50 protein-coding genes (1 of these 50 only partly in view) are annotated in these 54,600 nt (G+C 65.1%); 20 read left to right on the top strand and 30 right to left on the bottom strand.

Translation table 11 applies throughout. The annotated features are described in order from the left end of the window. Together E3T51_RS03135 and E3T51_RS03140 are read left to right on the top strand one after the other, a co-directional pair. Window positions 1–588, top strand: the end of a protein-coding gene (locus E3T51_RS03135) for a dihydrolipoyl dehydrogenase family protein (RefSeq protein ID WP_134527390.1). The gene continues 876 nt to the left of window position 1, outside the view; 588 of the gene's 1,464 nt are visible here — the last part of the coding sequence; its start codon lies off the left edge, out of view; its stop codon occupies window positions 586–588. A gap of 3 nt (window positions 589–591) precedes the next feature. After that, entirely contained in the window at window positions 592–951 is a 360-nt protein-coding gene (locus E3T51_RS03140) for a Fe-S oxidoreductase (protein WP_134527393.1), read from the top strand. Between the two features lie 170 nt (window positions 952–1,121). Here the strand turns inward: E3T51_RS03140 and E3T51_RS03145 are convergent, their stop codons facing one another. Together E3T51_RS03145 and E3T51_RS03150 are read right to left on the bottom strand one after the other, a co-directional pair. Beyond that, window positions 1,122–2,612, bottom strand: coding sequence for a catalase (locus E3T51_RS03145; protein WP_134527396.1), 1,491 nt, complete (start codon window positions 2,610–2,612; stop codon window positions 1,122–1,124). A 46-nt stretch (window positions 2,613–2,658) separates the two neighbouring features. Further along, a complete protein-coding gene (locus E3T51_RS03150) occupies window positions 2,659–3,138 on the bottom strand; it encodes a Fur family transcriptional regulator (RefSeq protein ID WP_134527399.1) in 480 nt (159 codons plus the stop codon). Between the two features lie 95 nt (window positions 3,139–3,233). Here E3T51_RS03150 and E3T51_RS03155 point away from each other — a divergent pair, with 95 nt between their 5' ends. After that, on the top strand, window positions 3,234–5,291 hold the full coding sequence (locus E3T51_RS03155; protein WP_134527402.1) for an MMPL family transporter: 2,058 nt from the start codon (window positions 3,234–3,236) through the stop codon (window positions 5,289–5,291). Window positions 5,292–5,309: 18 nt separating this feature from the next. Here E3T51_RS03155 and E3T51_RS03160 read toward each other — a convergent pair whose 3' ends face one another. Beyond that, on the bottom strand, window positions 5,310–6,740 hold the full coding sequence (locus tag E3T51_RS03160; RefSeq protein WP_134527405.1) for an amidase: 1,431 nt from the start codon (window positions 6,738–6,740) through the stop codon (window positions 5,310–5,312). A gap of 77 nt (window positions 6,741–6,817) precedes the next feature. On the opposite strand from E3T51_RS03160, the gene E3T51_RS03165 reads away from it, so the two are divergent. Together E3T51_RS03165 and E3T51_RS03170 are read left to right on the top strand one after the other, a co-directional pair. Continuing rightward, window positions 6,818–7,642 carry an SDR family NAD(P)-dependent oxidoreductase gene (locus E3T51_RS03165; RefSeq protein WP_134527408.1) on the top strand — a complete coding sequence of 275 codons (825 nt, stop codon included), beginning with the start codon at window positions 6,818–6,820 and terminating at the stop codon, window positions 7,640–7,642. A gap of 80 nt (window positions 7,643–7,722) precedes the next feature. Continuing rightward, window positions 7,723–8,376 carry an IMPACT family protein gene (locus E3T51_RS03170; protein ID WP_134527411.1) on the top strand — a complete coding sequence of 218 codons (654 nt, stop codon included), beginning with the start codon at window positions 7,723–7,725 and terminating at the stop codon, window positions 8,374–8,376. A gap of 85 nt (window positions 8,377–8,461) precedes the next feature. Here E3T51_RS03170 and E3T51_RS03175 read toward each other — a convergent pair whose 3' ends face one another. The 8 genes from E3T51_RS03175 to E3T51_RS03210 all read right to left on the bottom strand — a co-directional run bounded on the left by E3T51_RS03175 (window position 8,462) and on the right by E3T51_RS03210 (window position 15,444). Then, entirely contained in the window at window positions 8,462–9,040 is a 579-nt protein-coding gene (locus E3T51_RS03175; RefSeq protein WP_174844556.1) for a GNAT family N-acetyltransferase, read from the bottom strand. Continuing rightward, entirely contained in the window at window positions 9,033–9,755 is a 723-nt protein-coding gene (locus E3T51_RS03180; protein WP_104193121.1) for a uracil-DNA glycosylase, read from the bottom strand. The genes E3T51_RS03175 and E3T51_RS03180 overlap by 8 nt, the downstream gene beginning before the upstream one ends. Before the next feature lie 7 nt (window positions 9,756–9,762). Next, window positions 9,763–10,470 (bottom strand): Type 1 glutamine amidotransferase-like domain-containing protein, encoded by a 708-nt coding sequence (locus E3T51_RS03185; protein WP_134527413.1) that lies wholly within the window; start codon window positions 10,468–10,470, stop codon window positions 9,763–9,765. Beyond that, window positions 10,467–11,030 (bottom strand): phosphoribosyltransferase, encoded by a 564-nt coding sequence (locus tag E3T51_RS03190; protein WP_104193123.1) that lies wholly within the window; start codon window positions 11,028–11,030, stop codon window positions 10,467–10,469. The genes E3T51_RS03185 and E3T51_RS03190 overlap by 4 nt, the downstream gene beginning before the upstream one ends. Before the next feature lie 86 nt (window positions 11,031–11,116). Beyond that, window positions 11,117–12,256, bottom strand: coding sequence for a bifunctional 2-methylcitrate synthase/citrate synthase (locus E3T51_RS03195; protein ID WP_134527416.1), 1,140 nt, complete (start codon window positions 12,254–12,256; stop codon window positions 11,117–11,119). After that, complete coding sequence (gene prpB / locus E3T51_RS03200; RefSeq protein ID WP_134527419.1) at window positions 12,249–13,199, bottom strand: methylisocitrate lyase; 951 nt, start codon at window positions 13,197–13,199, stop codon at window positions 12,249–12,251. Before prpB ends, E3T51_RS03195 begins: the two co-directional genes overlap by 8 nt. Beyond that, on the bottom strand, window positions 13,199–14,734 hold the full coding sequence (locus E3T51_RS03205; RefSeq protein WP_134527422.1) for an MmgE/PrpD family protein: 1,536 nt from the start codon (window positions 14,732–14,734) through the stop codon (window positions 13,199–13,201). The genes prpB and E3T51_RS03205 overlap by 1 nt, the downstream gene beginning before the upstream one ends. Window positions 14,735–14,748: 14 nt before the next feature. Further along, window positions 14,749–15,444 (bottom strand): GntR family transcriptional regulator, encoded by a 696-nt coding sequence (locus E3T51_RS03210; protein ID WP_420898401.1) that lies wholly within the window; start codon window positions 15,442–15,444, stop codon window positions 14,749–14,751. 106 nt (window positions 15,445–15,550) lie between these two features. Here E3T51_RS03210 and E3T51_RS03215 point away from each other — a divergent pair, with 106 nt between their 5' ends. The 3 genes from E3T51_RS03215 to E3T51_RS03225 all read left to right on the top strand — a co-directional run bounded on the left by E3T51_RS03215 (window position 15,551) and on the right by E3T51_RS03225 (window position 19,519). Further along, entirely contained in the window at window positions 15,551–17,476 is a 1,926-nt protein-coding gene (locus E3T51_RS03215; RefSeq protein ID WP_134527424.1) for an AMP-binding protein, read from the top strand. An 82-nt stretch (window positions 17,477–17,558) separates the two neighbouring features. Further along, entirely contained in the window at window positions 17,559–17,906 is a 348-nt protein-coding gene (locus E3T51_RS03220; RefSeq protein ID WP_104193128.1) for a DUF485 domain-containing protein, read from the top strand. Then, window positions 17,903–19,519, top strand: a complete 1,617-nt coding sequence (locus tag E3T51_RS03225) for a solute symporter family protein (protein ID WP_134527426.1) — start codon at window positions 17,903–17,905, stop codon at window positions 19,517–19,519. The genes E3T51_RS03220 and E3T51_RS03225 overlap by 4 nt, the downstream gene beginning before the upstream one ends. Window positions 19,520–20,021: 502 nt before the next feature. On the opposite strand, the gene E3T51_RS03230 is transcribed toward E3T51_RS03225, so the two are convergent. After that, window positions 20,022–20,804: an SDR family NAD(P)-dependent oxidoreductase gene (locus tag E3T51_RS03230; protein WP_174844557.1), complete on the bottom strand. Its 783-nt coding sequence runs from the start codon at window positions 20,802–20,804 to the stop codon at window positions 20,022–20,024. 29 nt (window positions 20,805–20,833) lie between these two features. On the opposite strand from E3T51_RS03230, the gene E3T51_RS03235 reads away from it, so the two are divergent. From E3T51_RS03235 to E3T51_RS03260, 6 genes are all read left to right on the top strand, one after another. Further along, window positions 20,834–21,931: an acyltransferase family protein gene (locus E3T51_RS03235; RefSeq protein WP_241989144.1), complete on the top strand. Its 1,098-nt coding sequence runs from the start codon at window positions 20,834–20,836 to the stop codon at window positions 21,929–21,931. Between the two features lie 112 nt (window positions 21,932–22,043). Continuing rightward, the gene (locus E3T51_RS03240; protein WP_241989145.1) at window positions 22,044–23,375 is read left to right on the top strand and encodes a bifunctional o-acetylhomoserine/o-acetylserine sulfhydrylase; all 1,332 of its coding nucleotides are present in this window, start codon (window positions 22,044–22,046) and stop codon (window positions 23,373–23,375) included. Between the two features lie 73 nt (window positions 23,376–23,448). Next, window positions 23,449–24,651 carry a homoserine O-acetyltransferase MetX gene (gene metX, locus E3T51_RS03245; protein WP_134527434.1) on the top strand — a complete coding sequence of 401 codons (1,203 nt, stop codon included), beginning with the start codon at window positions 23,449–23,451 and terminating at the stop codon, window positions 24,649–24,651. Window positions 24,652–24,722: 71 nt separating this feature from the next. Continuing rightward, window positions 24,723–25,892: a sensor histidine kinase gene (locus E3T51_RS03250; protein WP_134527437.1), complete on the top strand. Its 1,170-nt coding sequence runs from the start codon at window positions 24,723–24,725 to the stop codon at window positions 25,890–25,892. Then, complete coding sequence (locus tag E3T51_RS03255; RefSeq protein WP_134527440.1) at window positions 25,889–27,226, top strand: hypothetical protein; 1,338 nt, start codon at window positions 25,889–25,891, stop codon at window positions 27,224–27,226. The genes E3T51_RS03250 and E3T51_RS03255 overlap by 4 nt, the downstream gene beginning before the upstream one ends. 45 nt (window positions 27,227–27,271) lie before the next feature. Continuing rightward, window positions 27,272–27,928 (top strand): response regulator transcription factor, encoded by a 657-nt coding sequence (locus E3T51_RS03260; protein ID WP_134527443.1) that lies wholly within the window; start codon window positions 27,272–27,274, stop codon window positions 27,926–27,928. 49 nt (window positions 27,929–27,977) lie between these two features. Here the strand turns inward: E3T51_RS03260 and E3T51_RS03265 are convergent, their stop codons facing one another. Genes E3T51_RS03265 through E3T51_RS03290 form a run of 6 tightly spaced genes read right to left on the bottom strand, consistent with a single transcriptional unit; the run spans window position 27,978 to window position 35,082 of the window. Then, window positions 27,978–29,264 carry an MFS transporter gene (locus E3T51_RS03265; RefSeq protein WP_134527446.1) on the bottom strand — a complete coding sequence of 429 codons (1,287 nt, stop codon included), beginning with the start codon at window positions 29,262–29,264 and terminating at the stop codon, window positions 27,978–27,980. A 38-nt stretch (window positions 29,265–29,302) separates the two neighbouring features. Further along, window positions 29,303–29,605 (bottom strand): thiamine-binding protein, encoded by a 303-nt coding sequence (locus E3T51_RS03270; RefSeq protein ID WP_134527449.1) that lies wholly within the window; start codon window positions 29,603–29,605, stop codon window positions 29,303–29,305. 9 nt (window positions 29,606–29,614) lie between these two features. Beyond that, window positions 29,615–32,437, bottom strand: a complete 2,823-nt coding sequence (locus tag E3T51_RS03275; RefSeq protein ID WP_241989146.1) for a cation-translocating P-type ATPase — start codon at window positions 32,435–32,437, stop codon at window positions 29,615–29,617. Continuing rightward, on the bottom strand, window positions 32,434–33,669 hold the full coding sequence (locus tag E3T51_RS03280; RefSeq protein WP_134527452.1) for a glycosyltransferase 87 family protein: 1,236 nt from the start codon (window positions 33,667–33,669) through the stop codon (window positions 32,434–32,436). The genes E3T51_RS03275 and E3T51_RS03280 overlap by 4 nt, the downstream gene beginning before the upstream one ends. Window positions 33,670–33,707: 38 nt before the next feature. Then, complete coding sequence (locus E3T51_RS03285) at window positions 33,708–34,583, bottom strand: ADP-dependent NAD(P)H-hydrate dehydratase (RefSeq protein ID WP_134527455.1); 876 nt, start codon at window positions 34,581–34,583, stop codon at window positions 33,708–33,710. Further along, the gene (locus E3T51_RS03290; RefSeq protein ID WP_338145140.1) at window positions 34,558–35,082 is read right to left on the bottom strand and encodes a VOC family protein; all 525 of its coding nucleotides are present in this window, start codon (window positions 35,080–35,082) and stop codon (window positions 34,558–34,560) included. Before E3T51_RS03290 ends, E3T51_RS03285 begins: the two co-directional genes overlap by 26 nt. Window positions 35,083–35,352: 270 nt before the next feature. Between E3T51_RS03290 and E3T51_RS03295 the strand changes: the two genes are divergently transcribed. Beyond that, window positions 35,353–35,883 (top strand): hypothetical protein, encoded by a 531-nt coding sequence (locus E3T51_RS03295; RefSeq protein WP_134527458.1) that lies wholly within the window; start codon window positions 35,353–35,355, stop codon window positions 35,881–35,883. Between the two features lie 59 nt (window positions 35,884–35,942). Here E3T51_RS03295 and E3T51_RS03300 read toward each other — a convergent pair whose 3' ends face one another. The 5 genes from E3T51_RS03300 to guaB1 form a co-directional block, all read right to left on the bottom strand. Continuing rightward, on the bottom strand, window positions 35,943–36,158 hold the full coding sequence (locus tag E3T51_RS03300; RefSeq protein ID WP_134527460.1) for a helix-turn-helix transcriptional regulator: 216 nt from the start codon (window positions 36,156–36,158) through the stop codon (window positions 35,943–35,945). Next, the gene (locus E3T51_RS03305) at window positions 36,148–36,555 is read right to left on the bottom strand and encodes a hypothetical protein (protein WP_134527463.1); all 408 of its coding nucleotides are present in this window, start codon (window positions 36,553–36,555) and stop codon (window positions 36,148–36,150) included. Before E3T51_RS03305 ends, E3T51_RS03300 begins: the two co-directional genes overlap by 11 nt. A 125-nt stretch (window positions 36,556–36,680) precedes the next feature. Beyond that, a complete protein-coding gene (locus tag E3T51_RS03310) occupies window positions 36,681–37,757 on the bottom strand; it encodes a hemolysin family protein (protein WP_134527466.1) in 1,077 nt (358 codons plus the stop codon). After that, on the bottom strand, window positions 37,754–39,091 hold the full coding sequence (locus E3T51_RS03315; RefSeq protein ID WP_104193215.1) for a hemolysin family protein: 1,338 nt from the start codon (window positions 39,089–39,091) through the stop codon (window positions 37,754–37,756). The genes E3T51_RS03310 and E3T51_RS03315 overlap by 4 nt, the downstream gene beginning before the upstream one ends. 222 nt (window positions 39,092–39,313) lie before the next feature. After that, entirely contained in the window at window positions 39,314–40,753 is a 1,440-nt protein-coding gene (guaB1, locus tag E3T51_RS03320; RefSeq protein ID WP_134527469.1) for a GMP reductase, read from the bottom strand. A 182-nt stretch (window positions 40,754–40,935) separates the two neighbouring features. On the opposite strand from guaB1, the gene E3T51_RS03325 reads away from it, so the two are divergent. Beyond that, a complete protein-coding gene (locus E3T51_RS03325; protein ID WP_134527472.1) occupies window positions 40,936–44,802 on the top strand; it encodes a multifunctional oxoglutarate decarboxylase/oxoglutarate dehydrogenase thiamine pyrophosphate-binding subunit/dihydrolipoyllysine-residue succinyltransferase subunit in 3,867 nt (1,288 codons plus the stop codon). 204 nt (window positions 44,803–45,006) lie between these two features. Here the strand turns inward: E3T51_RS03325 and E3T51_RS03330 are convergent, their stop codons facing one another. Continuing rightward, window positions 45,007–45,249, bottom strand: a complete 243-nt coding sequence (locus E3T51_RS03330) for a zf-HC2 domain-containing protein (protein ID WP_104193145.1) — start codon at window positions 45,247–45,249, stop codon at window positions 45,007–45,009. Continuing rightward, window positions 45,246–45,926 (bottom strand): sigma-70 family RNA polymerase sigma factor, encoded by a 681-nt coding sequence (locus E3T51_RS03335; RefSeq protein ID WP_134527475.1) that lies wholly within the window; start codon window positions 45,924–45,926, stop codon window positions 45,246–45,248. Before E3T51_RS03335 ends, E3T51_RS03330 begins: the two co-directional genes overlap by 4 nt. 105 nt (window positions 45,927–46,031) lie before the next feature. Here E3T51_RS03335 and aroA point away from each other — a divergent pair, with 105 nt between their 5' ends. From aroA to bcp, 3 genes are read left to right on the top strand one after another with little or no spacing between them, the layout of a single operon-like run. Beyond that, window positions 46,032–47,393 carry a 3-phosphoshikimate 1-carboxyvinyltransferase gene (gene aroA, locus E3T51_RS03340; RefSeq protein ID WP_134527478.1) on the top strand — a complete coding sequence of 454 codons (1,362 nt, stop codon included), beginning with the start codon at window positions 46,032–46,034 and terminating at the stop codon, window positions 47,391–47,393. Then, on the top strand, window positions 47,394–48,572 hold the full coding sequence (gene rsgA, locus E3T51_RS03345; RefSeq protein ID WP_134527481.1) for a ribosome small subunit-dependent GTPase A: 1,179 nt from the start codon (window positions 47,394–47,396) through the stop codon (window positions 48,570–48,572). It abuts the gene before it with no gap. Window positions 48,573–48,604: 32 nt separating this feature from the next. Continuing rightward, on the top strand, window positions 48,605–49,081 hold the full coding sequence (bcp, locus tag E3T51_RS03350; protein WP_134527484.1) for a thioredoxin-dependent thiol peroxidase: 477 nt from the start codon (window positions 48,605–48,607) through the stop codon (window positions 49,079–49,081). A gap of 43 nt (window positions 49,082–49,124) precedes the next feature. Here the strand turns inward: bcp and E3T51_RS03355 are convergent, their stop codons facing one another. Further along, on the bottom strand, window positions 49,125–49,574 hold the full coding sequence (locus tag E3T51_RS03355; protein ID WP_134527487.1) for a hypothetical protein: 450 nt from the start codon (window positions 49,572–49,574) through the stop codon (window positions 49,125–49,127). A gap of 193 nt (window positions 49,575–49,767) precedes the next feature. Here E3T51_RS03355 and E3T51_RS03360 point away from each other — a divergent pair, with 193 nt between their 5' ends. Further along, window positions 49,768–50,016 (top strand): WhiB family transcriptional regulator, encoded by a 249-nt coding sequence (locus E3T51_RS03360; protein ID WP_035837005.1) that lies wholly within the window; start codon window positions 49,768–49,770, stop codon window positions 50,014–50,016. 197 nt (window positions 50,017–50,213) lie between these two features. Here the strand turns inward: E3T51_RS03360 and E3T51_RS03365 are convergent, their stop codons facing one another. The 4 genes from E3T51_RS03365 to E3T51_RS03380 form a co-directional block, all read right to left on the bottom strand. Further along, window positions 50,214–51,707 (bottom strand): sensor histidine kinase, encoded by a 1,494-nt coding sequence (locus E3T51_RS03365; RefSeq protein WP_134527490.1) that lies wholly within the window; start codon window positions 51,705–51,707, stop codon window positions 50,214–50,216. Window positions 51,708–51,751: 44 nt separating this feature from the next. After that, a complete protein-coding gene (locus tag E3T51_RS03370) occupies window positions 51,752–53,014 on the bottom strand; it encodes a CpaE/TadZ family protein (RefSeq protein ID WP_134527493.1) in 1,263 nt (420 codons plus the stop codon). After that, window positions 53,014–53,649 (bottom strand): hypothetical protein, encoded by a 636-nt coding sequence (locus tag E3T51_RS03375; RefSeq protein ID WP_134527495.1) that lies wholly within the window; start codon window positions 53,647–53,649, stop codon window positions 53,014–53,016. The genes E3T51_RS03370 and E3T51_RS03375 overlap by 1 nt, the downstream gene beginning before the upstream one ends. An 89-nt stretch (window positions 53,650–53,738) precedes the next feature. Next, window positions 53,739–54,338 (bottom strand): hypothetical protein, encoded by a 600-nt coding sequence (locus E3T51_RS03380; protein ID WP_134527498.1) that lies wholly within the window; start codon window positions 54,336–54,338, stop codon window positions 53,739–53,741. Window positions 54,339–54,600: the final 262 nt, after the last annotated feature.

A 54,600-nucleotide genomic window follows, 5' to 3' on the forward strand; every position in this document is an offset into this window, starting at 1 on the left:
GACGACACATTGCTCGTGCAGGGCGACTCCCCCGCGCTGGGCGGCGACTGGCTCTACGCCACCGGCGACGTCAACCACCGAGCACTCCTCACGCACCAGGGCAAATACCAGGCCCGCGCGGCCGGCGACGCGATCGTGACCCGCGCGGCCGGCAGCCCCGTCGATGATGCGCCGTGGGGGGCGCACGTGGCGACGGCCGACCACGCCGCCGTTCCGCAGGTGACCTTTACCGACCCGGAGGTTGCCTCGGTGGGGTTGACCGCCGCGTCCGCCGTGAAGGCGGGGTATCGCATCCGCATCCTGGATTACGACCTCGCCAACCTGGGCGGTGCCTCGGTCCTCGCGGTCGGCTACGTCGGCAAGGCCCGGGCGATCGTCGACCTCGACCGGGAGATTCTCCTCGGCGTCACCTTCGTTGGGCAAGACGTCGCCGAATTGCTGCACTCGGCCACGGTCGCGATTGTCGGCGAAGTTCCCATCAACCGCTTGTGGCACGCCGTGCCGAGCTTCCCGACGCTGAGCGAGGTGTGGCTGCGTCTGCTCGAGGCCTACGGACGTCCGGGCTTCACCGACGAGGCTGCACGGTAAGGCATGCGTCGCATCCTCTTTGATTCGCCGGTCAGTCAGGCCGGATACCTCTACGCCACCGCAGTCGGGCTGGTCTGGGGGTCGATCTGGAGCACTGGGCGGGTCGAGAAGAGGGCAGGCCTGTACGTGTTTCGCGGAATGCCACCGTGGACCTTCGGTCGCGGCGGTTCCTGCGTTGGCGGCTGTTACCTTACCAACCAGAACGTCACCGCCGCTGTCCTCGAACACGAAGCCGTGCACAAACGCCAGTGGCAACGGTTCGGAATGGTCTTTCCGCTGCTGTACGCGGTCGCCGGGCGCAATCCGCTGAAGAATCGTTTTGAGATCGAGGCCGGGCTGAAAAAGGGTGGCTACCTGCGCTAGGGCAGCGGCTGAACGCACCGCCGCGGCCATGTCTCCGAACCGGGCGTGAGAGGAGGCCGAACGACCTCCCTACCCCGCCAACGGTCGATTGCGACCCTCGCGAGCCGAAAGAGCACGCAAACCGCCCGGCCTGCAAACGGGCCGGGCGGTTTCTGTTCGTGCGGGTGCTACTACTCGCCGGCGACGTACGCGGCGTCGACCGCTGCAGCCTCGGCGAAGACGGCGAGGTTCGCGCGCAGCTTGGCACCGAGGTCGGCGTCAACGCTGGTCCAGTACCAAATGGCCCGCTCGGTGACTTCGGGGCGAGTTACGCCGCTGATGGCACCGGTGATGGTGTCGAGAAGACGCGCCTTGGCGCCATCGTCGTAGACCTCGCGGTAGAGCGTTCCGGCCTGGCCGAAGTCGCTGTCCTCGCTGCGCAGGGTCGCGGCGGCACGCAACAGGGTCCCGTCGCCCTCCCACGCGCCCTCGCCGGCAGCCGCCGGGTCGGCGACGGGGCCGCCGAGGGAGTTCGGCGCGTAGTTCGGTTCAGTCGGTGCGTTGAAGTGGTGGCGCTGCGCGCCATCCTGCGAGTAGTTGTTGACCGGGCTCTTGGGAGCATTGATCGGCAGCTGCGCGTAGTTGGTACCCACGCGGTAGCGCTGAGCGTCTGGGTAGGAGAAGATACGCGCCATGAGCATCTTGTCGGGGCTCGCCGCGATTCCGGGAACGAAGTTGGCCGGCGAGAACGCCGCCTGCTCGATCTCGGCGAAGAAGTTCTCCGGGTTGCGGTTCAGGGTGTGCGTACCGACGGGGATCAGCGGGAAGTCGGCGTGCGGCCAGACCTTGGTCACGTCGAACGGGTTGAACCGGTAGGTGTTGCCCTGTTCGTACGGCATGACCTGCACAGACACGTTCCAGGACGGAAAGTTGCCGGCGGCGATGGCGTCGGATAGGTCGCGACGGTAGTAGTCGGCATCCGCTCCGGCGAGGAGTTCGGCCTCTGACCCGTCCATCTCGACGTTGCCCTGATTGGATTCGAAGTGGTACTTCACCCAGAAACGCTCGCCCGCGGCGTTGATCCACTGGTAGGTGTGCGAACCGAAGCCGGGCATCTCACGCCACGAGCGCGGCAGCCCGCGGTCACCCATGAGGTAGGTGACCTGGTGGGCTGACTCCGGAGACAACGTCCAGAAGTCCCACTGCATGGTCGCGTCGCGCAGGCCGGTGCCCGGCAGGCGCTTCTGCGAGTGGATGAAGTCGGGAAACTTGATGCCGTCGCGGACGAAGAATACCGGGGTGTTATTGCCGACGATGTCGTAGTTGCCCTCGGTCGTGTAGAACTTGACCGAGAAACCGCGCACGTCGCGCCAGGTGTCCGGACTGCCCTGCTCGCCGGCCACACTCGAGAAACGCTGCAGGGTCGGCGTCACTGTGCCCGGCTGAAAAACGGCCGCGCGCGTGTACTTTGAAACGTCGCCGGTGACGACGAACTCGCCGTGCGCTCCGCCGCCCTTGGCGTGCACGATGCGCTCCGGAATGCGCTCGCGGTTGAACTGGGCGAGCTTCTCGACCAGGTAGCGGTCGTGCAGCGCGATGACGCCGTCGGCGCCAGCGGTGAGGGAGTGCGCGTCGCTCGCGACGGGCGTTCCCGTCTGGTCAGTGGTGGGCTTGATAGTCATAGTGCTCCTTGAGTGTGGATCAGCAACGCGACGTTGACGGAGGAAGTTAGGGGAGAGCGGTCTCGGTTTGGCACTGTGCGCAGAGGCCCCAGTAGATGACCTCGGCGGCGCGCACGTCGAAGCCGAGGGCATCCGCTGGGGTGAGGCAGGGCGCGTGACCGACGGCGCAGTCCACGTCGTGCACTACGCCACAGCCGGTACAGACGATGTGGTGATGGTTGTCACCAACCCGCCGTTCGAACAGCGCGGGCGAACCGGCGGGTTCGATCTTGCGTACGAGCCCGGCGGTGGTGAAAGAGGCCAGCACGCCATAGACCGCTTGGAGTGATGTGCCCGGCAGGTCGGCGCGCACCGCGCCGAACAGGGCATCGGCGGTCGCGTGCGGCCTGTCGGCGAGGGCCCGCAGCACGGCCAGACGCGGCGCGGTCACCTTGAGACCAGCCGAGCGGATGCCGTCCCCAAGCAACCCGGTGTCCGCTGCCTTCGCGTGCGGGCCCGCGCCGTTGCTCTGCTCGGGTGTTGTCATGTTTCCACCGTAGCATTTGTTTTGATCAACTCAAAACAAATGCCGCGATGCTTTAGCTAACTAGGATAGCAATCAGTGACATTCTGGGAGGAACAGTGCTCGCGATCACCCGCTTCATCTCCGGCAAACGCACCGCCTGGGCGGTATTGCTCGGCACAATCGTGGCCGTCGGACTGCTGTTCACAATGCTTCCGGCCAATGACTCCGCGGATTTTCCAGCCGCAGGCTTGCCGGAAAGCAGCCAGGCCGCCCGGGTCACCGAGCTGCTGACCACGTTTCCTTCCGCTGACCAGACCGCCGCGATCGTGGTCTGGTCCAGGGACGGCGCCGACCTGAACACGGCCGACAAGATGGCTATCACCGCCGCGGCTGCGAATCTCGGTGCTACATCGATCGCCCCGCGCGCAGCAACGCCGCAGTTCAGCGACGACGGTCAGGCAGCGCTGAGCGTGATACCTCTGGAGGCCCTCGGGACGACGGCCGATATTGAGAAGGCGGCCACCGATATCCGCGCTACGGCGTCGACGGCGCTACCGGGCGGACTGACCGCCTACGTCACCGGGCCGGTGGGTTTTCAGGCCGACATCACCAACGCCTTCGCCGGGGCCGACTTTCGCCTACTGCTGGTGACCGTGATCGTCGTCGCGGTGCTGCTCATCGTGACCTATCGCAGCCCGGTGCTGTGGATCGTGCCGCTCGTCGTGGTCGGCCTCGCTGACGGCCTGGCTGGCAAGGTGGCCGGCGCACTGGCCGAACCGCTCGGTTTCGCCCTCGATGCCTCGATCTCGGGAATTCTCTCCGTGCTCGTGTTCGGCGCCGGCACCAACTACGCCCTGCTGCTCGTTGCGCGTTACCGCGAAGAACTGCTGCACACCGAAAATCGCAACGTCGCGATGCGCACCGCAGTGACGAGCGCCGGCCCGGCAATCGCGGCCAGCGGCGGCACGGTAGCGCTGAGCCTCCTCACGCTGATGTTCGCGGAACTCGCCGGCAACCGGGCCCTCGGTATTGCGTGCGCCATCGGCGTGATCATCGCCATCCTGTTCGCCCTGCTCGTTCTGCCAGCGGCCCTCGTGGTGTGCGGGCGCGGCCTGTTCTGGCCGTTCATTCCGCGCGTGCAGGCTCAGGCCTCGTCGGCGCGCACCGGATTCTGGACACACCTCGGCCGGGGCGTGTCCAAACACCCGGTGATCATCACGGTTGTCTCCGTTCTGGCGATCAGCTCTCTCGCATTCGGGCTGAACGGCGCCGCGGTCGGGCTGTCCCAGGCCGACCAGCTGCTCGGCAACCCGGAGTCGGTCGTTGCGCAGCGCATCGTGGACGCGTCGTTTTCGGCGGGACTGACCAGCCAGACCGTCGTGTTGACGCCGGAGGCGGCATCCGCTGACACGGTGGCGGTTGCTCTGGCAACCCCCGGAGTTTCTGCGGCGGTGGCCGGTGAGAACGCCGGCGGCCTGACCCGCATCGACGTCACTCTCGATAGTGAACCGGGCAGCGACGCAACGTTTGCGACCATCGCCGCACTGCGCACCGATTTAGCGGATGCCCCCGGCGCCATTGCGCAATCGCTGGTCGGTGGCAGCGATGCCACGGCCCTCGACACGAAGACCAGCGCCGAGCGCGATCAGCGCCTGATACTGCCGCTGATCCTCGGCATCGTCTTTCTGATCCTGGCGCTGTTGCTGCGCTCGCTCGTGGCACCGGTTCTGCTCATCGCCACGGTGCTCGCCACCTTCTTCGCCAGCCTGGGCGCCTCCAACCTGATCTTTCAGAACCTGCTCGGATTTGCCGCATTCGACACCAACGTCGTTTTGTTTGCGTTCCTGTTCCTGGTGGCGCTCGGAGTCGATTACAACATTTTCCTGACGACGCGCGCCCGCGAAGAGGCGCGGCGCTACGGCACCCGCGAGGGCATGGTGCGGGCGCTCTCCTCGACCGGTGCCGTGATCACGAGCGCCGGCATTCTGATCGCTGCCGTGTTCGCGGTGCTCGGGGTACTGCCCGTCGTTGCCCTCACCCAGATCGGCGTGATCGTCTGCATCGGTGTGTTGCTTGACACCCTGGTCGTGCGCACCGTGCTCGTTCCGGCGCTGGTCTTTCTGGTCGATGACCGGTTCTGGTGGCCGTCCAACCCGGTGGCGACGCGCCAGTAGCCGGCCCTGCCAGACGCTCTACGCCGACTCTGGCGGCACCCGATCCTGCCAGCGGATGCGCCGCTCCAGCTGCGCGCCGAGTGCGAGCAGCGTGGCCTCGCCGCCAGGTCGGCCGATGAGCTGCACCCCCATCGGCAGGCCGTTCTCGGTCTGGTGCACCGGGAGCACGATCGCCGGCAGTCCGCTCACGTTGATCATCGAGGTGAACGGCGTGTACTGCACCTGCTGGGCGAAGTTCGCCTCGGCGTCGTGCGCGTCGTACCATCCGACCGGCCGCGGGGTCATGGCCATGGCCGGGGTCAACACGGCATCGAATTTCGACAGTTGCTGGATGAAGGAACGCTCAAACGCGGTCAGCGCGGCGAGCGCTTCAGCGAGGTCTCGGGCACCGAGGTTTCGGCCCCGGGTCAGCAGCCACTGGGTCAACGGTTCGAGCAGGGCGATCTCGGCCTCGGTCTCGGCCGGGATGCTCGCCGCGCCTGCCTGCCAGATGGTGCGAAACGCCGGCCCGTAGCTCGGGTCGGGCACAAGCGCCGTCTCTTCGAGGCCGTGGTGCAGCGCGGCGAACCCGGCGACGGCCAGGTCGAGTGCCTCCTGCGCTTCGGGGGCGATTTCGATGGAATAGTCGTTGTCCCAGGCCGAGGTCGTCATGACACCGAGCTGAAATCGGCCCTCGCCGCGCACGGCGGCTGCCAGCAGCGGCGTCTCATCGCCGGGGGCCCGCAGTGCGTAGTAATGATCGGGGTGACCGTCTCGGGGCGCGATCATGGCGTCGAGCAGGAGGGCGGCATCCGCTACGGTGCGGGCGAGCGGGCCGCCAACGGGGAGGCCGCCGAGCTTGTCAATGCCGGAGGCGGCGGGCACCCGACCGCGGCTGGGCTTGAGGCCCACGAGGCCGCAGGCGGCCGCCGGAATGCGGATGGACCCGCCTCCGTCGGAGCCGGGCGCGAACGGCAGCAGCCGAGCGGCGACCGCGACGGCGGCGCCGCCGCTGGATCCGCCGGCACCGAGGGCGAGGTTCCACGGGGTACGGGCTGGCGGCGAGGCGAGGCTTTCGGTGTAGGAGGTGAGCCCGAATTCGGGCGTGTTGGTTTTACCGAGGCTGACTCCCCCGGCATCATCGAGCGCCTGCACCAGGTCGTCGGACCGATCGGGCAGATAGTCGGCGAACAGGCGCGACCCGAACCCGGTGTGCACCCCGGCACGCAGGTGCAGGTCTTTGTCGGCGAACGGGAGGCCCCAGAGCGGTGCGGTGCTGGGCACCCGCTCTTCGACAAAGCGAGCCCGGGCGCGAGCAGCATCCGCGGTCACGGTGACGAAGGCACCGAGCGCTGGATTGAATTTCTCGATGCGGGACAGGTAGTGCTCGGTCAGCTCGCTCGGGCTGATCTCGCGTCGCTGCAGGGCCTGCCATTGTTCCAGGGCGGTTAATTCGTGTGGATCAGCCATGATCCGAGCCTAGTTCGACCGGGCCCGGCGACGAGCCACCGCTGGTCATGCACGATCAGGGAGGCTAGCCTCTTGTCATGGCCCGCGCTTTGTACAATCCCATCGGCACCACCGCACTCATCACCGGAGCGTCGAGCGGACTCGGCGTCGGGTACGCGCACGAGCTTGCCCAGCGCGGCGCGGATCTCGTGCTGGTCGCCCGTCGGCAGGCCCGGCTGGAGGCGCTCGCGGTCGACCTGGCCGAGAAATACGGCACCGTCTCCACCGTGATTCCACTTGATCTCAGCAGAGCGGATGCCGTCCCCGAGCTGGTCTCCGACCTGCGCGAGCGGGCGATCACCCTGGGCACTCTCGTCAACAACGCCGGCTTCGGTACCTTCGGCACCGTACTCGACTCCGACCAGGACCGGGAAACGGAGCAGGTCGCCCTCAACGTGCACGCGCTGACCGCGCTGACCCATGCATTCCTGCCCGATCTGGTCGAGACGGCCTCGCTGCATCCGCACACCGCGGCGCTCGTAAATCTGGCGAGCACGGCAGCGTTCCAGCCGGTGCCGCGGATGGCGGTCTACGGGGCGACGAAGGCCTACGTGCTCAGCTACACCGAGGCGGTCAGCTACGAAACCCGGGCGAGCGGCCTCAAGGTGACCGCGATCTGCCCGGGCCCCGCCGATACCGAGTTCTTCGAGGTCGCAAAGACCAGCAGTCGTAAGCTGGGCTCACCGTTGACCGTCGACGAGGTCATGCGTGCCTCCTTCGCCGCCCTCGACCGGTCGGTGACGCCGTCGGTCGTGCTGGTCGGTGCCCGCAATGCGCTGCTCGCCCGCGTGGCCGGCATCTACCCGAGGCGTGCCGTGCTGAACGCCGTCGGGCGGATGAACACGCCACGCGTCACCCGGTAGCGATACCGACGATCGCTCCCTGCGACCCGGGCGGTTCTTCTGCTGTACGGGGCACCGCGCGGATGCGCGAGACTGGATGCATGCCCGATCTCACTTTGCACGGCGGCGTCGGCAGCCGTGTTGACGCTGAGATCGAAGTGAAGCGATCGCGATTTCTGTGCCGCCTGGTCAGAACCGAGACCGAGGATGCCGCGCGCGCTGCCGTCGATGACGCACGAAAGGCGCACTGGGGTGCTCGCCACCACTGCTCGGCATTCGTACTCGGCTCCTCCGGAGCTCCCGATCAGGTGCGTCGTTCCAATGACGACGGCGAACCGTCGGGCACTGCGGGGCGGCCCATGCTCGAAGCCCTGTCCGGGCGAGGTTTCGTCGACTGCGTCGCCGTTGTCACCCGCTACTTCGGTGGCACCCTTCTCGGTGCTGGCGGCCTGGTGCGCGCGTACTCGGAGGCCGTTCTCACGGCGATCGACGCGGCCCAGTCTTTAGGGCTGGTGGTGGAGCGCGAGCGCCGGGAACTGTTCACGCTCGCCCTGCCCCACGCGGATGCCGGTCGCATCGAGGCCGAGTTGCGCCAGCGCGGAGTGCTCATCCTGGGCACGGATTATGGGCTCGACGCGGTGCTGAAGATTGCCGATGACGACGCAGCGCGGCTCGCCGCGATCGTCGCCCGGGTGACGGCCGGAACCGCGCAGCTGGAACCCCTCGGCCACGAATGGGTCGACGTCGAACGGTAGTCAACGTCAGGAGGTCCTGGAGTGCCCGGGCATTCGTCGGCAGTGGCGGCATAGCTCGCTGGGCACGCACGCACCCGCGACCGGTCTACTTCAGGCTTTTTTGCAGCAGGATCGTGCCGAGCCAGCGCTCAAACTTAAACCCGACCTTGCCCATGCGGCCAATCTCGTCGAAGCCGAAATCGCGGTGCAGCTTGATCGAGGCATCCGCTCCCTGGTCGGCGATGACGGCGATGATCTCCTTCAGGCCGGCAGCTTTAGACCGTGTGATCAGCTCGCCAAGCAGCTCGCGGCCGAGACCCTTACCCGTCGACGCCGCGCCGAGGTAGATCGAGTTCTCTACCGTGAACCGGTAGGCCTTCTTCTGTTTCCATGGGCTGACCAGGGCATAACCGAGAATCTGACCGGCCGGAGAGACGGCAACGATGAACGGCATGCCCTGTTTGTTCAGATAGTAGAACTTGTCGCGCCACTCGGCGAGCGTCATGGCATCTTCGTCGAAGGTCACGGTGCTGTTGGCGACGTAGTAGTTGTAAATCTCGCGTATGTGCGGCAGATCCGCTGCTCGAACCTCGCGCATCGTGTATTCAAATGGCGTCTCGGGAGCCACGTCCGGCCGCAGGTGGCGGGGCAGCCGACGACGAGGCTCGTATTCTTCCTCAAGCACCCGGCACTCCCCTTTCTGATTGGTTCCAGATTACCGGAAGAGCCCACTGCACCGGTGCCGCTCCCTGCACGGTGAGCAGCCGGTTGGCGCCACTGAATGGGCGGGAACCGACAAAGCCGCGGCGGGCTGAAAGGGGGCTGGGGTGCGCCGATTCAATGACGGGAGTGTCGCCGAGCAGGGGCCGAAGCGCGCCGGCATCCTTGCCCCACAAGATCGCCACGAGCGGATGCTGCCGCTCGACGAGCGCACGGATCGCCTGGTCGGTCACGCTTTCCCAGCCGCGGCGGCGATGCGATCCGGCCACCCCGGCCCGCACGCTGAGCACCCGATTGAGCAGCAGTACCCCCTGATCGGACCACGCCGAGAGGTCGCCATGCTCCGGGCGCTGCAAGCCCAAATCGGCCTCAAGCTCGGTGTAGATGTTGCCAAGGCTCCGCGGCACCGGCCGCACGTCGGAGTTGACGGCGAAGGCCAAACCGATCGGATGCCCCGGCGTGGGGTACGGATCCTGGCCGACGATGAGCACCCGCACGGCATCGAACGGTTGCCGAAACGCGCGCAGCAGGTGCTCGGGCGCGGGTAACACCGTGTGGCCGGCCGCCCGTTCGCTCGTGAGGAAATCACCCACCCGGGCCAGGTCGTCGGCCACGGGAGCGAGCGCTCTTGCCCAGCCGGGGTCGATCTGCCCGGTCGCCGCGAGCGCATCGAGGTTCACGAGCCGGTCAGGCGCCGATGGTGCTCACGAGCACGCCACCGTCGGCCTGGCTGACATTCCAGACGCTGCCAGCTCCGAGCACGCGGAGGGCGCCCTCACCGACCACGAGCACCGTGTTCTCGTCAATGGCGAGGCCTCCGTCGATCAGGCCAGCCTCCGTCGCCGCAATCAGCCGGGACAGGCTGCCGGACTGGGCAGCATGCACATCGACCGTGACATCGAGCAGGCCGATCCCCTGGGCCAGGGTGATTTCATCGAGGCCCTCCGAGACGTGTTCGGGCGTAACCTCGACACTGCCGATGCGCCAGCCACCGATCAGGGCGCGTTCGGAGGCGATCATCGCGCCGGCCGAAAAACCGAGGTAGGGCACGCCGCTGGACACCTGGCGGCGAATCTCGCCGGCAATCGGCAGCACGGCCGCGAGGTAGTCGGGCGTCACCCCGCCGCCGATGATGATGCCATCGACGGCGGAAATCGCCGTGAGGGCTGCGGTATCACCCGGAGCGAGCGTGCTCCGGCGCGTCTGTACGGTGTCGCCGAGCGACTCGGCCAGTTCCTCGGCATGCGCGCTGCCAGGACCCACGGTGACGATCGCGACAATCGGTTCGTCGCGGCTGGCCAGGGAGGCCTGCGCCGTGACCTCGGAGATAAACGTTCTGAAGATTTCGGCGTCGTGCGCGGGGTCTCCCCCTCCGCCGACCAGATGCACGCTCACGCGGCGACCTCGGCCGTCGCCGCGGCGAGCGCTTCCGGCGCGATGCTTGCGGGGGCGCTCGCAACCGGCGGCAGCGCCGACCAGGGGAACACGATCCACTTATCGGTCTCGCGCCAGGTGAAATCAGGCACATGAACCGTGCGCGGCTTGGTATAGAGGGTCGCGGTGCGCACCTCCATAGCCGTCTCCCCGAGCAGGCGCAGCACGAGGGCGAGGGTGTGTCCGGAGTCGGAGACGTCGTCGACGAGCAAAACCCGCTTACCGGCGAGGGCCGGAGCGTCGAGCATCGGGGCCGACAAGACGGGTTCTGGCAGTCGTTCGTCGATGCCGGTGTAGAACTCCACGTTGATGCTGCCGCAGTTCTTCGTGCCAAGCGCATACGACACGGCGCCGGCCAGCAGCAGTCCGCCGCGGGCGATGGCAATCACGACATCCGGGTGAAAACCGCTCGCCCGCACGCGGGTCGCCAACTCGCGCGACGCTGCAGCGAAGTCAGTCCACTGCAGAATTTCACGGTCGATCACGGGCGGCGTTGGGGCATCCTGGGCATCAAGTGTCATCCGTCAATGCTAGCGACGATCCAGGCTGCACAGAGCGGATGCAGCGCGCACAGCCGGCCGCGCAGCATCCGCTTACGAAAGAACCGCTACGGCACCTGCCGCTGATCGACCCCGTTATAGGCCGACAGCGGTCGAATGAGCGCGTTACTCTTCTTCTGCTCCAGGATGTGAGCCGTCCACCCGGTGATTCGCGCCGCGACGAAAATCGGCGTGAAGGTGAGGGTGTCAAATCCCATCAGGTGGTACGCCGGACCCGAGGGGTAGTCGAGGTTGGGCAGGATGGCCTTGCGCGTGGTCATCGCCGTCTCGAGGGCTTCGTAGAGTTCGAGCAGTTCCGGCTTCTGGTAATGGTCCACCAGGGTGACGAGCGAGGTCCGCATGGTCGGCACGCGCGAGTCGCCGCTCTTGTAGACGCGGTGTCCGAAGCCCATGATCTTGCGCTTGGCGGCCAGCGCCTGCTCGAGCCACGGTTCTGCCCGCGCGGCTGAGCCGGCTTCGAGGCCGATCTCGGCGAAGGTATGCATGACGGCTTCGTTGGCGCCGCCGTGCAGGGCTCCCTTGAGTGCTCCGACCGCACCGGTCACGGCCGAGTACAAATCGGACAGGGTCGAGGTGATGACCCGCGCGGTGAACGTGGATGCGTTGAACGAGTGCTCAGCGTAGAGAATCATCGACACGTCGAAGGCGTTGACGACGACGAGTTCCGGCACCTCGCCGAAGGTCATGTGCAGAAAGTTCGCCGAGTAGCCGAGATCGTCGCGGGGTTCGACCAGATCGAGGCCGTGGCGGCGACGCTGGTCGTAGGAGACGATCGCGGGCAGCTGGGCGAACAGGCGAATCGACTTGGCGAGGTCGGAATCCGCCGAAGGGTCCTCGGCGTCCGGATCGCTCGCGCCGATGACGCTCACCGCGGTGCGCACGACATCCATCGGGTGCGCGGTGAGCGGCAGCTCGTCGATGATGCGCTTGACAACCGGGTTGAGGTGGCGCAGCGAGCGCTCGAGGGCCTCGAAGTCGGCGAGCTGCCGGTCATCAGGAAGCTCCCCGTGCCAGAGCAGGTAGGCGACCTCTTCGAAGCTCTTTTTGGCCGCGAGCTCTTGCACCGGGTAGCCCCGGTACAGCAGCGAGTTGGTCTCCGGGTTGACTTTGGAGACCGCGGTGGTGTCGACGACGACGCCGGTGAGACCCTTATAGACGTGTGGTGCCGGTGTTTCGGGGTCAGACATTGTGCTCCTTTAGACCGTGCGCCGAACTGCTGGGCGTCTGGATGTGTGGGTTCAGGGTGAAATCGAAAATACCCGAATCGAACTGACTGTACGACGCATAGTCAAGCAATTCGTACAGGTGGGCACGGTGCTGCATCTCGGGCAACATCGTGGTGAGGGAGCCGTGCTGCTCGATCGCGTCGAGTCCGCGCGCTGCGGACCCCATCGCGAGGCGCAGCAGCGACACCGGAAAGATCACCAGGTTCATGCCGACGTCTTCGAGCTGCTGCACGGTGTACAGCTCGCCCTTGCCGAATTCGGTCATGTTCGCCAGGATCGGCACCGACACGGCGGCCCGAATGGTTTCGAACTCGGCCAGGCTGCCCATCGCCTCCGGGAAGATCGCATCGGCCCCGGCATCCTGCAGCTGCTTGGCCCTGGTGACGGCGGCATCCAAGCCGTCAACGGCACGCATGTCCGTGCGCGCCATCACGAGAAAGTTCGCGTCTCGCCGCGCATCGACCGCGGCGCGGATGCGCTTGATCGCGGTGTCGGCGTCCACGACCTGCTTGCCATCGAGATGGCCGCAGCGTTTCGGGTTAATCTGGTCCTCGATGTGCATGCCGGCAAGTCCCGCGTCTTCGAGGGTTTGGATGGTGCGTGCCACGTTCATCGGCTCGCCAAATCCGGTATCGGCGTCGACGATCGCCGGCAGGTCGGTCATGCGGGCGATCTGCTGCGACCGGCCAGCCACCTCGGTGAGGGTGGTCAGGCCGATATCGGGCAGGCCCAGGTCGGCCGAAAGCACGGCACCCGAGATGTAGACGCCCTCGAAACCCTTCTGCTGGATCAGCTTGGCCGAGAGCGGGTTGAACGCGCCGGGGTAACGCAAAATCTTTCCGCTCGCCAGACCCCCACGCAAGGCAATGCGCTTGTCAGCGGCGGTCGTGCCGGCGTACAGCATTAGAAGATTCCCTTCGGGGTGGCGAGGGAGGACAGCAGTCCAGGCTTGGCCACGATAGTCAGGCCGCCGAGGTCGGCAGCCCCAAGCTCCGGTAGGCGCTGCGCCAGGGCGAGGAAGCGTTCGATCTCGAATTCCTCCATCACCGGTGCGGCCAGCGTGCGGAACTTGTTGATGTACTCCGCGCGAGCGAAGGGACGAGCCCCGAGCGGATGCGCGTCGGCGACGGCGATCTCGTCAACCAGGCGGGTTCCATTGGTGAGTTCGATTTCGACGCGACCGCCGAATGCCTTTTCGGCCGGATCGAGGGAGTGGTAACGACGCGTCCACTCCTGGTCTTCGGTCGTTGTGACGGTATTCCACAGCGCGATGGTGTCGGGGCGGCCGGCACGCTCGGGGCTGTAGGAGTCCACGTGGTTCCAGGTTCCGTCCTGCAGGGCCACCGTGAAGATATACGGAATGGAGTGGTCGAGGGTTTCGCGGCTTGCGGTCGGGTCGTACTTCTGCGGGTCGTTGGCGCCAGAACCGATTACGTAGTGCGTGTGATGGCTGGTGTGGATGACGATGTTCTTGATCGCGCCGGCCACGAGCAGTTCGGGGTGCTCGTTGTGCAGCCTGCGGGCGAGGTCGATCCATGCCTGCGCCTGGTACTCGGCCGAGTGCTCCTTGGTGTAACTGTCGAGAATGGCGCGCTTGATGCTGCCGGCGGCCGGCAGCGAGACGTCATAGGAGCCGTCTGGTCCGTCGAGCAGCCAGGCGATGACGCCGTCCTCGCCCTCGTAGATCGGGGTCGGGCTGGTCTCACCGCGGAGTGCCCGGTCGACGGCTTCGACGGCCATCTTGCCGGCGAATGCCGGGGCGTGGGCCTTCCAGGAGGAGATTTCGCCCTTCCGCGACTGGCGAGTGGCGGTCGTGGTGTGCAGTGCCTGGCCGACGGCCTGAAAGATGATCTCCTTGTCGAGGCCGAGCAGGGTTCCGATACCGGCAGCGACCGACGGGCCGAGGTGGGCAACGTGGTCAATCTTGTGCGCGTGCAGGCTGATCGATTTCACCAGGTCGATCTGGATCTCATAGCCGGTGGCGATACCGCGAATCAGGTCGCCGCCGGTCAGGCCGCGCGACGCTGCGAGGTGCTGGGCAACGGCCGTGATCGGTGGGATATTGTCGCCCGGGTGCGAGTACTCTGCGGCCAGAAACGTGTCGTGGTAGTCGAGTTCGCGAACGGCGACGCCGTTGGCCCAGGCGGCCCACTCCGGGGAAACCCGGCGTGCCGGTGCGAGCCCGAACACGCTCGCGCCATCGCCACCGTTGGAACGCGGGTGTGCGAGTGCCTGCGAGCGAGCAGCGATCACCGGGCGACGGGTCAGGCTGGCCGCGGCAACGGAGGCGTTGTCGATCACGCGGTTGATGACCATCTCGGTCACTTCCTCGGAGACTGCAGCGGGGTCAGCTGCGACCTCGGCGATCTTCCAGGCCAGCTGGTCCTCGCGGGCCAGATTCTCGTCGCTCTTGTGAACTCGAACGTGGTGAAGCTGCACTGTGGATCCCTTCGTTAGTCGGCCGCAGTCGTTGATCGACTACTGGCCGAGTCCTCATCGATCGCCGCGAGGACGCTCAAGAGGCTTTGGTGAAGATGAATATGGGTGGCATGGGCTGCCAGCGACGGGTCGCCGGCAATAATGGCGTCGATAATCAGCAGGTGCTCGGCGGCTGCGGCACGAAGCCGCAGCGGGTTTCTGCGGGCCAGCCGACGGATGCGTGCCAGATGGGTGCGAACGGCGCGCAGGGCGCCGACAAGAAAGGGATTTTCGACGGCCGCATCGAGGGCGTCTTCGAGTTCGTCGATGAGCACGTAGTAGCGGCGCACACCGACATCGCCCTGGTCCAGAAGCTCAGGTGCAGTCACAAAGGCATCGCGGAGTGCCAGAAACGGTGCCGGATCGCGGCGAGTGGCAGCCAGACGTATGGCCTGCACCTCAAGGGCCTGGCGCAGTTCGTACAGTTCGGAGATACTGTCAACGGAAATGTCGGTCACCTCGAAGCCACGACCGCGGCGTCCTACGACCAAACCGTCGGCGATCAATCGAGCTACCGCTTCGCGCAGCGGAGTGCGGGATACGCCAATGCGCTCTGCCTGTTCGACTTCGAGCAGGGCCGTTCCGGGGGCGAGGAGGCCACTGACAATCTCTCCGCGCAGCTGACGGTACGCCCGCTCGCTGGCTCGCAGCGGTGCGTCTAACCCCAACATTGCGGTTTCTGTATACACAAGAGTGATCCTATTCCACATTGCCGGGTTATATGCAATACTTCAACCACTCTTTGTATACAGAGAAACTTCGATGAAGAAGGTTTAGATGATCGGCGAATCAGGTGGGGGCTACCGGGAGGCTTGGCGACGCAGCATTTCGTCACCCGAAGACTTCTGGCTGGAGGCTGCCGCCGGCATCGATTGGATCACGCAGCCGACGAGCGCCCTTGCCCTTGATGGCCCGGCAACCGGAAGTTGGTTTCCCGGGGGGACACTCAACACGAGCTACAACGCTCTCGACCGGCACGTTCTGGCCGGTCGCGGCGCCCACACAGCATTGATCTACGACTCCGCGATGACCGGCACCCGCGTGCAGCTCAGCTACCTCGACCTGCTCGGTCGGGTCGCTAAATTCGCCGGCGCCCTTCGCGCCAATGGCGTCGGCACCGGCGACCGGGTCATCATTTACCTGCCGATGATCCCCGAAGCCATCGTCGCCATGCTCGCCTGCGCTCGCATCGGAGCGGTGCACTCCGTGGTCTTCGGCGGTTTCGCCGCGACGGAACTCGCCGTGCGCATTGATGACGCCCGTCCCAGGGTCATCGTCACGGCATCCGGTGGCCTTGAGCCCGGCCGCATCATTGAGTACCTGCCGCTCGTGGAGAAGGCCATCGCCCTGAGCCAGGGCTCGGTGCACACGGTCATCGTGCGGGACCGAGAGAGCATTCCTGGCTCAGCCAAGGAGTACAACGACGGTTCCACGGATACCGTGTGGCTGGACTGGGCCGACGAGGAGGCCAAGGCCGCGCCGGCCGACCCGGTCGCCCTGCGATCCGAAGATCCGCTGTACATTCTCTACACCTCAGGCACGACCGGGAAGCCCAAGGGCATCATTCGCGACAACGGCGGCCACGCTGTCGCCCTGAACTGGTCGATGCGCAATGTCTACGACGTGGGATATGGCGACGTGTATTGGGCCGCTTCCGATGTCGGCTGGGTGGTCGGGCACTCTTACATCGTCTATGCGCCACTCCTGGCCGGCGCTACCACGGTGATTTACGAGGGCAAACCCATCGGGACCCCCGACGCCGGGGCTTTCTGGCGTGTCGTCGACGACTACAAAGTGAAGGTGCTGTTCACGGCGCCCACCGCCATTCGAGCCATCCGTCGCGTGGACCCCGACCTGCTGGAGCTGAAGAACCACGACGTGTCCAGCCTGACCAGCCTGTTTCTGGCGGGGGAACGCCTCGACCCCGAAACTTTTCACTGGGCCAACGACGGGTTGCACTGCCCGGTCGTCGACCACTGGTGGCAGACCGAGACCGGGTGGGCGATCTGCGCCAATCTGCTTGGTATCGAAGAGTTGCCGACGAAGCCGGGCTCTGCCACTGTTCCGGTGCCCGGGTACGACATCGCCATCCTCGATTCCAAGGGCCGGCCGATCGAGAAGATCGGTAAGGACGGCAACATCGCCATCCGGCTTCCGCTGCCACCAGGCACACTTCTCGGGGTCTGGGGCAGCGAGGAACGCTTCAACAGTTCCTACCTGTCCGCTTTCCCCGGCTACTACGCCACGGGTGACTCCGGCCATTTCGACACCGATGGCTACCTGTTCGTTATGGGTCGCACCGACGACGTCATCAACGTTGCCGGGCACCGGCTCTCCACCGGTTCCCTCGAAGAGGTCCTCACACTGCACCCGGCTGTCGCCGAGTGCGCAGTACTCGGCGTGCACGACCCGCTCAAAGGCCAGCGTGCCGCTGGTTTCGTCACCCTCAAAGCGGGCAGTACTATCGATCACGACGTACTCGCCGCAGAACTTGTCGCCCTCGTTCGGGAGCACGTCGGGCCGGTCGCAGCCTTTCGCGACGTCACCATACTCGACCGGCTGCCCAAAACGCGGTCGGGCAAGATTCTTCGCAAGACCATTCGGCAAATCGTCGATGGAGAGGAGTATTCCGTCCCGCCCACCATCGAAGACCCCACCGTCCTCGACGATCTGAAACGGGCGCTGTCAGCATCCGTTTCCTAACCCGGTCACGAACATTCCTCTCCCCCGCGCACCACGTTTGTTCCCAGACCCGCATTTTCCGTCCCTGAGGCAAGGAAGCCCCATGAGTGAAGCAGTGAAAGACGCCCCACCGAAGTCCACCATCGATTACGAGGCGTACGAGAAGACGCCACAGTTCCTGCACATGAAGAAGACCCGCAATCGCTTCGTCGTGCCGCTCTCGATCTTCTTCCTGGTCTGGTACATCGCCTACGTTCTCGCCGCAGCGTATCTGCGCGACTTCATGGCGACGCCGGTGTTTGGCAGCATCAACATCGGTCTGCTCCTCGGCCTCGGGCAGTTCGTCACCACCTTCGTCATCACGATGAGCTATGTGACCTTCGCCAACCGCAAGATCGATCCCCTGACCGAAGAGCTGCGCGGCGAACTTGAGCGGATGGAACAGCGATGAACGCTTTGCAGATTCTGGCCGAAACGGTCAAGCCGGTCGAGAACAACCCGGTACTGAACATCTCGATCTTCCTCGCCTTCGTGGCGGTGACGCTGATCATCGTGATCCGTTCGGGACGCAACAACAAGACCGCCGCAGACTACTACGCGGGCGGCCGCTCCTTCACCGGACCGCAGAACGGCTTCGCCATTGCCGGCGACTACCTCTCGGCGGCATCGTTCCTCGGCATCGTCGGCGCGATCGCCGTCACCGGCTACGACGGTTTCATGTACTCCATCGGATTCCTCGTTGCGTGGCTCGTCGCCCTGCTGCTGGTGGCCGAGCTGATGCGCAATACGGCCAAGTTCACCATGGCCGACGTACTCTCCTTCCGGCTGAAGCAGGGCCCCGTTCGCATGGCAGCAGCCACGACCACCCTGGCCGTCTGCTTCTTCTACCTGCTCGCCCAGATGGCTGGTGCCGGCGGACTCGTCTCACTGCTCCTCGGTATCAACGACAAGCTCGGCCAGTCCATCGTGGTCACCGTCGTCGGAGGCCTGATGATCGTCTACGTACTCGTGGGAGGCATGAAGGGCACCACCTGGGTGCAGATCGTCAAGGCATTCCTGCTCATCATCGGTGCGTTCGCCATGACTGTCTGGGTACTCGCGATCAACGGCTTCAGCCTGTCGAGCCTGCTCGACAGCGCGGTCGCGGTCTCCGCTGCCGGCGCCGACATCCTGGCGCCGGGCCTGAAGTACGGCGCCAACCCGCTCGACTTCATCTCGCTCGCCCTCGCCCTGGTTCTTGGAACCGCCGGCCTGCCGCACGTGCTCATGCGCTTCTACACGGTTCCGACCGCGAAGGAAGCTCGACGCTCGGTGGTCTGGGCCATCTGGCTCATCGGCGCGTTCTACATCTTCACCCTGGTGCTCGGCTTCGGTGCCGCGTCGCTCGTCGGTGCGGAAACCATCGAGGCCGCACCCGGCGGAGTGAATTCGGCAGCCCCCCTGCTCGCGCTTGCGCTCGGCGGACCGCTGCTGCTCGGCTTCATCTCGGCCATTGCCTTCGCGACGATCCTGGCCGTCGTGGCCGGCATCACGATCACGGCGGCCACGAGCTTCGCGCACGATATCTATGGCTCCGTCATCAAGAAGGGCAAGGGCAACCCCGACGACGAGGTCAAGGTCGCCCGTCGCACCGTTGTCGTCATCGGAATCCTGGCCATCGCCGGTGGTATCGGCGTGCAGGGGCAGAACATCGCCTTCCTGGTAGCCCTGGCCTTTGCGGTCGCGGCGAGCGCCAACCTGCCGACCATTCTCTACTCCCTGTTCTGGCGTCGTTTCACGACCCGGGGCGCGGTCTGGAGCATGTACGGCGGACTGTCCTCGGCCGTTCTCCTGATCATCTTCTCGCCGGTGTTCTCGGGCACACCCACCTCGATGTTCGGCGAGGCCGTGGACTTCGCGATCTTCCCGCTCAGCAACCCCGGCATCGTCTCGATCCCGCTTGGATTCTTCCTGGGCTGGCTCGGATCGGTCACCAGCACGGTGAAGGAGAACCCGAAGCTCGCCGCCGAGATGGCAGTGCGCTCGCTCACCGGTCACGGCGCCGAAAAAGCCGTCGAGCACTAGCCCGCTACAACGAACGGGCCGGCCAGGATCTTCATCCTGTCCGGCCCGTTTTGTGTGCGCGTCTTCCCGCGCGCTGCCACTTCGGGGTGCGCGGGAGTTGCGCCGCTGCGCGGGAGGCGGAACTCCCGCGCACTGGCGCAGCTCCAGCGCGGCGAGATACGCGGGAGTTCTGGCCAGGCCACAGCTCCCGCGCAGTGGCGCAAAACCCGCGCAGCGAGCCCGGCCAGCACCAACCCCGTAGACGAACTCCCGCGCAGCGGCGCAGCTCCCGCGCGAGCAAGTGCCCGAAGCGTGGACAACGAGACGGCCACCGCCTGGACGAAGTGGCGGCGACGGGTTTTCCGCGGGGTTGCGAGTTTTGAGGGTCTGCGGGGGCCGCCGCACGCTTTTCGCGGTGGTCCCCGCAAACCCTCAATGTTTGAGCGAGGAGCGGATGACCCGCCGACGCCGCGGGCCGCGCCGAGAAGCCGCGGTCGCGCCGAGAAGACCGAAGGCCGAAGCCCTACTCCGCGCGCACCTTCAGCTCACCACGGGCGATGCGGGTCGGAGCAGCTTGGGCGACCGGCTTGATCACGATCAGGTCGAGATTCACGTGCGCCGGCCGCTCAACGCTCGCGACGATGGTCTCGGCGATATCCTCGGCCGAGAGCGGATCTGGCACGTTGTCGTAGGCGGCGAAGGCCTTGTCGGCGTCACCATCGAAGCGAACCAGGCCGAATTCATCCGTTTTGACCATGCCCGGCGCGATCTCAATCACCCGAATCGGCTCGCCGGAGAGTTCAAGGCGCAGCACTTCGGTCATGGCGTGCGCGGCGAACTTGGCCGCGTTGTAGCCGCCACCGCCGAGGTAGGCCACGTGTCCAGCAATCGAGGTCACGGTCACGATATCGGCCGATCCGGCCCCGGAGTCGATGCCGGCGCGCAGCAGTGGCAGGATGGCCGTGGTCACCCGCTTGACGGCGAGCACGTTGATCTCAAACATCCAGGCCCAGTCTTCGATGCTGCCGGTCTCGACCGAGTCAAGACCCTTGGCGCCGCCGGCATTGTTGACCAGGGCGTGCACCGGGCCGCTGGCGGCGAGGTAGTTGCGCAAGGCGTCGACATCCGCCTGTACCGTGAGGTCGGCGGTGAAGACATCCGCTCCCGTTTCGGCTTGCAGGGTTTTGAGGCGGTCGGCACGCCGCGCGACCCCCACCACGTTCCAACCATGCTCCCGGAACAGGCGCGCCGTCGCCGCTCCGATTCCTGAACTTGCTCCGGTCACAACCACGCGTCGAGTACTCATTTCTCCATTGTGGCGGGAGAATGGTACCAATGAGCGTATTGGACTCCACTCCACCACCACAGAAGCGTCGCGTACCCCTCTGGGACAACGCACGCTGGGTGGCCGTCACCCTCGTGCTGATCGGCCACGCGATTCTCAAACTCATCGGCGAGGCGGATGTCGCCTATGCGCTTTATCTGTTCATCTACGCCTTCCACGTGCCGGTTTTCGTGGCTGTGAGCGGCTACTTCGCCAAATCGGGACCGCCGGATGCTCGGCAGATGCACCGGCTGCTCACCGACATCGTCTTTCCGTACCTCATCTTCGAAACGATTTGGACGGTGGTGCGCTGGATCCTCGGCGGCAAGTTCGTGCTGGACTATTCCACAGCGAGTTGGACGCTGTGGTTTCTGCTCGCTTTATTGATGTGGCGAATTGCCCTCCCGTACCTCGTTTTCCTGCGCTATCCCCTTATCATCAGCATTCTTATCTCGATAGGGGCCGGTTACCTGCCCAATATCGACGGCACGTTCACCCTGTCCCGCACCCTCGGGCTGCTGCCGTTCTTCGTTTTCGGCTGGAAAATGCGCCAGTGGTTCCTGACCGAGACCTGGCTCGAGCTCCGCGCCGGCCTGGTCTGGCGCTGGCGTGCCGGGGCGATCGGATTGTTCGCCCTGTTGTATCTGTTGATCGCGCTGAACATCGAAACCCTCCGCACCCTGCAGGTGCGCCGATTCCTGCTCTATGACGAGGCGTATACGACGTTTGACTATTCCGCGTGGTGGGCCGGCAGCCTCCGTTTGGCCGTCATGCTGCTCGCATTTGCGCTCATCGTGGCGTTCCTTATGCTGATTCCGCGGCGCACGACCTGGTTCACCGAGCTTGGCGCGGCGACCATGTACATCTACCTGCTGCACACCTTTGTGCTGTATCCGCTCCGCGAGACTGGTGTGCTGGACGGACCACAGCCCGCGTGGGTGTTGCCGGGCATGATCGTGCTGAGCGTGGTCACCTCAATCGTGCTGTCGCTGCCCGTCGTTCGACGGCTGGTTCAGCCCCTGGTCCAGCCAAAAGCACGGTGGCTGTTCCGGGCAACAGCGACGACGCCGACCGGCACAATCGTGTTGCCGCATCGCGATCGCAAGTAGGCGCTCACGCAACATGACGTTCTGTTTCGCCCGCCCTTGCACGGCCATTCGAGCCTCTTTAGGCTCAGGCCAAAGCGCTGGAGAGTCCGCGCTAAATGACGCGGAGGCTATCGTGACCGACAATTCTTCATCGTGGAAGTTTGAGACCAAACAGGTTCACACCGGAGCGCACCCGGACCCGACCACCAACGCGCGGGCCACCCCGATCTACCAGACCACGTCCTACGTGTTCAACAGCGCCGAGCACGCTCAGAATCTGTTTGCGCTGGCCGAGTTCGGTAACATCTACACCCGCATCCAGAACCCCACGCAGGCCGTCGTTGAAGAGCGCGTCGCCGCGCTCGAGGGCGGAACCGCGGCGCTGCTGCTGTCCAGCGGCCAGTCGGCATCCACTTTTGCGGTGTTGAATATTGCGCAGGCCGGCGACCACATCGTGTCGTCGAGCTCGATCTACGGCGGCACGTACAACTTGTTTAAGTACACCCTGGCCAAACTCGGCATTGAAACCACTTTTGTCGAAGACCAGGATGACGCGGCCGAGTGGAAGCGCGCGGTGCGCCCGAACACCAAGCTGTTTTTCGCCGAGACCATCGGCAACCCACGCATCAACGTGCTCGACATCACTCTGGTAGCGGATATCGCCCACGCCGCTGGCATTCCGCTGATCGTCGACAACACCATCGCCACCCCGTACCTGATTCGTCCGTTTGAGCACGGCGCCGACATTATCGTGCACTCGGCCACGAAGTTTCTTGGCGGCCACGGCACCATCATCGGCGGAGTACTCGTCGACGGCGGCACGTTCGAGTGGTCGAAGAACGTGGAGAAGTTCCCCGGCCTGACCGAACCGGACCCCTCGTATCACGGGGCCAGCTACACCACAGCGGTCGGCGACGGCATCGCCTACATCATCAAGGCCCGGGTGCAGCTGCTCCGCGACCTCGGAAGCGCCATCGCCCCGGCGAGCGCCTGGCAGCTCATCCAGGGCATCGAGACGCTCAGTCTGCGCATCGAGCGGCACGTGCAGAATGCCCAGGACATCGCCGAGTGGCTCGACAACCACGACGACATTGCCTCGGTGAACTATGCCGGGCTTCCGTCGAGCCCCTGGTATTCCAACGCCAACAAGTACGCCCCGCTCGGCGTCGGAGCAGTGCTCTCGTTCGAACTCAAAGGCGGTGTCGCGGCCGGCCGCGCTCTCGTCGACAACCTGAGCCTGTTCAGCCATCTCGCCAACATCGGGGATGTGCGTTCCCTGGTCATTCACCCGGCCTCCACCACGCACTCCCAGCTGACCCCTGAGCAGCAGCTGACGGCCGGAGTCACGCCCGGCCTGGTGCGTCTGTCCGTCGGCATCGAGAACGTCGTCGACCTCAAGGCTGACCTTGAGTCCGGCCTCGAGGCAGCGCGCGCCATCGTCAAGCACCACCGCGCCGACGCCTGACGGGCTCTCTTCGCCCGGGCGTACGACGTAACATACGCCCGGGCTGTTCATTCGACCGACAGAATGGACGAGTATGGAATGGCAATCGTCAGCAGACACGGTCCCGTCGAGCTTCATCACCGAAGCCCAGGCGCGCTCGGTGCTTGGCAAGCCTCCGGCTACCGGTGCCTGGCGTGACGGTGACCCGGTCGGCCACCGCCAATTCCTAAACCTCGGCCCCCTCAGCTTCGAGGCCGGGGGCAGCCTGCCAGCGGTCCGCCTCGCCTATGAAACCTGGGGCACGTTGAGCCAGACCGGCGACAACGCTGTGCTCGTGCTGCACGCCCTCACCGGCGACAGCCACCTGGCCGGCACCCCCGGTCCAGGCCAGGAAACGGGTGGCTGGTGGGATGGCATCGTCGGACCTGGCCTGGCCATCGACACCGATCGATGGTTCGTGGTGGCGCCGAATATGCTCGGCGGCTGCCAGGGCAGCACCGGCCCGGCCTCGCTTGCACCCGACGGGCTGGAGTGGGGCATCCGCTTTCCCTATCTGACTATTCGCGACCAGGTGCGCGCGCAGCGAGTGTTCAGCGACCGGATCGGTATCGATCGCTGGGCGGCCGTCATCGGCGGTTCGATGGGCGGCATGCACGCGCTCGAATGGGCGATCGAGACCCCCGACCGGGTTGAACGTCTCATCATTTTGGCCGCGCCCCCAATAACGACCGCAGACCAGATCGCGCTCAATTCGGTGCAGATCGAGGCTATTCGCACCGACCCGGCGTTTCGTGCCGGCGACTATTACGACGAAGCTGATGGCGATGGCCCGACGCGCGGGCTGGCCCTCGCCCGCAGAATGGCCCTGCTCAACTACCGAAGCCCGGCCGAGCTGAACGCTCGTTTCGCGCGGGGCTGGCAGAGCGGCATCAGTCCGCTCGGCGCCAACGGCCGCTTCGCCGTGGAGTCGTACCTCGACTTTCACGGCAATAAATTCACTCGGCGTTTTGACGCCAACAGCTACATCGTGTTGGTCGAAGCCATGAACTCCCACGATGTCGGACGCGGACGCGGCGGCGTCGCGGCCGCCCTCGGCCGGGTCAGCGCCCGCTCGGTCGTTGTCGGAATCGACAGCGACCGCCTTTTTCCGGTCGATGGCCAGCGCACGATCGCTGCGCACCTGACCAACAATATCGATGGACCCACCGCGGTGGTTCTAAAATCCGGCTACGGTCACGATGGCTTTCTCATTGAGAATGAGGCAATTGGAGCCCAGATTCAGCGGGTGTTGCACTAAGTCGAAACCACGCGTGCGTCGCCCGGTATGGTGCTGATAGAACACGTTCATCTCCAACCGGACAGGCACCCATGCAACGCATCGTCAAGGAGCGCGACCGTCTCCTGCGCAGAGCGGTGCAGGCAGGCGGGCTCGTTGGTTCGGCAACAACGCTGGCGTGCGTGCTGGTCCCTGGCGGCCTGGAGGCCGACGCACGCCTCGGATGTATCGTGCTCGTGCTGCTGATGGCCGCTGGCCAATACCTGCTCGGAAGCACCGGGGCGCTGCGCTGGGCTGTTCTGACCGTGCTCAGCGGGGAAGCGATCATTCTCATTGTGGGTTTCACGAGCCATCCCGGCATTCCGCCGAATTTGATCGAGGAAAGCGTCATCGGCATGGTCTCCACCGCGCCGATGTGCGCTGTCGCTTCGGTGCTGCTCACCAGCCCGCGCCGGTTGTTGTTGCTCGTGGCATGTTTCGTGCTGACCGTCACCAGCGTGGCCGCGGTGACGGTCGATGCGCCCGACCGCACGGTGCTTCTGGCGCTGACGGTGAGCATGTGGCTGGCGTTCACCCTCGCCTCCTGGTGGATCGCACAGAGCGTGCCCCGGGTTATGCATCGCATCGCCGCGATCGGCCGCGCCCACCGGGCCGAGCGGCATGCGAGCGAGCTGGAGGCCCAGCGCCGCCAGGATGCCCGCCTGTTGCACGACACGGTGCTCGCCACGCTGACCCTGCTCGCCCACTCCGGTGTCGGGGTGAGCCCGATTGCACTGCAAAAACAGGCAGGAGATGACGCGCGGCTGCTGCGCCAGCTACGCCTCGGCGGGCTGCCGACGCCGCGTCGTTCCGGGGTCTATAGCCTGGAATCGGCGTCGGTGCTTACTCTCGGCGATACCCTGGACGCGGTGCGCCAACGCTTTGAGCGCCTGGGGCTCACCGTCAACTGGCACGGCAGCGGCCAGGTGCAGCTGCACAGTACTGTTCTGGATTCCTTTCTCCTGGCCCTCTCGGAATGCCTCGAAAACGTGCGCCGTCACTCCGGTGTCGACCACGCAGACGTGACGATAACGGATGACGACAGCACCGTTCGCGCGATGGTCACCGATACCGGGGTCGGCTTCGACCTCGGCCAGGTGGGTTCTGAGCGGCTCGGCGTTGCTGAATCGGTCATTGCCCGGCTTCGGGATATCGGAGGCAATGCTCGCCTGTTCTCGTCGCCAGGGGCCGGAACGACTGTGGTGCTGGAGGTTCCAAAGTGAGCCAGTTCAACGACACCGCGCCCATTGCAACCCATCCGCGGGCACGCGGTGTCGGTTTGCGTTTGCTCGGCGGGTCCTCCGAACGCAGCTGGCCACCGGCATCCGCTGACCGGCGCACCCGAGCTGACCTGCTGCCCCTGCGTTTTCCACGCACCATTCTGCGCGGTGACGGCCGCATCACCGTCTTTCGGTCGGACCAAAACGGTTTAGGCGCCCGTCACCTCGGTATCGGCATGACCGTGAGCGGGGCGTTTATCGCCGTGTTCCTGCTCGTGCGGTTGATCATTGGGTGGGACCCCGCGCGGGTGCCGGTGCTCAGTATTCTGGCCTGGGTCATTCTGCTGGCCACCGCGGTAATCGTGAATATCGCGGTGCACAAACTGGGGCCCCGGCTGCCGCTCTGGCTGTTCCTGGCAGCCCTTGGAACCTGCGCGATCGTGGTGACACTCGATCTGGCCGGATCCTGGGGCGCGGCCGGCACGGGAGACTTTCCCACAGCGGCGCCCGCCGTCGGCGCTTTCCTCCTGTCGATCGTGACGCTGCGCGAAACCGGCGAAATCACCATGGCTGTGGTTGCCCTCGGTCTGTTCATGAGCGCAGCGACACTGTTCAAGTCGCGCCCGGACCTGCTCACCCTCGGCCCCGACATTCTCTCCATCGCCCTCGCGGTCGCGCCCCCGCTGGTCGGTGCGAGTATTGTGCAGGCCTTTCGGCGCATGGTGCAGCGCGAACTCGACCTCGTGCTGGTGCAAAGCACGGTCTCCCAGCCGCGATTCGCGGTCGGGATGCTCGCCTCCGAGCAGTTGGCCCGGCTGGATCTCGACGCCGAGACCCTGCTCGACGACGTAGCCCAGGGCCGCACCGCGCTGCCACTCGCGCCGTCGGCGGCGGCGACGGCCGCTTCCCTGGCCACGCAGCTTCGACAGCATCTGATCGAGGGGCGCACCGAAACGTGGCTGCACCATGCCATCACCGAGAGTGAATTTCTTGGCCCGGTTGTCGCACTCAGCGATCCCGCCGGCCTGGCCGGACTGCTCTCTCCGCCGCAACGCGATGGGCTGCTGCTGACGATTTGGCTCCTCATCGGGGACACGGCGCGGTCAGGGGCATCCATTTCGCTCCGCCTTGGGCCAATTACCCCCACACATGGGGTGGGCCCGCACCACAAGGTGCGTTTTCCGATCGAATTGACCACAACGGGGGTGTCCAGGCGGCGTGTCGATCCAGAAACTTGGCAGGCAATCAGGGCCGTTGGACCCCATGTGGATTCAAATCGCGCCGGTAGTCTAAGGGTAGACATCGAGTGCAGCGTAGACAATCCGGCAGATGCCTAATGTGGGGTAGTTTGCCGCTATGGTGCAGATAGTAGGAGGCAAAAAATGACGACGACAGACCGTCCCATCCGATTGGCCCTGGTCGATGACCACAGGATGCTCTTGGGCGCACTCACCGAGTGGATCCGAAGCGCAGCTGACGACATCGAGATGGTAGCGGCGGTGACCACCTGGCCCGAGTTGCTGACTCACCGCGAGTTTCCGGTGGATGTCGTACTGCTCGACCTCGACCTCAAGGACAACATTCCGGTGTCCCTGAAGATTTCCACGCTCAAGACGACCGGGGTGAAGACGGTGCTCATGAGCACCTATTCCGAGCCGGCCCTCGTGCGCGAAGCTCTCGCCGCCGGCGCACTGGGCTACCTGGTCAAGAGCGAAGAAGCGAGCATGATCGTCGACGCCATTCGCGCAGCCTACAACGGCAAGTCGTACATCTCGGCCGAGCTCGACTATGCACTCAACTCCACCGAGAACGTCGAAGGTCCCCGCCTCAGCGCGCAGGAACGCCGCGTCATGGCGCTCTACGGTGCCGGCGAGCCGGTGAAGGCTGTCGCTTACCAACTCGGCATCTCTGAGGAGACCGCCAAGAGCTACCTCAAGCGCATTCGCGAGAAGTATCGCCTGGCCGGTTACGACGTGGGCACCAAGGTCGCGCTGCGCAAGCGCGCCATCCACGACGGCATCCTGCTGCAGACGGACTAAACGCGCAGCATCCCTTTCACCACTGACCGGCACATTTCGATGCCGGCGGTCAGGTGCGTGAGCGCTGCCGGACGACGGGGATCAGCTGGGTTCCGTACGGCACGTGCTGGCCACGGTGGCGGCGGCTGCGGTCGATGCTGAAGGTCAACACGGTCAGCAGCACGCCGAACGCACTGAGCCCAACACCGATCCACACCGGGGCGAGATACCCGAGCCCCGCAGCGATGGCCACACCGCCGAAGGCTGCGCCGAGTGCGTTGCCCACGTTCAGCGAGGAATGATTGAGCGCCGCCGCGAGCGACTGGCTTTCGTGCGCCACATCCATCAGCCGGGCCTGAATGGTCGGCGACAAAGCGGATGCCGCAGCGCCGACCAGGAACATCCCCACCAGCAGCCCGGTCAAAAACTGAGCCGACAGGCCGAGGGTGACGAGCGCGAGGATGAGCACACCGAACGAGATGTACAGGGTGCGGCGCACGCTCCAGTCGGCCATGGCTCCCCCGGCGAAGTTGCCGGCCGTCATGCCGAGGCCGACGACCACCAGGATGAGCGGCACCGCTGCTGCGGATAGTCCGGTGATCTCGATAACGAGGGGAGCCACGTAGGTATAGACGGCGAACAAGCCGCCGAAACCGATCGCACCGATCGACAGGGTGATCCAGACCTGCAATTTGCCAAACGCCCGCAGCTCGGCGCGCATGGTGGCTTTCGGGTTGCCGGCTTGGAACGGCACGAAAACGGCGACGGCCACGAAGGTGAGCGCGAAAATAGCGGCGACAACGAGGTAGGCGACGCGCCATCCGCTCATCTGGCCGATCCAGGTGATCGTGGGCACCCCGATGACGTTGGAGATGGTCAGGCCGCTGAGCACGATCGCGATGCCGCGAGCACGCTTGCCCGGGCCCATCAGATGTGCGGCGACGAGCGAGGCGATGCCGAAGTACGCCCCGTGCGGCAGTCCGGCCACGAAGCGAGCAGCCAGCACGGTCTCGAAGGTGGGCAGCAGGGCTGATGCGATGGTGCCGAGGGTGAACGCGGTCAACAGGCCAAGCAACAATTGTTTGCGCGGCCAGCGGGCGGCTGCAGCGGCGATGGTCGGCGCGCCGACGACGACACCGAGGGCGTAGGCCGATATGAGCCAGCCAGCCTGCGCGTTGGCGGCATTCGGTGCGCTGGCATAGAGTCCCGGCAGCAGATCTGCGGCGAGGTTCGGCAGCAGACCCATGGCCACGAATTCGGTCGCACCGATACCGAATCCGCCCAGGGCCAGGGCGAGCAGGGCAAGACGAATGCGGGTCGACGACAGCCGCGTCGACCCGTCAGCAGTGAGGGGCATGTAATAAGCCTAAGCCCCCACCCACCCGCGCGGGAGGTCTACGTGTCGAGGGCGGTCTCCAGGCGCTCGAGCTTGCCGGTGAGCTCACCGGTATGGCCAGGGCGGATGTCGGCCTTCAACACGAGGGAGACGCGCGGCCCGAAGGCGCCCACCGCCTCGGTCGCCGCCTTGATGACGGCGAAGACTTCGTCCCAGTCGCCCTCGATCGTGGTGAACATGGAATCGGTGTGGTTGGGCAGGCCGGAGTCCCGCACGATGCGCACGGCAGCAGCGACCGCGTCATGCACCGATCCCTGCGAGTCGGCGGCGACGGACGGTGCGACAGAGAATGATACGAGCATGGTGGCTCCCTAATTGTGGTGATCTGAGCTGGACTGGTGAGACGTTCTATTGGGCTGGCCGAGCCGGCGGCGGTCGAGAGCCCGCACGATGGCCTTACCGATTTCCTCCACCCACAGGGCGGAGGATCCCACCAGCACGGCCATCCCCCACTGAGGCGCGGTCAGCCCGGTGGTGTCGAAGAGCCCCTGCAGAACCTCGAGCTGCACGACGCAGACCTGCAGGATGATGACAGCAACCAGTGCGACCCAGATGCTTCGGTTCGTCAAGGTCTGGATGGAGAAGACGGAGTGGGTGTCGGACCGCACGTTGAGCAGGTTGAACACCTGATAGAAAACGAACGTGGTGAACGCCAGGGTGCTGGCGAATGCGGCATCATCGGCGCTGCCAGGGAACAACATCGGAGCCAGGATGAGTACGGCGAGGGTGCCGCCGGCCATCACGATGCCCAGCCCGAGGATTCGAAGGAGTCGGGCTCGGGTCAACAGCCGTTCATTGGCCGGGCGAGGCTGGTGCTTCATTGTGCCCGGTTCGGCCGGGTCCACGCCAAGCGCGAGGGCGGGCGGTCCGTCCATGATGATGTTGACCCAGAGGATCTGCAGCGCGGTGAACGGCGCACCGCCGGCCAGCCCGGTAACACCGGCGACCAGGAAGATGAGCACGAATCCCCAGGCCGTGGTGAGCTGGAATCTCACGAACTTCAGGATGTTGGCATAGATTCCGCGGCCTTCCCGCACCGCAGCCACGATGGTGGCGAAGTTGTCGTCGGTGAGGATCATATTCGCTGCGCCCTTAGACACATCTGTACCGGTTATGCCCATGGCGATTCCGATGTCGGCCTGTTTCAACGCTGGAGCATCGTTGACACCGTCCCCGGTCATGGCCACGACATGGCCCCCTCTTTGCAGAGCCTTGACCATTCGGATCTTGTGCGCGGGGGTGACCCGGGCCAGCACGCCATACCCGGCAGCACGTCGGCCGAGCTCGCCGTCGTCCAGTTCGTCCAGCTCGGGGCCGGACGCGGCGTCGCCGGGGATGCCCAGGTCCTTCGCAATGGCCGAAGCAGTGACCAGGTGGTCCCCTGTGATCATGTGCACACTGATGCCGGCTCCGCGGGCCTCCGCGATGGCCGGGGCAGCTTCGGCGCGGGCCGGATCGACGATTCCCACGATCGCATAGATCGTCAAACCGGTGATCAGCGCCTGTAAGGATTTCTCGTCGTCCGGAAGCGCCGTATTCAGGCGCCGCCCAGCGATCATGAGCGTGCGCAGGCCGTCACCAGCCAGATCCTGGATGGCATCGTGGATACGCCGGCGATGTTCCTCGGTCAGCGGCTGGATACCGTCAGCGGTGAGCACCGAGTCGGTCAGCTGCATCACCGCGACCGGTGCCCCCTTGGCCAGACATCGGTAGGCCGGCACCGGCGCGGACGGGTTCGAATTCGCCGCCAGCCGGTGAAAGGTGGCCATGTATTTGTACTCCGAGTCGAACGGGATCTCCGCCACTCGCGGGTAATCCCGCCGCGCCCCGGCGACATCGAGACCGCCTTTCTCGGCCAACACAACCAGCGCGCCCTCCGTCGGATCTCCCACAAGGAGACCGTCATCGATGACGGCATCGTTGCACAGCGCCATCGTCAATAGCGCCTCGGTCAAATCCGGTACCGGCAGGGTCTCCGGGACCAGGATTTTTCCAGACGTCGAGTAGCCCGTTCCGGTGACGTGAAAGTCGTGTCCAGGAATGTGCAAATGGTGCGCCGTCATCTCGTTCATGGTCAGCGTACCGGTCTTGTCCGTGGCGATATGGGTGACGCTGCCGAGGGTTTCCACCGCCGAGAGCTGCTTGAGAATGGCCCCCCGGCCAGCCAGGCGTGCGGCACCCATCGCCAGGGTGAAAGCAACCACCGCCGTGAGTCCCTCGGGAATAGTTGCTACCGCCAGGGACACCGAGGTGATCAGCAGATCGGACCACGACTGCCCGCGCACCACGCCCAGTACGAAGACAACCGAGACGACGATCAGGGCCACCAGCGTCAGTAGTTTGGCCAACTGGTCGATGCGTCGTTGGAGCGGGGTGCGTTCGCGCTTGACCTCACTGATCAACGCCGCGATAGCACCGACTTCCGTGCGCATCCCCGTCGCGGTAACGATCATGGTCGCCCGGCCACGGGTGACTTCGGTATTCATGAAGAGCATATTGTCGCGATCACCAAGCGGCAGGTTCTCGGCCGAAAGTGGCGTGGTCGACTTGGCGACGGGTTCTGATTCTCCGGTCAGCGTGGCCTCGGCCACCTGCAACCGTGATTCTTCCACGATGCGGCCGTCGGCCGGAATGGAGTCCCCGGCATCGAGCAGAACGATGTCCCCTGGCACCAGCGCCCCCCGGGGGACCTCCAGCTCGGTGCCGTTTCGTCGAACCACGGCTGTCCCTGCCGACATGGTGCGTAGCGCCTGAAGGCTGTTTTCGGCCCGTCGTTCCTGGAGGTAATTCAAGGCCGTGTTCAGGATGATCACGGCCAGGATGACGACGGGTGTCTCCCATTCCCGCGAAACGACGGCGCTGACCACCGCGGCGATCACCAGCACCAGCGTCATCTTCTCTGCCAGTAAACGAATGACTTTGCGCCAGGCCGGTACCTTTTTCGGCTCGGCGAGAAGATTCGGCCCGTATTCCTGCTGCCGGTTCTCGACCGACTTGTTGGTCAGACCCGTTGTGGGATCGACCGCCAACCGGGTGGCGACGAGCGTGGCCGAAAAAGTGTGCCACGCCGGCTGTGGCGCCGTGGGCTCGGAGCCGGCACCGGCGGCTGGCGTCGCACGCAGTCTGGCACTCACAAGAACGCTCCTGACGTCGGTCGGTACAGTGCCCGGAGCGCCCAGCCGAGCAGCACGAACTCGAGCAGGTTGCGCACGGTCAGCACGAGCACCATGAGCGGATGGGCCGAAAGCACCCAGTCATAGAGGTACGGGTAAACCAGTTGGGTGAGCGCGGCGAGTGCGAGGCCGAGCAGCGCGGGGGTGCGCCAGACGCGGCCGTTCAGAACGAGTCCGAGAATGATCGGCGCGGCCAGCCAGCTGATGAATTGCGGCGAACCCACTTTGTTGAATGCGATCAGGGTCACCGTCAACGCGAGCGTCAGCGCCGGTAATACAGCGAAAGTGCCCGCTCCCCGGAGCTGGGCGCGTAGCCCGAGCAGCAGCACTGCTGCGGCGGCCAGGGCCAACAGCGGGGTCATCAGGGCGCTCATGGCGGTGGCGCCAGCACCGGCGACCTGAAACGTGAGGATCTCGCGGTCGTAGTAGATAAAACTTCCCGGAACGTCCAGGGCGATCTGCCAGAGCCAGGGCACGGCAACGGGCGATTCAATCTGGATCCCCCGGTTCGCCTGTTCAGCCACGAAACTCAGCACGTGAATGCCGCTGCCCCGGCTCAGGCTGAACGCCCCGGCAACCCCGATAACCGTCGCGGAGATCGCGGCGGCGAGCATGAGCATCCGCCACCGTCGTTTCGACGCCACGAACAGGGCGGCGAGCGCGGCGACCGGCCAGATCTTGATCCAGGTCGCGATCGTGAGCAGTGCCGCGCCCCAAAATGGCCGGCGGCGCAGCCAGAGCAGGGCGACGATGCACAGCGGCACCGTGACCGCGTCGATTCGCAATAGCGCGATGGGGCCGAGCATCGCCAGGAAGGCCAGCCACCACCAGGCCACGGTCCGGCGCGAGCGCACGAGTACCCAGAACGCCGCAGCGTTCAGCCCACTCACGAGCACGAGCCAGGTTGTGAGGTAGGCCGGTCCACCGAAGGCGAACGCACCCAGAATCGGCACGAGCGCGAGAATCGGGTAGACGAAATTGTCGGTGACTCCCACGATGCTGCCCGCGGCCGCGTTCGCGGCCCAGCCGCGGTAGACGATCTCGACGTCCCCGAGCGCGTACCCGGCGCCGAACAGGGCCAAAAGGATCAGCAGCACATGCACGAGCGCGAAAGCCGACCACAGCGTGTTGAGTGAATGCCGCAGCACCGGCCGCGTTCGTGCAGCACTGCGGGTCTCGTCGTGAATTCGCACGCTTTACTTTCGCACAACCGAGCGCATCGTGTGCTGTTCTAGCCGGTTGTACGCTGACCGGGGTCGATCCCGTGTTCGAGCAGGGCGGCGACTGCCAGCGGTACGGCATCCGCTATATCGAGGGCCGCGATCGGACCGCCGGCTGAGGCGAGAATCGCAGCGTCGGCGTGCAGCAGCACTGCGGTGGCGGCGAGCGGGGCGAGGGCGGCGGCATCCGTTTCGAGTTGGTCGGAATGGGTGGCCAGGAGCGCACCGAGGATGCCGCCGAGCACGTCGCCCGACCCGGCCGTCGCCAGCCAGGCCGGTCCGGTCGACACGGTCAGGCGGGCGCCCGATGGTGAGGCGATGTGGGTGACGGCGCCCTTTAGCAGCACCGTTACGTCGAACAGGCGGGCAGCGCGAATAGCCCACTCCCCCGCGTTTGCGGCGATCTGCGAGGCGGAGCCGGGTTTGGCCTCATTCGCGAGCATCGTGGCCAGTTCGCCGGCGTGCGGGGTGATCACCGTCGGGCCGATCGCCCGCGCTACCAGGTCGAGGGCGCCCGCGTCGAGAACGGTGGGCAGTCCCTCGGCGAGGGCTTCCGCCAGGGCCGTGCTGACGGCATCCGTTCTCGTGGCGGCATTGATGCCGGAGCCGAGGAGCCAGGCCTGCACCCGGCCGGGCACGGTGACTACTTCGGGCCGGCGCTGGAGTACGAGGTTCGCGGCGCGGCGCGGGCCGAGGTAGCGCACCATTCCAAGGCCCGTGCGCACTGCCGCGTCGGCACCGAGCACCGCGGCGCCCGGATAGTCCTTGGAACCGGTACGCACCCCGAGCACGCCACGGGAATATTTGTCGTCGCCGGCCTGGGGCCGGGAGATCCAGTCGCGGGCCTGTTCGGCCTCCCATTCAAGCCAGCCGCCGGAATTCACCATGCCCCCACGATAGGTCGTTTTCGAGATCTGCGCAGAGAGATGCCGCCACCCGCCCCGCCGGGTCGGCAGCCGTCCTGGCGGGCATCAGTTGGCGGATTGCAACCCTTCCCGCTCGCGCCGCGGAAGGCCCGCCACCCGGTTGGTCTGTGACACGCAGATGATGTTGCCCTCGGTGTCCGTACCACGCCGCGCGATCCTCGTTGGTCGTCGCGATGCCGTTCTCGGTCTTCAATCCCGGAAAATCGTAGTCCTCGAACGTGACGCCAAGGCCGCGCAAAACGGCGACCTCAGCCTCGATATCGTCGGTGTCGAAACCGATCGCCGTGTTCGCCGCGCTTCCGGCATTATCGGTTTCGTAGATCATGATGGCGGCGCCCTTGGGGGTGCGGTAGAGCAGCCCTTCCGTGCGTTCCTCAACCGGTTCCATGCCGAACACGTCCGTGTAGAAGTGTCGGGCCCGCGCCAAATCACGCGCGGGAATCCCCGAGTAGGTTTCCAATTGGCTTCACATAAGCATTTTCTTTCTGCACTCTCCTGGGTGATTGTGCATTTTTCAGGACGGATTTGACGCCCGTATCGGCGCCCTTACAACGTTCAGACCGCGCTTGGTCCAGAACAGTCTCAACATCGTCAGCGATGTATCTCAAGAAACATACCGGTGGAAAGGTTTATTTTTATGACGATACAAGGCAAACTGGACTCGTCAGGTGCTGACGACCGTTAGCACCTGACCCGAGAAGAAGGACTTGAGTAAATGACGAGAAGCTTTATGACTAAATCAATCTTCGCCACGGTAATCATCGCTGCCATGTTCAGTGGCTCCCTCCCGGCAACTGCCGCTGAGAAAGCTGAGCCCTCGCCGGCCTCGGCTCCGGCTGCTGAAATATCAGGCACAGAACTCGACGACGCTACGATCTCGGCCGCGTTTGCAGACTTGCAGGCATCTGACGCGCCTCGTTCAGAATCGATGGAAAACGGAAAATCACTGGTCACATTCACGCTGCCGACGGGCAGCACCCTGACCTTTGAGCGTGACGCGATTCAGCTGATGCTCGGCGGCGGGTACGGCCAATGGGGTCTCTACGTCGACTTCAACCGAACAGACCAAGGGATCCTCCTCTCCGGTGGAGGCGCCGGCCTGGCGACGGCCCTCTGCTTTATTCCCGGCGTAGGTATCCCAATGTGCATCATTGCCGCCACGGTAGTCGCAGCGGCCACGGCGGCCCTGGTCGCACACGGAGTGTGCGGCGGAACCATGCGCGTTTGGGCGCAGCAGTTCGGCTTCACCGAATGCGTATGACCGCGTAGCCCTCGCCCCTTTGGCGCGCAGTGAGGGACTTTCGCATTCGCGGAAGTCCCTCACTGCGGCGCTGGGAGCCCCTGGTCACTGGGAGCGAAGAGCAGCTCAACACTCGTATTCAGCTCGCGGGCAATTTTAATTGCCAGAAGCACAGAGGGCGAGAATTTGCCCCGCTCGATGGAGATGATGGTCTGGCGGGACACTCCGACCAGTGCCGCGAGCTGCACCTGGGTGAGCGACGATGCCAACCTTCTTTCGGCCACTCTACGATCCATTGCGAATCCTCAATATCAGGTACCGGATCCAAAAATCACAGACCAGCGCAATACTGAACAGCATGAGGGCGACCGAGGCACTGAGCGTCACGTCGACGATGAGAAGAACGACGCTAACCGCCACCCCACCGAGGACCGCGTCAAAGAATACTCCGGCCTGGGCCGTGCGGGCCAGGCTCACCTCGATACCGTCACGCGCCCCTGCCCCGGATTGGCGCTCCCGCGCGCGTCTCAGCAGATAAGCACTCGTGCCTGCCGCGGCGACCACGGGGATGGCCAACCAGGCGACCAGACTTTCACCGCCGGCCTGATCACCGATCAGTGCTGAAATAAGAAGCCCCAGCGCCACGAGGACGACAATAATTCCGTAAATAAAGCCCGGACGCATGGTTCGCATAATCCCTCTTCCCTGAACGCACTTGTAAAGCTTGCCTTACGTAAAGTTTACTATACGTACAGTGAGCTTTACAAATCGAGGGCGTGCAGGTGGACGGGGCCGGGCCCCGTCCAATGGCAGAGGGGCTAGTCCCGACGGGTAGCGTCCTGCACTTCGCCGACGAGCTCCTCGATGATGTCTTCGAGAAAGAGCACCCCGGTGGTCTCCCCTTCGGCGGTGAACGATCGCGCGAGGTGGGCGCCCGAACGACGCATGGTGGCGAGGGCGTCTTCGAGGTCGGTGTCTTCGAAGATCGAAATCAAGGCACGGATGCGCTTGGCGGGGATCCGCCCCGCGTAGCTGTCGGGCGCTGCCAACGTTGCGGCACTGGCCGAGGCCCACGGCACATCGAGGTCGAGCACGTCTTTTAGGTGCACGTAGCCGGTGAGGTAGCCGTCGGAGTCGGCGAGCACGTAGCGGGAGAAGCCGTGGCGGGTCACGGCTTTCTCCACGTCGGCCGGCGTGGCCGATTCCGGCAAGCTGACCAGCTTGCCGAGGCCGACAGCCACGTCGCGCACCTTGAGGTTGGTGAACTCGAACGTCGCGCTGAGCGCACCGGTTCCGTCGCTCAACACACCCTCACGCGTGGACTGGGTGACGATCGTCGCCACTTCGTCCAGGGTGTAGGCGCTCGTGGCCTCATTCTTCGGCTGCACTCCGAACAGGCGCAATACTCCGTTGGCGCAGGCGTTGAGGCCGACGATCAGCGGCTTGAAAACGCGGGCGACGAACACCAGCGGCGGCGCGAGCAGCAGCACAGCCCGGTCCGGCACCGAAAACGACAGGTTCTTCGGAACCATCTCGCCAAACACGACGTGCAGGTACGAGACCAGCAGCAGCGCCACGATGAAGGCGATTGTGCCGATGTAGGCCTCCGGCAGTCCGGTCAGACCCAGCGGCACCTCGAGCAGATGGTGGATCGCCGGCTCCGAGACGTTCAAAATGAGCAGCGAGCACACCGTGATCCCCAGCTGGGAGGTCGCGAGCATGAGCGTTGCATGTTCCATCGCCCACAGCGCAGTTTTCGCGCTGCGTTTTCCGGCCTCGGCGAGCGGTTCGATCTGGGAGCGGCGGGCCGAGATGACGGCGAATTCCGCCCCGACGAAGAAGGCGTTGGCGGCGAGAAGCACGACCAACCAGGCAAGTCCGGCCCAGTCGCTCATTTGTCGCTCACCTTCTTTCGATCGGACTTGGTTTCAACGGCCAATACGGCTTCGGGCACGGCCTCCGGAGTGAAGCGCAGCCGGTCGATCCGGCGTCCCTCCAACCGCTCAACGGTGAGGAAGCCGTCGCGCACCGGTACCCGGTCACCGATCACCGGCAGCCGGCCCAGATCGCTCATGACAAAACCGGCCACGGTCTCGTACGGGCCCTGCTCCGGCACGACGACGCCCGTGCGCTCCAGCAGTTCATCGGGCCGCAGCATGCCGGGAAAAGTCAGTGAGTTGGGCGAGCGCACGACGCCGGCGCGGGCACGGTCGTGCTCGTCGGCCACCTCGCCGACCAGTTCCTCGACCAGGTCTTCCAGGGTGACGACGCCGGCGGTTCCGCCGTATTCGTCGACGACAATGGCCATCTGGTAGCCGCGGCCGCGCAGCTCACCGAGCAGGTCGTCGAGCTTCATGGTTTCGGGCACGCGCACCGGGTCGGTCTGCAGGGCCGACACCGGAACATCCGCTCGCCGCTGGCGCGGCACAGCCACCGCCTGCTTGACGTGCACGATGCCAACGACGTCGTCGACACTCTCGTCGACAACCGGAAATCGTGAATAACCGGTGGATCGTGTGAGGTCGATGACCGCCTGCGCCGAATCTGTGCGGTGGATGCTCGCCACGCGCGGACGCGGCGTCATCACGTCGGATGCCGTATGCCCGGAAAACAGCAGCGTGCGGTGCAGCAACGTGGCGGTATCTTTTTCCAGCAGTCCGGCGCTGGCCGAACGGCGCACGAGAGAGGAGAGTTCCTCGGCTGTGCGGGCGCCGGAAAGCTCTTCCTTCGGTTCGATGCCGATAAAGCGCAGCAGGCCGTTGGCGCTGTTATTGAGCACCAGCACCGCCGGTTTGAAAACGGTCGTGAACACGGTCTGGAACGGAATCACCAGCCGTGCGGTCTGAATGGGCAGGGCCAGCGCGAAGTTCTTCGGAACCAGCTCACCAATGACCATCGACACGAGGGTCGCCGTCACGATGGCGATCGTGGTGCCGAACACCGGCACGAGGTCGACGGGCAGGCCCATCGAGGTGAGCGGTCCGCGCAGCAGCGACGACAGGGCGGGTTCGATCGTGTAACCGGTGAGCAGGGTGGTCAGGGTGATACCCAGCTGTGCGCTCGACAGGTGCGTCGAGGTGATTTTCAGGGCAGAGATAGTCAGGGCGAGGCGGGTCTCCCCGCGGTCGCGGCGCGCTTCGAGGTCGGCGCGGTCGAGATTCACCAGGGCGAACTCACTGGCGACGAAAAGGCCCGTTCCGACGGTGAGGATGAGGCCGACTCCGAGCATGATCAGCTCAGACAAGGAATTCACCGACAGCGACTACGGGCGAGGGTTTGTGGGACGAGGGTTCAGCGGTGGGAGGGTCATCCATTATTCAGCCGAGTATACCGGGCGCACCTGCCCGCGCACCGGGCAGCCAAGCGGATACCGCCCCGCGAAATACCGCCAGCGCTACCAGCGCGGTACCAGCACGTCCGGCAGCGCCCGCCGACCATCGCGAGACCGGTCCTACCAGGACACCGGCAGTGCCTTACCCTCCTCATAGCCGGCGGCCGACTGAATACCCACGAGCGCTTTCTCGTGAAAGTCCGCGACGGTGGTGGCTCCCGCGTAGGTGAATGAGGAGCGCACCCCCGACGTGATCATGTCGAGCAGGTCCTCGATCGACGGTCGCAGCGGATCGAGGTAGATCTTCGAGCTCGAGATTCCCTCGGCAAACAGGGTCTTACGGGCGAGGTCGTAGGCGTCGAGGCGCTCGAACCGCGCCTGCACGGCCTTGGTCGACGCCATTCCCCAGCTTTCCTTGTAGACCGCGCCGCGGGCATCCACATTCAGCATGCCTGGCGCTTCGGTGGTCCCAGCGAACCAAGAGCCGATCATGACGGATGCTGCGCCAGCGGCCAGCGCCAGCGCCACGTCGCGCGGGTAGCGCACCCCACCATCTGCCCAGACGTGAGCGCCGAGCTCGCGGGCGGCGGCGGCGGTTTCGAGCACGGCCGAGAACTGGGGTCGGCCGACGGCGGTCATCATGCGGGTGGTACACATTGCCCCGGGACCGACTCCGACCTTGACGATGGTCGCGCCCGCACCGACCAGATCACGCACGGCGTCCTTGGTCACGACGTTGCCGGCCACGATCGGCAGCCCGAGGTTCAGGTCGGCGACGATGCCGAGCGCGCGCAGCATGCCATCCTGATGCCCATGCGCGGTGTCGATCACCAGAATATCGACGCCAGCGTCGGCGAGCGCGCGGGCCTTGGCCGCGACGTCACCGTTGATGCCGATCGCCGCGGCGACCTTGAGCCGTCCGTGGGCGTCGAGCGTGGGCTGGTACAGCGTGGAGCGCAGGGCGCTCTTGCGACTGAGGGTGCCAACCACTACGCCGTGGTGCAATACCGGAGCGAAGTCGATGTCGGCCGCGGTCATCAGGTCGAAAGCCCGGCGCGGCCCGTCCACGTCATCGGCGTCGAGCGCGGTCAGGTCACCGTGCAGCAGATCACCCAGGCGAGCGTCGGGCAGGGCTGTCGCCAGCCGGCTGGCGACGATGCAGCCGAGGTAGTCACCGGCACCGGAGTGGATCACTATTCCCTGCCCGGGAACGGCCGGAACCTGTTGACGTGCGAGCTCGACGGTATCCTCGGGGCCGAACACGAAGGGCGTGTCGAAACGAACCGACTGGTCCTTTACCCAGCGGATGGCTGCGTCCAGGTCTTGCAGGTGCATGTCCTGCGGCAGCACCCCCAGCCCGCCACGTCGGGCGAGCGAGGCGGCCAGACGAGGCCCGGTGACCGAGTTCATATTCGCCGACACGATGGGTATCGTGGCGCCGGTGCCGTCACCAGGGGCCAGCGAGACATCTAAACGGCTGGTGACGGCCGATTGGCCGGGCACCAAAAATACGTCGGAGAAGGTCAGATCGTGGCTGGGTGTTGTTCCATAGAACTGCATACCAAGAACGCTAGCCGTTCGGTGGGGTGTTTATGGCGGCGCGGGATGGGATTAGGCTAGATGGGCAGACTGACCTGGCGGTCGACATCGTCAGCGGCAGGCTCAATGAAAGCGCAGATTGACCCGGCGATTGACCCCGCCGAGGGCATCCAAATTCAAAGCAGAGAGTGGGCGATCCCACGGTGTCAAGCCAGGTAACCGGTGGAGCTTCTGACGAGACAACGTCAGGCGAATTCGGAGCAAACGAGTGGCTCGTTGACGAATTGTACGAACGATACTTGATCGACAAGCAGTCGGTGGATGAATCGTGGTGGCCGGTGCTCGAGAGCTACCACCAGACCGCGAACACCCCGGCAGACACCGCTGTGGTACCAGAGGCCGCCGCGCAGACCGCCGCCGCAGCGCCGGCTGCCCCGACCGCAGCCGCAGCACCGGTCGCACCGGTCGCGCCGCCTGCCCCGACCGCAGCCGCAGCACCGGTCGTACCGGTCGCGCCGGCTGCCCCGACCGCAGCACCGGTCGCGCAGACCGCTCCCGGGGCCGCAGCGCCGGCTCCGGTGACCGAGAACCAGCCGACGGCCCGCACCACCTCGAGTGCACCCAAGCCGGCCCCGGTTCCCGCCGACGCCCCCGTGACAAGCCCGCAGGCCATCGTCGTCAATGCTTCCGAGCCGGTCAAACAAGATCAGGTCTCGCCGCTGCGCGGCATGGCGAAGTCTCTTGCGACCAACATGGTCACCAGCCTGACCGTGCCGACGGCCACCAGCGTGCGCACCATTCCGGCCAAGCTGCTCATCGACAACCGCATCGTCATGAACAACCACATGAAGCGGGCTCGTGGCGGCAAGGTCTCCTTCACCCACCTGATCGGTTGGGCGCTCATTCGCGCCCTCAAGATGTTCCCGAGCCAGAACGTCTACTACGACGAGGTCGACGGCAAGCCGTCGGTCGTTGCCCCTGCCCACGTCGGCATGGGACTGGCCATCGATATGCCCAAGCCCGACGGCACCCGCGCCCTGCTCGTTCCGGCGATCAAGCGCGCCGACACAATGACCTTCGGTGAGTACCTCGCCGCCTACGAAGACCTGGTCACCCGCGCACGCAAAAACAAGCTCACCGCCGATGATTTCGCCGGAGCGACCCTCTCGCTGACCAACCCGGGTGGCATCGGCACCGTGCACTCGGTACCCCGCCTCATGAAGGGCCAGGGCTGCATCATTGGCGCCGGCGCCCTCGACTACCCGGCCGAATTTCAGGGTTCGAGCGTCAAGACCCTCACCGGCCTGGCCATTTCCAAGACCATCACCCTCACCAGCACCTACGACCACCGGGTTATCCAGGGCGCCGGTTCGGGCGAGTTCCTCAAGATCGTGCACGAGCTTCTGATCGGCCAGCACAACTTCTACGAGGAGATCTTCTCAGCCCTGCGCATTCCGTACGACCCCATCCACTGGGCACCGGACATCAGCGTCGATCTCACGACCGCCGTCGACAAGACCGCACGCGTGCAGGAACTCATCAACTCGTTCCGCGTGCGGGGCCACCTGATGGCCGATATCGACCCGCTCGAGTACTCGCAGCGCAGTCACCCCGACCTCGACATCGCAACCCACGGGCTCACCTTCTGGGACCTCGACCGGTCGTTCGTGACCGGCGGTTTCGGAGCTAAGCGCCAGATGCTGCTGCGCGACATTCTCGGTGTGCTGCGCGACTCGTACTGCCGCACCACGGGCATCGAGTACATGCACATTCAAGACCCGGCCCAACGCAAGTGGGTGCAGGAAAAAATCGAGAAGTCCTACGTCAAGCCCACCCACCACGAGCAGATGCGTATCCTGGGCAAGCTCAACGAGGCCGAGGCTTTCGAAACGTTCCTGCAGACCAAATACGTCGGCCAGAAACGTTTCAGCCTCGAGGGCGGCGAGTGCACCATTCCGCTGCTCGACACCATCCTGCAGGGCGCTGCGGAGCAGGGCCTCGACGAGGTCGCGATCGGCATGGCCCACCGTGGGCGCCTGAACGTGCTCACCAACATCGCCGGCAAGACCTACGGCGAGATCTTCCGCGAGTTCGAGGGAACGCAAGACCCCCGCACCGTGCATGGTTCCGGTGATGTGAAGTACCACCTCGGTACCACGGGCATGTACCGCGGTGAAGACGGCGCCGAGATTCCGGTCTCACTGGCCGCAAACCCGTCACACCTCGAAGCCGGCGACGGCGTGCTCGAGGGCATCGTGCGCGCCAAGCAGGACCGCAAGCCGATCGGCACCTTCTCCACCCTGCCCATCCTCATCCACGGCGACGCCGCAATGGCCGGCCAGGGCGTCGTGCTCGAAACCCTGCAGATGTCCCAGCTGCGCGGCTACCGTACCGGTGGCACCGTGCACATCGTGGTCAACAACCAGCTCGGTTTCACGACCCTGCCGCAGGATGCCCGCACCAGCGTCTACGCCACCGACGTCGCCAAGACCATCCAGGCGCCCATCTTCCACGTCAACGGGGATGACCCCGAGGCAGTGGTGCGTGCCGGCGAACTCGCCTTCGCCTACCGCCAGGAGTTCAAGAAGGATGTCGTCGTCGACCTCATCTGCTACCGCCGTCGTGGACACAACGAGGGCGACGACCCCTCGATGACCCAGCCGCTGATGTACAACCTGGTCGAGGCCAAGCGCAGCGTGCGCAAGCTCTACACCGAGGCGCTCGTCGGCCGTGGCGATATCACCGTCGACGAATACGAAGCCGCCCACCGCGACTTCCAGGACCGCCTCGAACGAGCCTTCCTCGAAACGCACGCGGCACAGACCGCGTCGATTCCGATCATCACCGCGGAGATGGCGGCCACGGCGAAGGCCGAAGCTGAGGCACAGGACCGCGAGGACGCCGCTGGCGAGCCAGAGACGACCGGTGTTCCGGAGAGTGTCATCCAGCTCATCGGTGACGCGTTCAACAACAAGCCGGTCGGTTTCACGGTGCACAACAAGCTGCAGCAGTTGTTGCAGAAGCGTCTCGACATGAGCCGCAACGGCCACATCGACTGGAGCTTCGGCGAGTTGCTCGCGCTTGGCTCGCTGCTGGTTGAGGGCACCCCGGTGCGTTTCGCCGGGCAGGATGCCCGCCGCGGCACGTTCGTGCAGCGTCACGCCGTTCTGCATGACCGGGTGAACGGCCAGGAATGGCTGCCACTGGCCAACCTCAAGGACAACCAGGCCCGATTCTGGATCTACGACTCCCTGCTGAGCGAATACGCCGCTATGGGCTTCGAGTACGGTTACTCGGTCGAACGCGCCGACGCCCTCGTACTGTGGGAAGCCCAGTTCGGTGACTTCGCCAATGGGGCGCAAACCATCATCGACCAGTTCGTCTCGTCCGCCGAGCAGAAGTGGGGGCAGCGGTCATCCGTTGTGCTGCTTCTGCCGCACGGCTACGAGGGCCAGGGCCCCGACCACTCGTCGGCTCGCATCGAACGGTTCCTGCAGCTGTGTGCCGAAGAAAACATGACCGTGGCGCGCCCGTCGACGCCCGCATCGTACTTCCACCTGCTGCGCCGCCAGGCGTACATGCGTCCGCGCCGTCCGTTGATCGTGTTCACGCCCAAGTCGATGCTGCGCCTGCGCGGCGCGACGAGCGCCGTGGCCGAGCTGACCAGCGGCAAGTTCGAGACGGTCATCGATGATGCCCGTATCGCCGACAAGAACGCCGTCAAGCGCGTTTTGTTCATGGCCGGCAAGATCTACTACGATCTGCTGAACGAGCTCGAGAAGAACCCCAACCCCCAGATCGCCCTCGTGCGCGTTGAGCAGTACTACCCACTGCCCGCCGTGAAACTCAAGGACGTAGCCGCCCAGTACCCGAACGCCGAATTGGCCTGGGTGCAGGACGAACCAGAGAACCAGGGAGCCTGGCCGTTCTTCTACCTGGAGACCAGCAAACTCGGCCCGCGCGCCATGCGCTTGTTCTCCCGTCCAGCATCGGCGTCACCGGCCGCTGGATCGGCTAAGCGCCACGCAATCGAGCAGGCCAAGCTGCAGCGCGACGCCCTGACTCTCTAACGGTCACAGCAACGCAGACAGCAATGGAGGGTGACGAGAGTCACCCTCCATTGCTGTCTGCGGGGCGATGGGATTTGCGGGCCCGCGCGGCCTCGACAACTGCGAGAACCGTGGGATTGCAACCTTGGAACTCTCGCTTGGGTATCGGATGCGACGGGTGCCGCGTTCCTGCTCGGACAGGTCGAACCGTCGCTGGAATCCTGTCTAGTGCGACGCTTGCAGGGAGCGCAGTTTTAACAAAACCTGATCGCGCAGGTCTTCGGGGGCGGTTTCCTTGCAGGCACGCTGCATGACCTCGGTCATGGTGCGTCCAACCAGGTGTTCGCTGCTGCAGTCGGGGCAACTAGCGAGGTGCTCCCGAATATCGGCCGCATCATTCTTGCGAAGTTCGTTGTGCAGGTATTCTTCGAGTTCGGCCTTGGCCTTCTCGCAACCACAATCGGTCATTTTTCTGTGCTCCTGGATGTTTTCTGGTTCTGGCCCATGCCTAGCCCGCGTTCGGCCGCGTAGCCAGCCAACAGCTCGCGCAGGAGTCGTCGGCCACGGTGCAGGCGACTCATTACGGTACCGATGGGGGTTTTCATGATTTCGGCGATCTCCTGGTAGGAGAACCCTTCGACGTCGGCGAAGTACACGGCGAGTCTGAAGTCTTCGGGAATGGATTGCAGGGCGTCTTTGACGGCGCTGTCTGGCAGATGGTCGATAGCCTCGGCCTCGGCCGAACGCCCCGACGTAGCGGTGGTCGATTCCGCGCCGCCGAGCTGCCAGTCTTCCAACTCATCAATCGTGCCCTGGTAGGGCTCGCGCTGCTTCTTGCGGTACGCATTGATGAAGGTGTTGGTGAGTATGCGGTATAGCCACGCCTTGAGGTTGGTTCCCTGCTCGTACTGCGCGAAGGCGGCGAAGGCCTTCACAAAGGTTTCCTGCACGAGGTCCTGCGCATCCGACGGGTTGCGCGTCATGCGCATGGCCGCCGCATACAGCTGATCGAGAAAAGGCAACGCCTGCTCCTCGAACAGTCCGCGGTTCTGCTCGCGCAGTTCGGCCTTGGTCGGGTGCAGTGTCGTGAGTTCTGGGTCGCTGCTCGAAAGGTCTTCCGAGTTCGCGGGCGTGTCTGAAGTCATCACGAACGATTCTAAGCCGTTACCCACGGCCAGGGGTCGCTCCAGAAGCACTGACACTGTTACGGATCTCCCTCATGTTGTTATCACCGACTATTCTGATAACCAATGCTGATCTCGAGATATTCCAAGCCGGAGTTCGATCCGTACGGCGACAATTCACCGACCGAGGAAGAGGTCTGGTGGCCGGCGCCGAGCACGGACGCGCCATTGCAGGCTGTGCTGGCCTTGCCGGGCTCGAAATCGTTGACCAACCGGGAGCTCGTCGCATCCGCTTTGGCCAGCGAACCATCCCTGTTGCGGTCGCCGCTGCACTCCCGCGACAGCGACCTCATGGTCGATGCGCTCCGCCAGCTCGGCGCCACGATCGAGGCTGTGGCCGGCGCCGGCGCGTTCGGCTCCGACCTGTTGGTGACCCCGCCCGAGGAACTGCTTGGTTCCACCACGATCGACTGCGGCCTGGCCGGCACGGTCATGCGTTTTCTGCCGCCGCTGGCCGCCCTGGCCCTCGGCCCGACGACGTTCGACGGCGATGTCGGTGCCCGCCGTCGCCCCATGGGTCCCATCATCGGCGCGCTGCGCGACCTCGGCGGCGACATCAACGACGATGGCAAACGCACTTTGCCCTTCACCGTTCACGGCCGCGGAGCGGTGACTGGAGGCGCAACTACCATCGACGCGGGCACGTCCAGCCAGTTCGTCTCCGGCCTGCTGCTGGCCGGGGCACGCTTCGACCAGGGGCTGCACCTCACCCACTCCGGTGAACGGCTGCCCAGCCTGCCGCACATCGAGATGACCATCGAGGTGCTGCGCGCTCGCGGGGTCATCGTGGCCACGCCGAACGTCGGCGAATGGATCATCGAACCCGGTCTTCTCGCGGGTCGTACGGTCGACATCGAGCCCGATCTTTCCAACGCCGCACCGTTCCTCTGCGCCGCGCTCGTAGCCGGCGGCAGCGTCAGCATCACCGGCTGGCCGCAGACGACCACTCAGGTAGGCGCCGACCTCGAGCAGCTGTTGCCACTATTCGGCGCGACTGTCACCCGCGTTGGCGATCGCCTTACCGCCACCGGCGGCCAGCGCATTCTCGGCGTCAACCTGGACCTTTCGACCGGCGGCGAGCTCGCCTGCACCCTCGTCGCCCTTGCTGCCCTGGCCGAGACGCCGAGCACGATCACCGGAATCGGGCACATTCGCAACCACGAGACCGACCGCCTCGCCGCGCTGGCCACCGAGATCAATCGGCTCGGCGGAAAAGTCACCGAGCTGCCCGATGGCCTGCAGATCGAGCCGGCTCCCCTGCACGGCGGCCAGTGGCTGAGTTATAACGACCACCGCATGGCGACAGCCGGCGCGTTGATCGGTCTCGCGGTACCCGGCGTCGACGTGGAGAATATCGGCACCACCGCAAAAACCCTCCCCCAGTTTCCCCAGCTGTGGCATGCGATGATCACCGTAGCGGCGCTGTAGATGCCCGTGACGGGTAACCAGAGTTCCCTGGGCGAGGGCGACGATCGGGATCGGATCAGCGAGCATGTGGTCACCGACGCAGCGTCCACGGATAACGCCGACACGGATTACGCCGACCTCGCCGGAGATCCCGGCGACACCTGGTGGGCCTCCGCCGACGACGACGAACCCGAGTTCGACGAGTCCAGCGTGCACGTGCGTCCCGGCCGCAAGGGCAGTAAACCCCGCTCCAAGACCCGTCCAAGCCATGAGGATGCCCTGACCGGGCGCATTCTCTCGGTCGACCGCGGCCGTTACACGGTCATGCTCGATGAAAACCTGCCCACCGAGCGGCGCATTACGACCGCCAGGGCCAGCGAACTGCGCAAGCAGGCCGTCGTCAACGGCGACCGGGTCGACATCGTCGGCGACACAACCGGGGCCGAAGGCAGCCTGGCACGCATCGTACGAATCGTGCCGCGGGACACCCTGCTGCGGCGCAGCGCCGACGACACCGACGCCGTCGAGCGCGTGATCGTGGCCAATGCCGATCAAATGCTGATCGTTGTCGCTGCGGCCAACCCGGAACCGCGCATCCGCTTGGTGGATCGGTATCTGGTCGCGGCCTACGACGCCGGCGTGAAGCCCATCCTGTGCGTCACCAAGACCGACCTGGCCGACCCTGCCGTATTCCTGGCCAATTTCGCCGGCCTCGACTTGCCCGTGTTTCAAAGCGGCGAGGGCGGCATGCCGATCGAAGCGATCTCGGCGGCGCTGATCGGCCACGACACCGTCTTCGTCGGGCACTCCGGAGTCGGCAAGTCCACTCTCGTGAACGCGCTGGTACCGGGCACCAACCGGGCTATTGGCGTCGTCAACACCGTCACCGGGCGTGGCCGCCATACCTCGTCGTCGACCGTGTCGCTGCGCCTTCAAACGGATGCCGGCCGCGGCTGGGTCATTGACACTCCCGGTGTGCGGTCCTTCGGCCTTGGGCACATCAACACCGACAACATCCTCAAGGCCTTCACAGATCTCGCAACGATCGCCGAGCGCTGCCCGCGCGGCTGCACGCACCTGCCGAACTCGCCGGACTGCGCCATCATCGAGGCCGTCGAGGCTCATGAACTCGGCGAGACCGGCCGGGTGCGTCTGGACTCCCTGCAGCGCCTTCTCGCCACCTTCGCGCCCGCTCGCTGAGCTCGTCTCGCCAGCGCAGTTACGATGGAAGAATGACGGATTCAGCACGCCTTGCAGTCGGCGACACGGCCCCCCAGTTCACCCTGACCGACCAGGACGGGGCATCCGTTTCGTTGGCCGACTTCGCGGGCAGCAAGGTCGTCGTCTATTTTTACCCGGCCGCGATGACCCCCGGGTGCACGACCCAGGCCTGCGATTTTCGCGACAACCTCGGATCGCTCAAATCGGCTGGCTACCAGGTACTCGGACTCTCGAAAGACGCTCCGGCCAAGCTTAAGAAGTTTCAGGAGCACGACGCGGTGAACTTTCCACTGCTCAGCGACACCGACCTCGCCGTGCACCGCGCCTATGGAGCCTATGGGGAGAAAAACCTGTACGGCAAGATCGTGACCGGCGTGCTGCGGTCGACGCTCGTGCTTGATGAGGCCGGAATCATCACCCACGCCCTGTACAACGTCAAGGCCACGGGCCACGTAGCGAGCCTACGCAAGAAGCTCGGCATTGACTAGTCGGTGCGGCTTGATCGGGCCTTCACGGCCCGCACAGCGCCGCTCAGTCGGCTTCGGGCTCGGGTTCGTGGCTCGTCGCGGCGACGACACGCGGGTTGAACACCAGTATGAGCACGATAATGGATGGCAACAGGAGTGCCCAGCCGACGTCAGGCCGAGCGTAGATCCCTTGAAAACAACCGATCGCGATCATGACCAGTACGAGCTGCCACGTAACTGCAGCGCCGCGAATCCACGGACGCCGACGGAGAGCGCCGACCGTGATCGCACTGACCCACAGGGCAGCGACAACGATGAGGGCCAATAGGGCCAGCGAGGCTCCCACCGAGTTCGGCGTGGCTATGAGCAGTTCGAGCACCCACCAGGCGCTTAATGCCCACACGGCGAGGGCTTCCAGGGCGAGGAGTGCGATCAGTACCCCCAATAAGGGGGTACGCCGAATAGCCCGGAGGTCGATCCGGGCTGGGCGCCGCGCACCAGAGTCGCTGTTCACAGCGAAAAACCATACAGAACTATTGATTTGATACCTCTATTATGGGACGATATTTGAGGCCCGGTTGACGCTCACAGGGACGTGAGCTGTTTCAACGCGGTTATCGCGCAGATCCCACTTTCCTGCAACCGGCCATCACCCCTGCAACTCTGGCCACTCGGCCGTGCACCCATGTAATAAAAGGAGCATCCCTATGGACTGGCGCGATAAAGCTGCCTGCCTCACCGCTGACCCGGAACTTTTCTTTCCGGTCGGCAACACTGGACCCGCAGTGGACCAGATCGAGAAGGCAAAATCAGTGTGTGCTCGATGCAACGTGACCGAGGTGTGCCTCCAGTACGCACTCGAAACCGGCCAAGACTCGGGAGTCTGGGGCGGTCTGAGCGAAGACGAGCGCCGCGCACTCAAACGTCGCGCTGCACGCGCCCGCCGCGCTTCCTAGCAGCCAGCGCAACCCAGAACGCGAGCCTACGGCCGTCCGGTACTCCCGGCGGCCGCTGGCTCGTTTTTTTGTGCCCGCCAGCAGGCCAAGCGACCGCGCGCATCCGCACCCGCACCCGGGCCCACCTTATGGCCGCGGGCCCAGTCTATAAATTGGGCCCGCGGTTCGGGCCCGGGCCCCATCCCAAAAGGCGGGGACTAGCCTTCCTGCATGAAGCGCAGGGGGATCTCGATCGTCACCTCGGTACCGCTACCCATCATGGTGTGCCAGTCGATGGTGCCGCCAAGTTCGCCCTGAATGAGTGTGCGCACAATCTGCGTGCCGAGGCCGGAGCCCACCTTGCCCTCCGGCAGGCCAGCACCGGTATCGCGCACCATGACGGTGAGGGTCTCGTCACTGCGCTGCGCCTCGATCGACACTTCGCCCTCACGTCCGGCGAGTCCGTGCTCGACCGCGTTGGTGACAAGCTCCGTCAACACGAGCGCGAGCGGCGTCGCATAGGCGCTTGGCAGGGTGCCAAAGCTGCCGAAGGACTTCGGGTGCACGGTCGTATTGTGAGCGGATGCCACCTCCACCGTCAACAGCAATACCCGTTCAAAGACGGCATCGAAGTCGACGATCTGGCTGAGCCCCTCCGACAGCGTGTCGTGCACAACGGCGATGGCGGCAACCCTCCGCATCGCCTGGGTCAGTGCCTCGCGCGCCCGGTCGGACTGGGTGCGCCTCGCCTGGATGCGCAACAGGGAGGCCACGGTCTGCAGGTTGTTCTTGACCCGGTGGTGGATCTCCCGGATGGTCGCATCCTTGGTGATGAGCTCACGTTCCTGGTGGCGCAGCTCGCTGACGTCGCGGGACAAGATGATTGCACCAACGCGTTCTCCGCGATTGCGAATGGGAATCGCGCGGAGCGACACCGTCACCCCGCGCGCCTCGATATCGGTACGCCACGGCGCCCGCCCGGTGACGACCAGGGGCAGCGACTCATCGACGACGGCGGTGCCGGTGAGCAGACTCGTGGTGACCTCGGCGAGCGACTCCCCCTCGAGCTCTTCGGCGAAACCCATGCGGTTGAACGCGGAAAGCGCGTTTGGGCTGGCAAAGGTGGTCAGGCCGTCGACGTCAAGACGCAGCAGGCCGTCGGACGCGCGCGGCGCGCCGCGGCGCGGACCGGTCGGCGCCCCGAGATCGGGAAAGTCGCCGGAGGCGATCATAGCGAAAAGGTCGTTCGCGCAGTCATTGAAGGTCAATTCCTGACGGCTCGGCGTGCGCGCCTCACTCAGGTTGGTGTGGCGGGTGAGCACCGCCACCGGGGCAGCCGTCACTTCGGATCCGCTCGTGCTCAGCCGGCGCAGCACTGGAATGGCCCGCACGCGGGTGGGAGTCTCCTCGAACCAGGCCGGCGCATCGCGGTCGACGATCTTCGCGGTCTCGAAGGCTTCAGTGACCTGGTTGCGCCACTCCGCCTTGATGTGCTGGCCTACGAAGTCCCGATAAAACAGGGTGGCCGCGCTCGATGGACGCGCGTGCGCTACCGCGACGAAACTGTCGGAGGTCGTTGGAACCCACACGACGATATCCGCGAACGCGAGGTCGGCCAGCAGCTGGCCGTCCGCGACCAGCATATGCAGCCAGTCCACGTCTTCCGCGCTGCTGCGGCCCTGGGCAAGTACGAGATCACTGAGCGTCGACACTCTCCATAGCCTAGGTGTAACCGTGGGTTCACATCGCCGTGGCCTCACATGACCGGGGCTGCCTTTCGTGCCCGCCACTTGACGCGCCGCGGCATCCGCGTGGATTCCGTGGCAGCGAGTACGATCAGGTCCTCCAAAACAAAACGACGGATGCTCACGCGCGCCGGAGACTTCGGGCTCGAGTCCCGCAGGGTGCGGCCGGTCAATACCGCCGCGTCCAGGGCACCCTGGTCGTGCGGCACCAGAATCGATGATTCTATGCCGCCGAAACGCAACAGCATTGACGTGACCTGTGCCCGCGGATTCAGCCCGACAGCACTCGCCCGCACCTGGTTCATCACAACGCTGACCGTACTGGTGCCGATCACCTCGGTGAGATCGCTCCAGGCACGAAGAAACCGGGCCATCCCCACCGGGTCCGCCAGCCCGCAGGCGACGACGTGGTCGGCCGCGCGCAGGGCAGTGACGGTGGCGGCGTTCCGCCTTGGTGCCAACACGTCACTGGTCAGTTCTTCATCGCTTTCCAAACTGAACCCGGTATCCACCACCACGTAGTCCACCCAGTGGCGTAGCGCGTCGATGGTGCGGGTGACCCGTTCGGTCGACAGTTCCGGCCAGCGCGACGGCCTGCCGAGGCCGGTAAGCACCCAGAATGCGCCCTTGGGCGAGTTGTAGCGTTGCGCGATGCGTTCAAGCTCCGACTGGTTGAGGCTGTCGCTGCCAGCCAGCCGGCACGCGGCAGCGAAGCCCGGTGCTTCATCGAGCATGCCAAGGCTCGGGGCGATCGAGGCGCTGTAGGTATCGACGTCGGCCAGCACGACAGTGTGGCCAGCTGCCGCGATTTCCGCCGCGATGTTGATGGCGAGCGTGGTGCGCCCTGGGGCGCCGCACGGGCCCCACACCGCGATCACCGAGCCGGTGTTGAGCGCGCCGCCGGTGAAATGCCGTTCCCCCACCCGCAACGGAACGACAACGCCCGACACGAGCAGATCTTCAATCTCCGACCAGTCGCAGGGTATCGCGACCGTTTCGTACAGGCCGAGCGTGGCCGCGTGTCGCCGCTCCTGTTCGGTCGCGGTCAGCGCGACGACCCGGATGCCGCGCTCGTCGCACGCGGCGATCAGCTGGCCGGTCAAGGACTCCCGGCGACCGCTGACGACGACGACGTGCGGCTGCCCATGCGAGAGCGTCTCAAGGAACTCCCGGGCGGTATCAACGCGCGTGACAACACTGTGCCCACAATCCACGATCTCGGCCAGCATCTGCTGCTCGGTCGCTCGGTCCAGCACGAGCGCGAGCCTGGCCATCAGGGCACCACCGGGGTGTTCACGGGCACGATCGCGAGGGCATCACCGTTCATGATCGCTTCCAGCACCGCGCCCACACTGGCCTTGGGCACGAGCATCTCGACGGATTGACCGTTGTCGGCCGCGATGATGCCGGTCGGTTCGACGATGCGTACGACAACGGCCTGCCCCACCAGAATCGTCGGCGGAGCGTATTCGCTGGGCCCGGTTGCCCGCGCCGACCAGATATCGACGACGGAGCCCGCCACGATGGACGCGGCCAGCCTTCCCGGGACATCAACGACGACACTGGTCACGTCCCTTCCCGACGCTTGTCCGACCGCCGACCGTGCCACGAGTTCGCCGGCCAGAATGGTCTGGGTGACAAGCAGACCGCGCTGGAGGTCGGCCGCCGGCACAAGATACAGGTCGGCCGTGCCGCCGAGCTGCACCCGGCTCTCCACGAGGTCGGCCGACCTGAGCTGGTCGCCGACGGTCAGTGTGTGCCGTGCGGTGTAGACCGCCGTGGTGCGATCACTGCCGGCGACGATCGCGCCGACTCCCGCGATCGACGCAGCGACCAGCACCAGCCCGATAACAAATCGGGGATCGACCCAGAACCGGCGGCGCGTGCGTGTGGGACGCGTTGTTTTCATCCGTTACCTCGCTTGTTTGTAGCGCTTCTGATGATGCGTTGGGCCCCGTCGTGCCCGACCGCGGAAACTGGTGGAAAAGTTATCCACACCTATCCGAGCCGGATGACGTGAATTTGCCATAACGGCACGAGACGGTAGTGCAAAACTTCCGGCGCGCGGCGCAGCGTTCCGAGCGGATGCACCGCCACATCGAGGTGGTCACGCGCGACGCGGTCGATGGTGCCGGCCAGGACACCACCGCGGGTCTCAAGCTCCACGCTGCGCCGCCGCCGGCACAGGTCCCGAAGCACAAAGGGGAATCCGACGCGGTCGATTAGCTTTCCGGTGGATTCAGACTCGACCGCGATCGAGGCCAGATTCTGCTTGTCGCTGAGTACCACACCGGCGATAGCCGAGAGCGGGATCACACACTGAACTCGACCGTTCCCGGCGCCCGGTAAATCGGCCGCGAGCCAGTCGCGACCGAGTGCCGTCGGGCGAACCGCGATGGTTTCACCGGAGACCAGCACGATGCGCAGCTGCAGCGTGCCACCGAGGCCGACCGACCGCACCACGTTACTCAATCGCGTGCGTAGGGAGAGCTTGTCCAACCGCGCACGTTCTTCCTGCAGGCGCAGGTCAGTAGCTTCGGAGTGCAGCTCGCGTTCGAGTTGCCCCTCGAGGTCATTAAACAAATCATCCCAGCGCACACGTTGAAAGTAGCCGACCCCGGACGATCTCGCTCGCGTTGTGCACAGGCTCTTTAAGCGCTAGACAGCGCGGTAATCAAGCTGATTAGGTTTTGCGCCACAAGAGTTGCACGTTCGATATCAGGAGGAACAATGTGGCCTTGACCCCGTTGTGTGGACACCTCACAAGAGAGAATGTTCACTATGGCAAGATCACGTCGGGACTTCACCCCTGAGTACAAAGACGAGGCCGTGAAGCTGGTCGTCACCACGGGCAGAGCGG

It is taken from the genome of Cryobacterium serini (assembly GCF_004404025.1).
In the GTDB taxonomy this organism is placed as follows: Bacteria; Actinomycetota; Actinomycetes; order Actinomycetales; family Microbacteriaceae; genus Cryobacterium; species Cryobacterium serini.

Excerpts from the sequence above, each read along its gene's own strand:
- E3T51_RS03140 (WP_134527393.1), top strand. The coding sequence starts at position 592 with ATGCGTCGCATCCTCTTTGATTCGCCGGTCAGTCAGGCCGGATACCTC.
- E3T51_RS03145 (WP_134527396.1), bottom strand. The coding sequence starts at position 2,612 with ATGACTATCAAGCCCACCACTGACCAGACGGGAACGCCCGTCGCGAGC.
- E3T51_RS03150 (WP_134527399.1), bottom strand. The coding sequence starts at position 3,138 with ATGACAACACCCGAGCAGAGCAACGGCGCGGGCCCGCACGCGAAGGCA.
- E3T51_RS03160 (WP_134527405.1), bottom strand. The coding sequence starts at position 6,740 with ATGGCTGATCCACACGAATTAACCGCCCTGGAACAATGGCAGGCCCTG.
- E3T51_RS03165 (WP_134527408.1), top strand. The coding sequence starts at position 6,818 with ATGGCCCGCGCTTTGTACAATCCCATCGGCACCACCGCACTCATCACC.
- E3T51_RS03170 (WP_134527411.1), top strand. The coding sequence starts at position 7,723 with ATGCCCGATCTCACTTTGCACGGCGGCGTCGGCAGCCGTGTTGACGCT.
- E3T51_RS03190 (WP_104193123.1), bottom strand. The coding sequence starts at position 11,030 with ATGACACTTGATGCCCAGGATGCCCCAACGCCGCCCGTGATCGACCGT.
- E3T51_RS03195 (WP_134527416.1), bottom strand. The coding sequence starts at position 12,256 with ATGTCTGACCCCGAAACACCGGCACCACACGTCTATAAGGGTCTCACC.
- prpB (WP_134527419.1), bottom strand. The coding sequence starts at position 13,199 with ATGCTGTACGCCGGCACGACCGCCGCTGACAAGCGCATTGCCTTGCGT.
- E3T51_RS03210 (WP_420898401.1), bottom strand. The coding sequence starts at position 15,444 with ATGTTGGGGTTAGACGCACCGCTGCGAGCCAGCGAGCGGGCGTACCGT.
- E3T51_RS03215 (WP_134527424.1), top strand. The coding sequence starts at position 15,551 with ATGATCGGCGAATCAGGTGGGGGCTACCGGGAGGCTTGGCGACGCAGC.
- E3T51_RS03220 (WP_104193128.1), top strand. The coding sequence starts at position 17,559 with ATGAGTGAAGCAGTGAAAGACGCCCCACCGAAGTCCACCATCGATTAC.
- E3T51_RS03225 (WP_134527426.1), top strand. The coding sequence starts at position 17,903 with ATGAACGCTTTGCAGATTCTGGCCGAAACGGTCAAGCCGGTCGAGAAC.
- E3T51_RS03230 (WP_174844557.1), bottom strand. The coding sequence starts at position 20,804 with ATGAGTACTCGACGCGTGGTTGTGACCGGAGCAAGTTCAGGAATCGGA.
- E3T51_RS03235 (WP_241989144.1), top strand. The coding sequence starts at position 20,834 with ATGAGCGTATTGGACTCCACTCCACCACCACAGAAGCGTCGCGTACCC.
- metX (WP_134527434.1), top strand. The coding sequence starts at position 23,449 with ATGGAATGGCAATCGTCAGCAGACACGGTCCCGTCGAGCTTCATCACC.
- E3T51_RS03250 (WP_134527437.1), top strand. The coding sequence starts at position 24,723 with ATGCAACGCATCGTCAAGGAGCGCGACCGTCTCCTGCGCAGAGCGGTG.
- E3T51_RS03260 (WP_134527443.1), top strand. The coding sequence starts at position 27,272 with ATGACGACGACAGACCGTCCCATCCGATTGGCCCTGGTCGATGACCAC.
- E3T51_RS03265 (WP_134527446.1), bottom strand. The coding sequence starts at position 29,264 with ATGCCCCTCACTGCTGACGGGTCGACGCGGCTGTCGTCGACCCGCATT.
- E3T51_RS03270 (WP_134527449.1), bottom strand. The coding sequence starts at position 29,605 with ATGCTCGTATCATTCTCTGTCGCACCGTCCGTCGCCGCCGACTCGCAG.
- E3T51_RS03285 (WP_134527455.1), bottom strand. The coding sequence starts at position 34,583 with ATGGTGAATTCCGGCGGCTGGCTTGAATGGGAGGCCGAACAGGCCCGC.
- E3T51_RS03295 (WP_134527458.1), top strand. The coding sequence starts at position 35,353 with ATGACTAAATCAATCTTCGCCACGGTAATCATCGCTGCCATGTTCAGT.
- E3T51_RS03300 (WP_134527460.1), bottom strand. The coding sequence starts at position 36,158 with ATGGATCGTAGAGTGGCCGAAAGAAGGTTGGCATCGTCGCTCACCCAG.
- E3T51_RS03305 (WP_134527463.1), bottom strand. The coding sequence starts at position 36,555 with ATGCGAACCATGCGTCCGGGCTTTATTTACGGAATTATTGTCGTCCTC.
- E3T51_RS03310 (WP_134527466.1), bottom strand. The coding sequence starts at position 37,757 with ATGAGCGACTGGGCCGGACTTGCCTGGTTGGTCGTGCTTCTCGCCGCC.
- E3T51_RS03315 (WP_104193215.1), bottom strand. The coding sequence starts at position 39,091 with ATGCTCGGAGTCGGCCTCATCCTCACCGTCGGAACGGGCCTTTTCGTC.
- guaB1 (WP_134527469.1), bottom strand. The coding sequence starts at position 40,753 with ATGCAGTTCTATGGAACAACACCCAGCCACGATCTGACCTTCTCCGAC.
- E3T51_RS03330 (WP_104193145.1), bottom strand. The coding sequence starts at position 45,249 with ATGACCGATTGTGGTTGCGAGAAGGCCAAGGCCGAACTCGAAGAATAC.
- E3T51_RS03335 (WP_134527475.1), bottom strand. The coding sequence starts at position 45,926 with ATGACTTCAGACACGCCCGCGAACTCGGAAGACCTTTCGAGCAGCGAC.
- aroA (WP_134527478.1), top strand. The coding sequence starts at position 46,032 with ATGCTGATCTCGAGATATTCCAAGCCGGAGTTCGATCCGTACGGCGAC.
- rsgA (WP_134527481.1), top strand. The coding sequence starts at position 47,394 with ATGCCCGTGACGGGTAACCAGAGTTCCCTGGGCGAGGGCGACGATCGG.
- bcp (WP_134527484.1), top strand. The coding sequence starts at position 48,605 with ATGACGGATTCAGCACGCCTTGCAGTCGGCGACACGGCCCCCCAGTTC.
- E3T51_RS03360 (WP_035837005.1), top strand. The coding sequence starts at position 49,768 with ATGGACTGGCGCGATAAAGCTGCCTGCCTCACCGCTGACCCGGAACTT.
- E3T51_RS03370 (WP_134527493.1), bottom strand. The coding sequence starts at position 53,014 with ATGGCCAGGCTCGCGCTCGTGCTGGACCGAGCGACCGAGCAGCAGATG.
- E3T51_RS03375 (WP_134527495.1), bottom strand. The coding sequence starts at position 53,649 with ATGAAAACAACGCGTCCCACACGCACGCGCCGCCGGTTCTGGGTCGAT.